Source organism: Actinomadura violacea (assembly GCF_017573465.1).
Lineage (GTDB): Bacteria > Actinomycetota > Actinomycetes > Streptosporangiales > Streptosporangiaceae > Spirillospora > Spirillospora violacea.
This window is the reverse complement of record NZ_JAGEPF010000008.1, coordinates 281,501-336,291: the sequence shown is the minus strand read 5'-3', so window position 1 is coordinate 336,291 and position 54,791 is coordinate 281,501. Positions and strand designations below refer to the sequence as shown.

General features: G+C 73.2%; 55 protein-coding genes (2 of these 55 running past the window's edge). 28 read left to right on the top strand and 27 right to left on the bottom strand.

Translation table 11 applies throughout. The annotated features are described in order from the left end of the window. Both J4709_RS14760 and secY read left to right on the top strand, forming a co-directional pair. On the top strand, window positions 1-284 hold the 3' portion of the coding sequence (locus tag J4709_RS14760; RefSeq protein ID WP_208241042.1) for a hypothetical protein. The gene continues 139 nt to the left of window position 1, outside the view; 284 of the gene's 423 nt are visible here — the last part of the coding sequence; its start codon lies off the left edge, out of view; the stop codon is at window positions 282-284. 142 nt (window positions 285-426) lie between these two features. After that, window positions 427-1,713 carry a preprotein translocase subunit SecY gene (gene secY, locus J4709_RS14755; protein ID WP_208241041.1) on the top strand — a complete coding sequence of 429 codons (1,287 nt, stop codon included), beginning with the start codon at window positions 427-429 and terminating at the stop codon, window positions 1,711-1,713. Between the two features lie 51 nt (window positions 1,714-1,764). Here the strand turns inward: secY and trxA are convergent, their stop codons facing one another. The 3 genes from trxA to J4709_RS54715 are packed head-to-tail and all read right to left on the bottom strand — an operon-like array spanning window position 1,765 to window position 2,928. After that, window positions 1,765-2,079, bottom strand: coding sequence for a thioredoxin (gene trxA, locus J4709_RS14750; protein WP_208241040.1), 315 nt, complete (start codon window positions 2,077-2,079; stop codon window positions 1,765-1,767). Beyond that, window positions 1,961-2,455, bottom strand: a complete 495-nt coding sequence (locus J4709_RS14745; RefSeq protein ID WP_208241039.1) for a MerR family transcriptional regulator — start codon at window positions 2,453-2,455, stop codon at window positions 1,961-1,963. Before J4709_RS14745 ends, trxA begins: the two co-directional genes overlap by 119 nt. Window positions 2,456-2,478: 23 nt before the next feature. Then, window positions 2,479-2,928: a winged helix-turn-helix transcriptional regulator gene (locus J4709_RS54715; RefSeq protein WP_208241038.1), complete on the bottom strand. Its 450-nt coding sequence runs from the start codon at window positions 2,926-2,928 to the stop codon at window positions 2,479-2,481. Window positions 2,929-3,030: 102 nt separating this feature from the next. Here J4709_RS54715 and J4709_RS14735 point away from each other — a divergent pair, with 102 nt between their 5' ends. Next, the gene (locus J4709_RS14735; protein ID WP_208241037.1) at window positions 3,031-3,951 is read left to right on the top strand and encodes an NADP-dependent oxidoreductase; all 921 of its coding nucleotides are present in this window, start codon (window positions 3,031-3,033) and stop codon (window positions 3,949-3,951) included. Here J4709_RS14735 and J4709_RS14730 read toward each other — a convergent pair. After that, the gene (locus J4709_RS14730; protein WP_232383520.1) at window positions 3,905-5,698 is read right to left on the bottom strand and encodes a bifunctional copper resistance protein CopD/cytochrome c oxidase assembly protein; all 1,794 of its coding nucleotides are present in this window, start codon (window positions 5,696-5,698) and stop codon (window positions 3,905-3,907) included. The genes J4709_RS14735 and J4709_RS14730 overlap by 47 nt on opposite strands. A gap of 63 nt (window positions 5,699-5,761) precedes the next feature. Here J4709_RS14730 and J4709_RS14725 point away from each other — a divergent pair, with 63 nt between their 5' ends. Both J4709_RS14725 and J4709_RS14720 read left to right on the top strand, forming a co-directional pair. Next, window positions 5,762-7,048: an ADP-ribosylglycohydrolase family protein gene (locus tag J4709_RS14725; protein ID WP_208241035.1), complete on the top strand. Its 1,287-nt coding sequence runs from the start codon at window positions 5,762-5,764 to the stop codon at window positions 7,046-7,048. After that, window positions 7,045-8,475: an SPFH domain-containing protein gene (locus J4709_RS14720; protein ID WP_208241034.1), complete on the top strand. Its 1,431-nt coding sequence runs from the start codon at window positions 7,045-7,047 to the stop codon at window positions 8,473-8,475. The genes J4709_RS14725 and J4709_RS14720 overlap by 4 nt, the downstream gene beginning before the upstream one ends. Here J4709_RS14720 and J4709_RS14715 read toward each other — a convergent pair. From J4709_RS14715 to J4709_RS14695, 5 genes are read right to left on the bottom strand one after another with little or no spacing between them, the layout of a single operon-like run. Continuing rightward, the gene (locus J4709_RS14715; protein ID WP_232383458.1) at window positions 8,429-9,664 is read right to left on the bottom strand and encodes a cytochrome P450; all 1,236 of its coding nucleotides are present in this window, start codon (window positions 9,662-9,664) and stop codon (window positions 8,429-8,431) included. The genes J4709_RS14720 and J4709_RS14715 overlap by 47 nt on opposite strands. Next, a complete protein-coding gene (locus J4709_RS14710; protein ID WP_208241033.1) occupies window positions 9,661-10,275 on the bottom strand; it encodes a GTP-binding protein in 615 nt (204 codons plus the stop codon). Before J4709_RS14710 ends, J4709_RS14715 begins: the two co-directional genes overlap by 4 nt. Continuing rightward, the gene (locus tag J4709_RS14705) at window positions 10,253-10,609 is read right to left on the bottom strand and encodes a DUF742 domain-containing protein (protein ID WP_208241032.1); all 357 of its coding nucleotides are present in this window, start codon (window positions 10,607-10,609) and stop codon (window positions 10,253-10,255) included. Before J4709_RS14705 ends, J4709_RS14710 begins: the two co-directional genes overlap by 23 nt. Further along, the gene (locus J4709_RS14700) at window positions 10,606-11,040 is read right to left on the bottom strand and encodes a roadblock/LC7 domain-containing protein (protein ID WP_232383457.1); all 435 of its coding nucleotides are present in this window, start codon (window positions 11,038-11,040) and stop codon (window positions 10,606-10,608) included. Before J4709_RS14700 ends, J4709_RS14705 begins: the two co-directional genes overlap by 4 nt. Then, window positions 11,037-12,368, bottom strand: coding sequence for an ATP-binding protein (locus J4709_RS14695; protein ID WP_208241031.1), 1,332 nt, complete (start codon window positions 12,366-12,368; stop codon window positions 11,037-11,039). The genes J4709_RS14700 and J4709_RS14695 overlap by 4 nt, the downstream gene beginning before the upstream one ends. Before the next feature lie 240 nt (window positions 12,369-12,608). On the opposite strand from J4709_RS14695, the gene J4709_RS14690 reads away from it, so the two are divergent. Together J4709_RS14690 and J4709_RS14685 are read left to right on the top strand one after the other, a co-directional pair. Further along, the gene (locus tag J4709_RS14690) at window positions 12,609-13,565 is read left to right on the top strand and encodes a helix-turn-helix domain-containing protein (RefSeq protein WP_307801240.1); all 957 of its coding nucleotides are present in this window, start codon (window positions 12,609-12,611) and stop codon (window positions 13,563-13,565) included. A 104-nt stretch (window positions 13,566-13,669) separates the two neighbouring features. Then, the gene (locus J4709_RS14685) at window positions 13,670-14,659 is read left to right on the top strand and encodes a LysR family transcriptional regulator (protein ID WP_208241030.1); all 990 of its coding nucleotides are present in this window, start codon (window positions 13,670-13,672) and stop codon (window positions 14,657-14,659) included. Here J4709_RS14685 and J4709_RS14680 read toward each other — a convergent pair. The 3 genes from J4709_RS14680 to J4709_RS14670 form a co-directional block, all read right to left on the bottom strand. Next, window positions 14,581-15,195, bottom strand: coding sequence for a hypothetical protein (locus tag J4709_RS14680; RefSeq protein WP_208241029.1), 615 nt, complete (start codon window positions 15,193-15,195; stop codon window positions 14,581-14,583). The genes J4709_RS14685 and J4709_RS14680 overlap by 79 nt on opposite strands. A gap of 117 nt (window positions 15,196-15,312) precedes the next feature. After that, window positions 15,313-16,122, bottom strand: coding sequence for a hypothetical protein (locus J4709_RS14675; protein WP_208241028.1), 810 nt, complete (start codon window positions 16,120-16,122; stop codon window positions 15,313-15,315). Window position 16,123: 1 nt separating this feature from the next. Beyond that, window positions 16,124-16,708 (bottom strand): papain-like cysteine protease family protein, encoded by a 585-nt coding sequence (locus tag J4709_RS14670; RefSeq protein ID WP_208241027.1) that lies wholly within the window; start codon window positions 16,706-16,708, stop codon window positions 16,124-16,126. A 285-nt stretch (window positions 16,709-16,993) separates the two neighbouring features. On the opposite strand from J4709_RS14670, the gene J4709_RS14665 reads away from it, so the two are divergent. Then, the gene (locus J4709_RS14665) at window positions 16,994-17,761 is read left to right on the top strand and encodes a nucleotidyl cyclase domain-containing protein (protein WP_208241026.1); all 768 of its coding nucleotides are present in this window, start codon (window positions 16,994-16,996) and stop codon (window positions 17,759-17,761) included. Here the strand turns inward: J4709_RS14665 and J4709_RS14660 are convergent. The 4 genes from J4709_RS14660 to J4709_RS14645 all read right to left on the bottom strand — a co-directional run bounded on the left by J4709_RS14660 (window position 17,660) and on the right by J4709_RS14645 (window position 23,618). Then, window positions 17,660-18,511 (bottom strand): phosphotransferase, encoded by an 852-nt coding sequence (locus J4709_RS14660; RefSeq protein WP_208241025.1) that lies wholly within the window; start codon window positions 18,509-18,511, stop codon window positions 17,660-17,662. The two genes, J4709_RS14665 and J4709_RS14660, sit on opposite strands and share 102 nt — an antisense overlap. A gap of 344 nt (window positions 18,512-18,855) precedes the next feature. Beyond that, the gene (locus J4709_RS14655; protein WP_208241024.1) at window positions 18,856-21,624 is read right to left on the bottom strand and encodes a tetratricopeptide repeat protein; all 2,769 of its coding nucleotides are present in this window, start codon (window positions 21,622-21,624) and stop codon (window positions 18,856-18,858) included. Between the two features lie 108 nt (window positions 21,625-21,732). After that, the gene (locus J4709_RS14650) at window positions 21,733-22,959 is read right to left on the bottom strand and encodes a sensor histidine kinase (protein ID WP_208241090.1); all 1,227 of its coding nucleotides are present in this window, start codon (window positions 22,957-22,959) and stop codon (window positions 21,733-21,735) included. 2 nt (window positions 22,960-22,961) lie between these two features. Then, window positions 22,962-23,618, bottom strand: coding sequence for a response regulator transcription factor (locus J4709_RS14645; protein WP_208241023.1), 657 nt, complete (start codon window positions 23,616-23,618; stop codon window positions 22,962-22,964). 159 nt (window positions 23,619-23,777) lie between these two features. On the opposite strand from J4709_RS14645, the gene J4709_RS14640 reads away from it, so the two are divergent. The 6 genes from J4709_RS14640 to J4709_RS14615 are packed head-to-tail and all read left to right on the top strand — an operon-like array spanning window position 23,778 to window position 28,487. Beyond that, window positions 23,778-24,290: a hypothetical protein gene (locus J4709_RS14640; protein WP_208241022.1), complete on the top strand. Its 513-nt coding sequence runs from the start codon at window positions 23,778-23,780 to the stop codon at window positions 24,288-24,290. Then, window positions 24,287-25,408 (top strand): peptidoglycan-binding protein, encoded by a 1,122-nt coding sequence (locus J4709_RS14635; protein ID WP_307801239.1) that lies wholly within the window; start codon window positions 24,287-24,289, stop codon window positions 25,406-25,408. Before J4709_RS14640 ends, J4709_RS14635 begins: the two co-directional genes overlap by 4 nt. After that, on the top strand, window positions 25,405-26,109 hold the full coding sequence (locus J4709_RS14630; protein ID WP_208241020.1) for an ABC transporter ATP-binding protein: 705 nt from the start codon (window positions 25,405-25,407) through the stop codon (window positions 26,107-26,109). Before J4709_RS14635 ends, J4709_RS14630 begins: the two co-directional genes overlap by 4 nt. Before the next feature lie 26 nt (window positions 26,110-26,135). Next, complete coding sequence (locus J4709_RS14625; protein WP_208241089.1) at window positions 26,136-27,311, top strand: ABC transporter permease; 1,176 nt, start codon at window positions 26,136-26,138, stop codon at window positions 27,309-27,311. Between the two features lie 43 nt (window positions 27,312-27,354). Beyond that, complete coding sequence (locus tag J4709_RS14620) at window positions 27,355-28,023, top strand: TetR/AcrR family transcriptional regulator (protein ID WP_208241019.1); 669 nt, start codon at window positions 27,355-27,357, stop codon at window positions 28,021-28,023. Between the two features lie 29 nt (window positions 28,024-28,052). Then, window positions 28,053-28,487: a hypothetical protein gene (locus tag J4709_RS14615; RefSeq protein ID WP_208241018.1), complete on the top strand. Its 435-nt coding sequence runs from the start codon at window positions 28,053-28,055 to the stop codon at window positions 28,485-28,487. Between the two features lie 6 nt (window positions 28,488-28,493). On the opposite strand, the gene J4709_RS14610 is transcribed toward J4709_RS14615, so the two are convergent. From J4709_RS14610 to J4709_RS14600, 3 genes are read right to left on the bottom strand one after another with little or no spacing between them, the layout of a single operon-like run. Then, window positions 28,494-30,314, bottom strand: a complete 1,821-nt coding sequence (locus J4709_RS14610; RefSeq protein WP_208241017.1) for a choline/carnitine O-acyltransferase — start codon at window positions 30,312-30,314, stop codon at window positions 28,494-28,496. Between the two features lie 35 nt (window positions 30,315-30,349). Then, the gene (locus J4709_RS14605; protein ID WP_208241016.1) at window positions 30,350-31,162 is read right to left on the bottom strand and encodes a class I SAM-dependent methyltransferase; all 813 of its coding nucleotides are present in this window, start codon (window positions 31,160-31,162) and stop codon (window positions 30,350-30,352) included. A 48-nt stretch (window positions 31,163-31,210) separates the two neighbouring features. Beyond that, the gene (locus J4709_RS14600) at window positions 31,211-32,095 is read right to left on the bottom strand and encodes a HalD/BesD family halogenase (RefSeq protein WP_208241015.1); all 885 of its coding nucleotides are present in this window, start codon (window positions 32,093-32,095) and stop codon (window positions 31,211-31,213) included. A gap of 267 nt (window positions 32,096-32,362) precedes the next feature. Between J4709_RS14600 and J4709_RS14595 the strand changes: the two genes are divergently transcribed. After that, the gene (locus J4709_RS14595) at window positions 32,363-34,177 is read left to right on the top strand and encodes a serine/threonine-protein kinase (protein WP_208241014.1); all 1,815 of its coding nucleotides are present in this window, start codon (window positions 32,363-32,365) and stop codon (window positions 34,175-34,177) included. A gap of 96 nt (window positions 34,178-34,273) precedes the next feature. Further along, the gene (locus J4709_RS14590; protein ID WP_208241013.1) at window positions 34,274-35,509 is read left to right on the top strand and encodes a PP2C family protein-serine/threonine phosphatase; all 1,236 of its coding nucleotides are present in this window, start codon (window positions 34,274-34,276) and stop codon (window positions 35,507-35,509) included. 63 nt (window positions 35,510-35,572) lie between these two features. Here J4709_RS14590 and J4709_RS14585 read toward each other — a convergent pair whose 3' ends face one another. The 4 genes from J4709_RS14585 to J4709_RS14570 all read right to left on the bottom strand — a co-directional run bounded on the left by J4709_RS14585 (window position 35,573) and on the right by J4709_RS14570 (window position 39,166). Next, a complete protein-coding gene (locus J4709_RS14585; RefSeq protein ID WP_208241012.1) occupies window positions 35,573-36,607 on the bottom strand; it encodes an alpha/beta hydrolase in 1,035 nt (344 codons plus the stop codon). Window positions 36,608-36,918: 311 nt separating this feature from the next. Then, window positions 36,919-38,472 (bottom strand): hypothetical protein, encoded by a 1,554-nt coding sequence (locus J4709_RS14580; protein WP_208241011.1) that lies wholly within the window; start codon window positions 38,470-38,472, stop codon window positions 36,919-36,921. Then, window positions 38,469-38,777 carry a hypothetical protein gene (locus J4709_RS14575; protein ID WP_208241010.1) on the bottom strand — a complete coding sequence of 103 codons (309 nt, stop codon included), beginning with the start codon at window positions 38,775-38,777 and terminating at the stop codon, window positions 38,469-38,471. The genes J4709_RS14580 and J4709_RS14575 overlap by 4 nt, the downstream gene beginning before the upstream one ends. Before the next feature lie 107 nt (window positions 38,778-38,884). Beyond that, window positions 38,885-39,166 (bottom strand): hypothetical protein, encoded by a 282-nt coding sequence (locus tag J4709_RS14570; RefSeq protein WP_173096197.1) that lies wholly within the window; start codon window positions 39,164-39,166, stop codon window positions 38,885-38,887. A gap of 264 nt (window positions 39,167-39,430) precedes the next feature. On the opposite strand from J4709_RS14570, the gene J4709_RS14565 reads away from it, so the two are divergent. Together J4709_RS14565 and J4709_RS14560 are read left to right on the top strand one after the other, a co-directional pair. Then, window positions 39,431-39,967 carry a ferritin-like domain-containing protein gene (locus J4709_RS14565; RefSeq protein WP_208241009.1) on the top strand — a complete coding sequence of 179 codons (537 nt, stop codon included), beginning with the start codon at window positions 39,431-39,433 and terminating at the stop codon, window positions 39,965-39,967. Between the two features lie 51 nt (window positions 39,968-40,018). Further along, a complete protein-coding gene (locus tag J4709_RS14560) occupies window positions 40,019-40,987 on the top strand; it encodes a TIGR03557 family F420-dependent LLM class oxidoreductase (RefSeq protein ID WP_208241008.1) in 969 nt (322 codons plus the stop codon). A gap of 18 nt (window positions 40,988-41,005) precedes the next feature. On the opposite strand, the gene J4709_RS14555 is transcribed toward J4709_RS14560, so the two are convergent. Continuing rightward, complete coding sequence (locus J4709_RS14555) at window positions 41,006-42,007, bottom strand: Lrp/AsnC family transcriptional regulator (protein WP_208241007.1); 1,002 nt, start codon at window positions 42,005-42,007, stop codon at window positions 41,006-41,008. Window positions 42,008-42,123: 116 nt separating this feature from the next. Between J4709_RS14555 and J4709_RS14550 the strand changes: the two genes are divergently transcribed. The 3 genes from J4709_RS14550 (at window position 42,124) to J4709_RS54710 (ending at window position 46,103) form a co-directional block, all read left to right on the top strand. Beyond that, entirely contained in the window at window positions 42,124-43,620 is a 1,497-nt protein-coding gene (locus J4709_RS14550) for an MFS transporter (protein WP_208241006.1), read from the top strand. 457 nt (window positions 43,621-44,077) lie between these two features. Continuing rightward, complete coding sequence (locus tag J4709_RS14545) at window positions 44,078-44,566, top strand: PraA/PraB family alkane oxidation protein activator (RefSeq protein WP_208241005.1); 489 nt, start codon at window positions 44,078-44,080, stop codon at window positions 44,564-44,566. Window positions 44,567-44,933: 367 nt separating this feature from the next. Beyond that, window positions 44,934-46,103, top strand: a complete 1,170-nt coding sequence (locus J4709_RS54710) for a protein kinase domain-containing protein (RefSeq protein ID WP_208241004.1) — start codon at window positions 44,934-44,936, stop codon at window positions 46,101-46,103. Between the two features lie 69 nt (window positions 46,104-46,172). Here J4709_RS54710 and J4709_RS14535 read toward each other — a convergent pair whose 3' ends face one another. Continuing rightward, on the bottom strand, window positions 46,173-46,436 hold the full coding sequence (locus tag J4709_RS14535; protein ID WP_208241003.1) for a DUF397 domain-containing protein: 264 nt from the start codon (window positions 46,434-46,436) through the stop codon (window positions 46,173-46,175). Further along, window positions 46,433-47,227 (bottom strand): helix-turn-helix domain-containing protein, encoded by a 795-nt coding sequence (locus tag J4709_RS14530; protein ID WP_208241002.1) that lies wholly within the window; start codon window positions 47,225-47,227, stop codon window positions 46,433-46,435. The genes J4709_RS14535 and J4709_RS14530 overlap by 4 nt, the downstream gene beginning before the upstream one ends. 398 nt (window positions 47,228-47,625) lie before the next feature. On the opposite strand from J4709_RS14530, the gene J4709_RS14525 reads away from it, so the two are divergent. The 6 genes from J4709_RS14525 to J4709_RS14500 all read left to right on the top strand — a co-directional run bounded on the left by J4709_RS14525 (window position 47,626) and on the right by J4709_RS14500 (window position 52,866). After that, a complete protein-coding gene (locus J4709_RS14525; protein ID WP_208241001.1) occupies window positions 47,626-47,928 on the top strand; it encodes a hypothetical protein in 303 nt (100 codons plus the stop codon). Between the two features lie 208 nt (window positions 47,929-48,136). After that, window positions 48,137-49,402 (top strand): alpha/beta hydrolase, encoded by a 1,266-nt coding sequence (locus J4709_RS14520; RefSeq protein WP_208241000.1) that lies wholly within the window; start codon window positions 48,137-48,139, stop codon window positions 49,400-49,402. Between the two features lie 35 nt (window positions 49,403-49,437). After that, window positions 49,438-49,992: a hypothetical protein gene (locus J4709_RS14515; protein ID WP_307801235.1), complete on the top strand. Its 555-nt coding sequence runs from the start codon at window positions 49,438-49,440 to the stop codon at window positions 49,990-49,992. Between the two features lie 126 nt (window positions 49,993-50,118). Next, on the top strand, window positions 50,119-50,913 hold the full coding sequence (locus tag J4709_RS14510) for a VOC family protein (protein ID WP_208240999.1): 795 nt from the start codon (window positions 50,119-50,121) through the stop codon (window positions 50,911-50,913). Window positions 50,914-50,915: 2 nt separating this feature from the next. Beyond that, window positions 50,916-51,707, top strand: a complete 792-nt coding sequence (locus J4709_RS14505) for a VOC family protein (RefSeq protein ID WP_208240998.1) — start codon at window positions 50,916-50,918, stop codon at window positions 51,705-51,707. Window positions 51,708-51,783: 76 nt separating this feature from the next. After that, on the top strand, window positions 51,784-52,866 hold the full coding sequence (locus J4709_RS14500; RefSeq protein ID WP_208240997.1) for an FUSC family protein: 1,083 nt from the start codon (window positions 51,784-51,786) through the stop codon (window positions 52,864-52,866). Window positions 52,867-52,876: 10 nt separating this feature from the next. Here the strand turns inward: J4709_RS14500 and J4709_RS14495 are convergent, their stop codons facing one another. Continuing rightward, on the bottom strand, window positions 52,877-54,154 hold the full coding sequence (locus J4709_RS14495; protein ID WP_208240996.1) for a phosphodiester glycosidase family protein: 1,278 nt from the start codon (window positions 54,152-54,154) through the stop codon (window positions 52,877-52,879). 169 nt (window positions 54,155-54,323) lie between these two features. Here J4709_RS14495 and J4709_RS14490 point away from each other — a divergent pair, with 169 nt between their 5' ends. Beyond that, window positions 54,324-54,791: the 5' portion of an SCO6745 family protein gene (locus J4709_RS14490; RefSeq protein WP_208240995.1), read on the top strand. The gene runs 357 nt beyond the window's last position; the window shows 468 of its 825 coding nt (coding positions 1-468); it begins with the start codon at window positions 54,324-54,326; the stop codon falls past the right edge of the window.

Below are 54,791 nucleotides of genomic sequence, written 5' to 3'. Positions count from 1 at the left end.
CGAGTGGCGCCGGCTCGCGGGGCCTGGCGTCCTCGCCCGCCCGGGACCGCCGTTCCGCGCCCGCCTGGCCGCGGTTCTCCGCGGCGGACGTCCACCTGTGGAAACGGCTCGGGTTCGTCTCGGGCGAGACGCAGAGCCCGCACGCGGCTCTGCCGTCCGCCGCTCCCGACCTGGCGCTCCAGCGGGTCCGCGTCGCGGCCGCCCGGTCGCGCACGGCCGTCCCGGCGTCCGTCCACACCGGCACCGTCCAGGTGCGCGGGCCTCCCATCAGCACGGGTTCCTGACGCTCACCAGTCATCGGCCGCAGTAGTCCTGCGGACGCTGCGGCGTCCCCGTACGGAGGTCGGTCATCTTCCGCTTCGCCATGCGGCGAGCGCGCCATGCGCTCGCCCGGTTCGCCCTGCCCGCGCACTGTCCGGACGCGGCGTGCTGACCGCGGTCGCCCGCGTGTTCCGGACCCCGGAACTGCGCAAGAAACTGCTGTTCACCCTTTTCGTCGTCCTCGTGTTCCGGCTCGGGCAGAACCTGCCCATGCCGAACGTGGACGTCACCGCGTTGAAGTCCGCCGCCGACGCCGCGAAGAAGAGCAACCAGCTGTACGGGCTGCTCGACCTGTTCAGCGGCGGCGCGCTGCTGAAGCTGTCGGTCTTCGCGCTCGGCATCTACCCCTACATCACCGCGAGCATCATCCTGCAGCTGCTCACGGTGGTCGTCCCGAAGCTGGAGGCACTGAAGAAGGAAGGGCAGACCGGCACCACCAGGATCACGCAGTACACCCGCTACCTCACCGTCGCGCTGGCGGTCCTGCAGGGCGCGAGCGTCGTGGCGATGACGTCCGCCGGGCAGCTCTTCCAGGGCTCGGACGGCATCCTGCGCGACAAGGGGATCTTCCCGATCGCGACGATGGTCGTGTGCATGGTCGCCGGGACGGCCGTCACGATGTGGCTCGGCGAGCTCGGCACCGAGCGGGGCGTCGGCAACGGCATGTCCGTGCTGATCTTCACGCAGGTCGTGGCGGTCTTCCCCGGCCAGCTGTGGGGCATCTACCAGGCCAAGGGCGGGTTCGTGTTCGCGCTCGTGATCATCGTCGGGCTCGCGATCATGGCCGGGATCGTGTTCGTGGAGCAGGCGCAGCGGCGCATCCCGGTGCAGTACGCCAAGCGGATGGTCGGACGCCGCGTCTACGGCGGCACCTCGACCTACCTCCCGCTGAAGGTGAACCAGGCGGGGATCATCCCCGTCATCTTCGCCTCGTCGCTGCTGTACCTGCCGGCGCTGGCCACGCGCCTGTGGCCGGACGCGAAGTGGCTGCAGCGGGTCCAGCCCTACCTCGACCAGACGAACCCGTGGCACATGAGCGCGTTCTTCGCGCTCATCGTGTTCTTCACCTACTTCTATGTGGCGATCACCTTCAACCCGGCGGAGGTCGCCGGGAACATGCAGAAGTACGGCGGGTTCGTGCCCGGCATCCGGCCGGGACGTCCGACCGCCGAGTACCTCGACCACGTCCTGACCCGCGTCACCGCGCCCGGGGCGCTCTACCTGGGGCTCGTCGCGCTCATCCCGATGGCGGCGCTCGCGCTCCTGGACGTCGGGGACCAGTTCCCGTTCGGCGGGACGACGATCCTCATCGCGGTCGGCGTCGCGCTGGACACCGTCAAGCAGATCGAGAGCCGGCTCCAGCAGCACAACTACGAAGGGTTCCTCGCCTGACCGCGGTCCGCCGCCGGGACGAGGTGTCCCGGCGGCGGCCGGGCCGGTGGGTCACAGGTGCGGGGTGAGGGCGGCGAGCAGGTGGCGCTTCGGCTTGGCGCCGACCATCTGGTGGACGACCTCGCCGTCCTTGTAGAGGGTCAGCGTGGGGAAGCCGAGGACGCCGTAGCGGGCGGCGATGTCGGGGTTCTCGTCGCCGTTGAGCGAGGCGATGGTGAGGCGGTCGCCGAGTTCGGCGTCGAGCTGCTCAAGGATCGGCGCGATCATCTTGCACGGCGGGCACCAGTCGGCCCAGAAGTCGACCAGGACGGGGCCCGGGGCGTTCAGCACCCGCTCGTCGAAGGTCGCGCTGGTCACCGTGATCATTCGTCGCCTCCTGGGGGACGGTGCAGCCCGGGCAGGCCCGGGCGAGTTGGGCGGCCACGTCGGCACGGCGCCGGACGAGGGTGCGGATCTCGGCGTCGATCTCGGCGAGCTTGCGGCGGTAGACCGCGACCGGCTCGGGGCACGCGTCGCCGGTGGCGTGGCCGGAGCGCAGGCAGTCGATGAACGGGCGGGTGTCCTCCAGCGTGAAGCCCGCCGCGAGCAGCGACCGGATCTGCGCGACGAGCCGCAGGTCGGACTCGTCGTACTGGCGGTAGCCGTTGGGCGCGCGGCGCGCGGTGATCAGCCCCTGCTGCTCGTAGAAGCGCAGCGTGCGGGTGCTGACGCCGGCGCGTTCGGCCAGCTCGCCGATCAGCATCGCAGACCCTCCTTCGGTGGCCGTCAGCGACCGTAAGCCTTGACGTGCGCGTCAAGGTCAAGCGGCGCGTCAAGATCGAGCGGCGCGGGCTCGGGGCGGGAGTCGAACGACTCCCGGGCGGTGAAGATGTCGGGCACGTGCGCGACGGCCCAGTCCGCGATGGCGCCGGTGAGGCGGCCGGCCTCGGTGCCGAGCGGGGTGAGGGCGTACTCGACGCGCGGCGGGACGGTCGGGTAGACGGCGCGGCTGACCAGGCCGTCGCGTTCGAGGGCGCGCAGGGTCTGGGTGAGCATCTTCTGGGTGATGCCGTCGAGGGCGCGGCGCATCTCGTTGAAGCGCATCGGGCCATCGCTGTGGCGGAGGGCGGCGAGCACGTAGAGCGTCCACTTGTTGGCGAGGACCTCGATGACCGTGCGGGACGGGCAGTCGCGCCGGCTGGTGAGGGGCCAGCGGTCGGCGGGGGTGGTATCCATAAGGTACCTGGATATCAAACAGGTGCCTTCTTCACAATGGATACCTATCTCCTCCAGCATGGACGCCGTGCGGTCGGGTGGCCGCGGGAGAGGGTGTCGGAGATGCGTGCTGTGATCCAGCGGGCGTGGGGCGGTCCGGACGTGCTGGAGGTCGCCGAGGTCCCGCGGCCGGAAGCGGGGCCGGGCGAGGTGCTGGTCCGGGTCGCGGCGGCCGGGGTGAACCCGGCGGACTGGAAGATCCGTTCGGGGGCCGTGCGCAGGTTCGGGGAGCCGCCGTTCACGCTCGGGCTGGACGTGGCGGGCGTGGTCGAGGCCGTCGGCGGCGGGGTGTCCGGGTTCCGGCCGGGGGACGCGGTGTTCGGCAACACGGCCCCGCCGGACGGTTCGTACGCCGAGTTCGTCGCGGTTCCGCAGGAGCGGCTCGCGCACGTGCCGGACGGGCTGGACCTCGTGCACGCGGCGGCGCTGCCGACCGCCGCGCTGACGGCGTGGCAGCCGCTCGTCCGGGTCGCCGGGGTGAGCGCGGGGCAGCGGGTGCTCGTGCACGCCGCGGGGGGCGGGGTCGGTCACCTGGCCGTGCAGATCGCGAAGGCGCGCGGCGCGTACGTGATCGGCACGGCGCGGGCCGCCAAGCACGCGTTCCTGCGCGGGCTCGGCGCCGATGAGCTGGTCGACTACACGGTGGAGGACTTCGCGGAGGCCGTCCGGGACGTCGACGTGGTCCTGGACCCGATCGCCGGCGACTACGGGCCCCGGTCGCTGCGGACGCTGAAGCCCGGCGGGCTGCTCGTCGACGTGCGCGGCACCGGCCCCGACCGGACGGAGGTGCGGCGGCTGGCGGACGAGGCGGGCCTGCGGTTCACCGGGTTCGGGTTCGCGCCGTCCGGCGCCGATCTGGCGGAGCTCGCGGGAGCCGGGGTGCGGGCCGTGGTCGACGAGGTGCTGCCGCTGGAGGACGCGGCGAAGGCGCACGCGCTCAGCGAGACGGGACGGGTGGCGGGGAAGATCGTCCTCGCCGTGTGAGCTCGAGCTGCCGCGTGAGCCGGAGCCGGACGAGGTGGAAAAGTGCGGCGGGCGTCGCGGCGGCCCACAGGATCGCGGCGCCCGCGTGCTGGTCGTGCAGGGGAGTGGCGCCCCAGTGGCGTCCGAGTCCTTCGTACCAGCCGCCGCCGAGGACGGTCCCGTCCAGCATGAGGACGATCCCGGCGGCGGCCAGCAGCGGCGGCAGGACGAGCGGTACGCGCACGCTGCCGAAGAAGGCCAGGCCGATGCCGAGGAAGCATGCCATCGCCAGTGAGTGGAGCGCGTGGTTGGCGAGCGACGCACCGAACAGGGGCGAGACGTAGTACGCGTAGAGGCTCGCAAGGAACAGCGCCGAGGACACGACCGGTTCCCTGAGGAACCGCACACCACGGCTGCACGCGATGGCGTCGAACAGCGAATCCGCAGGCGCGAGGCGCAAGGGACGCCCATACAGAAGCAGTATCGGCGCGACCACTCCGACCAGTACGTGCTGCAAGGCGTGGGCGCTGAACAGGACCATGCTGTAGCGGGCGATGCCGCTGCCCATGGCGAACAGTAGGACGCTCAACCCGGCGGCCCATGCGACGCTACGGCGAACGGGCCAGTGCCCAGCCCGTGCCACCCCGACCCCGTACAGGACGGCCCCGGTGAGGACGAGCACCAGGAACAACGGGTCCATCCACCAGTGCGTCATATAGGCGGCGAAGTCGGCGGGGCCGGGCAGCGGGAAGCCGAGCCGCAGCGCCACGGCGTCGATGGTGCCGGGCGCGACCTCGGGCGGCGGCGTCCGTGACAGGCCGGTGGCCAGCGCCATCGTCGCGGCCATCACGACGATCTCGGCTGACCCGAGCCGCACGAACGGCCGGGTCGCCGATGCCAGCGAGGGGATCGTATTGCGGCGGTGCCACCAGCCCATGGCGCCGAGGGCGGCGAGCGCGACGGCCTTCGCCGCCACGAGCGCGCCGTAGCGGGATCCGAGGTGCAGGCCGCCGAGCCGCACCCACGCGTTCACCGCGCCGCTCGTCCCGACGACGGCGAACGCCACGAGGGCGAGGCGGCTGTAGCGCTCCACGACGGAGGGCAGCAGGTCGCGGATGTCGGGCGCGAGCAGGACGAGTGCCACGAGCCCGCCGATCCAGAGCGAGGCGCCCGCGATGTGGGCGGCGAGGCTGTAGACGGCGAGGGCGTGGTGGGAGCCGGTCGCGGCGTGGCCGGTGAACAGCGGCGGCATCAGCCCGGCGAGCGCGCCGAGCAGCAGGTATCCGGCGGCGGCGCGCAGCCGCGCGGCCCACCAGAGCGCGGCGGCGATCCCGAAGACGAGGACGAGCGCGCGGCCCTGCGGCAGGTCGAGGAGGAACGTCCGCAGCATGCCGCGGGTGATCCCGGCGAGCCCGACCCCGAACAGGTCGGACACGCTGAACGCCGCGAGCGCGAGCGTGCACAGCGCCCAGGCCTGCGCGCTCAGCGACGCCGCCCGCAGGCACCGGCTCGCCGCGTCCGCCGCCGGGACGTACACGGCCGCGGCCAGCAGCCAGCCGACCGTCACGGTGGACGCGATGTTGACGCCGAGCTTGGCGACGGTGAGGCCGGTCTCGGTCAGCGCGCCGGCCTCCGACAGCCCGGGCGCGGCGGCGGCGCCGAGCGAGCCGCCGAGCCGCACGACCAGCGCGAGGACGAGCAGGGACACCGCGAGCGCCGCCGTCACGAGGACCGGCCGGTCGGTTGCGGGCGCCTGCCGCGGTCGCATTGCCACGGCGGGAGATACGCATGTACCGGGGCGCAAGGTTCACCGCGCACTAAAGTGTCCGCCATGCCGCCGCCGCCCGAGCCGCCGGTCCCTCCGCCGCCCCCCGAGCCGCCGGTCCCTCCGCCGCCTCCCGGGACGCCGCCGCCCGGATGGTCGCCGCTGCCGCCGCTGCCGCCCGAGCTGCTGACGTCCGGCCCGCCGCCCGAGCCTCCTCCACCGCCGCGTTTCTGGGGGTACGCCGATCCGGAGCGGCTGCATGCGTGCCTGCTCGGCGGTGCGATCGGTGACGCGCTCGGCGCGCCCGTGGAGGGTCTGGCGCTCGGCCAGATCCGGGCCCGGCACGGCCGGGACGGTGTGACCGGCTTCGTCGACGAGCGCTTCGGGCGCGGCGCGGTCACCGACGACACCCAGCTGGCGATGTTCACGGCGCAGGCGCTGGTCGAGAGCTTCTTCCGGGCGCGGGACCGGGGGATCGGCGGCGCGACGATGGGCATGCTCCAGGAGGCGTACCTGACCTGGCTGACGGGCCAGGGGGAGCGGATCCCCGACCAGGGGATCATGGGCATGTACCGGATCCCGTGGCCGCACTCGGCGGTGATGGCGCGCCGGGGGCCGGGACGCACCACGATCGCCGCCCTGCACAAGGCCGCCGCGCGCCGGCGGCCCGGCTGGCCGCTCGGGACGACCGCCGAGCCGATCAACGACTCCAAGGGCTGCGCCGGGGTGGTGCGGGCGGCGCCGTGCGGCTTCCCGCCGCTCAGGGGCGCCGAGACCGCGTTCAACATCGGCCGCGACGCCGCGGCGCTCACGCACGGCCATCCGAGCGGCCACCTCCCGGCGGGGGTGCTCGCCGCGACCGTGTGGGTCCTGCTGCGCGGCGGCGACCTGCCGGAGGCGCTCGGCATCGCCCGCGAGATCCTCGAACGCCAGGGCGGGCACGGCGAGACGTCCGCCGCCCTCGACGCCGCCGTGGAGCTGGCGGAGCGCGGCGGGCCGCCGGCGCCCGAGCGGGTGGAGTCGCTCGGCGCGGGCTGGACCGGCGAGGAGGCGCTCGCCATCGGCGTGTACGCGGCGCTCGTCCCGATGCCCGCCGAGGACGCCGAGGGCGTTGAGAACGCGGCGGCGCGCCGGCTGCTGCTGGCCGTCAACCATTCGGGCGACAGCGACTCCACCGGCTCCATCTGCGGGAACCTCGTCGGCGCCCGGTACGGGGCCGAGGCGCTCCCGGCCCGCTGGCGGGCGGACGTGGAGGTCGCCGACGGGGTGCGGATGCTCGCGGATTCGTGCGCCGACGAGTTCGGCCCGAACCCGCCGAAGGACGCCTACGGATATCCGGTGAGGGGACGATGAGCGCCAACGACGGTGGCAACACCTATCTGGAGAAGGTCGTCGCGCAGCAGGCCGTCTTGGAGGACGACCTGAGGTCGCGCAGGTCGGCCCCGGCGCCGCCCGGCGCGGTGCCGCCGCCTGGGCCGCTGGCCAAGCGGGACCGCGCGCTCGGCGCCGCGCCCGCCGAGTCCGCCGAGACGGGCCCGGTCGAGGTGCGCATCAAGGGCTTCTGGCGCTGGAAGAACGTGCTGGTCCCGCCGAACGCCTTCGTCGTGCACACCCGCCGGGGGCGCGCGGAGCCGCTGCACATCGGGCTCGGGGTGTCGTTCCGGTTCAACCCGTCCACGGACTCGTTCCTGGTGGTGCCGGGCGCGACGCAGACGATCCTGATCAACGCGTACTGCATCTGCAACGAGCTGCAGGGCGTGCTCGTCCAGGGATACGTCCAGTGGATCGTCCAGGACTTCGCGACCGCCTACCGCAAGCTCGACTTCGGCGACGCGCAGGACCCGATGCGGGTGGTGAACCTGCAGCTGCGCGAGCAGGCGGAAGCGGCGATCAAGGACAAGGTCTCCAGCATGGGCGTGCGGGACGTGCTGAGCGACAAGCAGCCGATCATCGAGGAGCTGACGGCGCGGCTGCGCGCGGTCGCCGAGGGCGAGGACCACAGCGACCGGGGGCTCGGGCTGCGGATCGTCACCGTGCAGATCAAGGAGGCCGTGGTCAGCTCGTCGCGGCTGTGGGAGAACCTGCAGAAGCCGTACCGGGCCGAGCAGGGCCGGATCGCGCGGCTGGCGGAGCTGGAGGCGGAGGAGGCCGTCGCGCAGCGCGAGATGGCGGCCGAGCGGGTGAAGGAGACGCAGCGGCTGGAGCACGAGCGGGAGCTGGCGGAGCTGCGGTCGCGCAACGAGGCGCGGCGGTTCGACACCGAGGCGGCCGAGAAGCAGCGCCGGACCCGCCGCGAGCACGACGACGCCCGCGAGGTCGCCGAGCTGGAGACCGAGACGACCCGGCACGCGCTGCGGATGGAGCGGGAGCGGCACGCGGAGGAGGCCGAGACGGGCCGGCTGCGGATCGAGCGCGACCACGAGCTGACCCTGCTGCGGATCGAGGGCGAGCTGGCGGTCCAGGAGACGCGGGCGCGGTCCCAGCACGAGACGGCGCTGCTCGGCCTGGAGCGCGACCGGGCCCGCGCCGCGCTGGACAACGGGCAGACGCCCGCGGCGATCCAGGCGCGGCTCATCACCCGGCTGCCCGACATCCTGGAGCGGCTGCCGAAGCCGGACGAGCTGCGCACCGTGACCGTCAACGGCGCCGACCAGACGAGCGTCGCGGGCCTGCTGACGCAGCTCACCGCGGTGATCGGCGCCCTGCGCGCCGCCACCGCCGACGCCCCGTCCGCTACGGGCGGGGCGCCTGCGGGGGGAAGCGGACCGGCAGCGCGGTGAGCGCCCGGTGGAACGGGCCGGGCCGCCACTCCAGCTCGTCCACCGGGACGGCCAGTTCCATGTCGGGCAGCCGGTCGAGGAGCGTCTCGATCGCGGCGGACGCGAGGAGCCGCGCGTGCCCCTTCACGGGGCAGGTGTGCGGCCCGGCGGCGAACGCCAGGTGCGCGCGGTTGCCGACCCGTCCGGCCGCGGTGCGCGACGGGTCGGTGTTGGCGGCGGCGTAGGAGATGACGACGGGCTGGTCGGCGGGCAGGACGCGGCCGCGGAAGTGGACGTCCTGGCGCGGGAACGTGGCGCCGAAGTTCGCCATCGGCGGGTCGGTCCAGAGGACCTCGTCGAGGGCGTCCTCGACGGGGAGGCTGCCGCCGGACAGGTCGCCGCCGAACCGGTCGTCGGACAGCAGCAGCCGCAGCCCGTTGGCGATGAGGTTCTGCTCGGGCTCGGTGCCGGCGCCGAGCAGCAGCGCGATCTGCTCGGCCATCTCGTCGTCGTCGAGGTCCGCCGGATGGCCGATCATCCAGGACGCCATGTCCGCGCCCGGGTTCGCGCGCTTGTGCGCGACCAGGTCGCGGGTCGCGCGGTGCAGCACCGCGTTGGCCTCCTCGGCGGACGTCCCGTCGAAGATGCCGCTCATCCCCTGGACGAGCCGGTCGCCGATCTCGGCGGGGCAGCCGAACAGCTCGTTGAACACCACCAGCGGCAGGACCCGCGCGTACTGGCCGATGAGGTCGGCCTCGCCGTCGGCGGCGAACGCGTCGACGAGCCGGGACGCGGCCGCCTCGACGTGGCCGCGCAGCGCCCCGGTGTCGACCCGGGCGACGCTGTCGGTGATGACCGACCGGAGCCGGGCGTGCACCGGGCCGTTGGCCGACAGCGTGTTCGGCCGGTACATCAGCAGCGGCAGGACGGGACAGTCGGCGGGGACGCCCTGCTGCCAGCGGGTCGCGTCGCGCGGGAACCGGCCGGGGTCGCGCATGACCTCCAGCGCCGCGTCGTAGCCGATGACGAGCGTCGCCGGGATGCCGGGCGACAGCTCGACGGGCGCGAGGTCGCCGTGCGCGCGCAGCGCGGCGTAGACGCGGCCGGGGTCGGCGGCGAACTCCGGGCCGTAGAGCCGCCCGGGCTCGGGCGCGCCGCCGCCGGCGCTGCCGTCGGCGTCGTCGATGGGGCGGGTCTGGTCGACGGTCACGGAGCCTCCTGGCCTGCGGTGAGCAGGTGGTCGACGAGGGCGATCAGCGCGTGCGTGGACGACGCCCGGTCCCGCGCGTCGCAGGTGACCAGCGGCGTCGACGGGGCGAGGTCGAGCGCCTCGCGCACCTCGGCGTCGGGGAACTCCGGCGACCCGTCGAACCGGTTGACCGCCACCGCGTACGGCAGGCCCTGCTTCTCCACGATGTCCATGACGGCGAACGACTCCTGCAGCCGCGCGGTGTCCACCAGGATCAGCGCGCCGAGGGCGCCGCGCGCCAGGTCGTTCCAGAGCCGGGTGAAGCGCTGCTGGCCGGGCGCGCCGAACAGGTACAGGACGAGGTCGTCGCTCAGCGTCAGCCGGCCGAAGTCCATCGCGACGGTGGTCGTCGTCTTGTCCCGGACGCCGGCGAGGTCGTCGACGGAGGCGCCGGCCTGCGTCATCCGCTCCTCGGTGCGCAGCGGCCGGATCTCCGAGAGCGTCCCGACGTAGGTGGTCTTGCCGACCGCGAAGTGCCCCACGATGAGGATCTTCACGGCGGTCCGGACGGTCTCGCGCAGGTAGGGCCCGCCGCCCGCCACGCGCGTGTCAGAGGCTGGCGCGGAGTCCATCGAGCACCTCCTGAAGGAGCCGGGTGCGGGACGGCCTGGCGGCCGGCGCCGGCGCCCGCGTGGTGAGGTGGCCGCTGTCGACCAGGTCGGACAGCAGCACCTTGGTCACCCCGACGGGCAGCGACAGGTGCCCGGCGATCTCCGCGACCGACAGCGCGCCGCCCCGGCACAGCTCGACGATCCGCAGCTTCTCGGGGGACAGCCCGGTACGGGGCAGGTCGCCGGCCGAGATCACCAGCGTCACCAGGTCGAACACGTTGCGGGACGGGTGCGCCCGGCCGCCGGTGACGACGTGCGGGCGGACCAGCGCCCGCTCGTTGCGGCGGCGGCTCATGCGCGGGTGTCCGCGCCCGGTCGGGGCGGGCTGGTCAGCTCCTTGCCCAGCCGCTGCACCAGCTCCTGGAGCCGGAACGACACCGTCTCCATGTCCACGTGCTGCGTCGCCGACACCGCCAGGTAGGCGCCCGGCCCCGCCGCGACGAGGAACACGTACCCGTCGTCGAACTCGCTGACGGTCTGCCGCCACGTCGTGCCCGCGTCGCCGCAGAACTCGGCGGTGCTGCGGGCCAGCGACTGCAGCCCGGACATGCCGGCCGCCTGCCGTTCGGCGTCGTCGCGGCCGATCCGCTCCGAGTGGGCCATCAGCAGCCCGTCGGCCGACAGCAGGATCGCGTACCGCGTCTCCGGCATCCGCAGTGCGTCGTCGAGCATCCACCCGAGCCGGTTCGTGCCGTCGTCCATCGCGCCGTTCCACCCCTCGTTCATGGCCGCAGGTCCTTTCCTTCAACGCCCGGCGGGGGCACCGGAGTGCCGGCGGGCGGCGTGCCCGCGCGGCCGGACCGGGTGCCGCGCTGCCAGGCGCCGAGTCCCGCCGCGGTCTCGCGCGCGGGACGCGCCGGCTCGGCCCAGGCGGCCGGCGCGGGCGCGTCCGCCGTGTCCGGCTCGTCCGGTTCGGGGGTGCGGTCGGCGACCGCGACGCGGCTGCGCTTGGGCAGCCCGTGCTCGGTGGACGGGGCGTCCGGCGCGGCGGCGGACCGCGCGCGCTCCGCCCCGGCTCCGGACGCGGCGGGCCGGGCCCGCGGGTCGTCGGGGACGTCGGCGAGCAGCGCGCTCGGCACGAACACGACCGCGCGGACGCCGCCGTAGGGGGAGCGGGAGTCGACGGACACGGTGAACCCGTACCGGGCGGCGAGGACGCCGGCGACGGCGAACCCGACGCGGGGCGGGTCGCCGAGCCGGTGCACGTCCGCCGATGCCTCGCCGGACAGCAGCTCGGTGGCGCGCTGCAGCTCCTCGGCGTCCATCGCGACGCCCGCGTCGTCGATGGTGATGGCGACGCCGTTGTGCGCGGTGCGGAAGTTGACCTCGACGGCGGTGTCGGGGCGCGAGTGCCGGGCGGCGTTGTCGAGCAGTTCGGCGAGCGTCAGCACGACCGGTTCGACGGCCCGGCTGGTGATCGCCGTGTTCACCGGCCCCTCGAGGTTGATCCGCAGGTAGTCGCGGATGCGGGAGGTCGCGCCGCGCACCACGTCGGTCATGGAGGACGCCGAGCGCTGCTGGCCCGGCCAGGACCCGCACAGCACGGCGGTGGCCTGCGCGCGCCGGCCGAGCTGGGCGTTCATGTGGTCGATGCGCAGCAGGCCGTCGAGGACCTCGGGGTCGTCGTGGCGGTCCTGCATGGTGGAGATCGCGAGCTGCTGCTCGTTGGCGAGGCTCTGCACGGCGCGCATCATCGCGCGCAGAGTCGCCTTGGCGGACTGGTCGGCGCGCGCCCTGACCTGGTCGGCGGACCCGGCGAACAGGTCCATGACGGTCTGCAGGGACTGCCCGTAGGCGGGCGCCTTGCGGGTGAGGTCGTGCAGGGGGCCGGCGACGCGCATGCCCGGGTTGTGGAGGGAGTCCATCAGTTCGGGCAGCCGGACGGCGGCGAGGTGCCGCAGTTCCTTGTCGCGCAGCTCGACGCCGGCGGCGAGGACGGCGTTCTGGTCGCGGAGTTCGGCGGTCAGCCGCCGCTGGCGCGCGAGCAGGACCGCGGCGGCGACGCCGGCGGCGGCCACGACGGCGAGCGCCGCCGCCAACAGGGTTTGCTCCATCTGATCCTCGTGCGCAGGGGGTGCCGGGCTGGCCGGTGGGGCCCGCCTTGTGGCCGGTCGGGGGGTGGGTGCGGGCGGCGTCTTCCCAGGGTGTGACGTGCCGCGGTGTCGTGACCGTAGGCCGGGGCGGCGCGGGGGCGCTTGTGCGCGCGCGCAGAGAACTTGCCGCGGGACGCATGCCATGATCACCGGTAGTCCGATACGCGTTACTTTCCGGCGTGTTCAGGTGATTTGGCGGCGGTGATCGTACTACCCTCGGTCCGGCGGGCCGCCCCGGTGACCAGCGTGTCCCCGACGCCTGCTCCGGCGCCGTCCGCCCTGGTACGGCACGGCGGAAGGGCAGGGGTGGACGACGGCGCCTACCGGCTCGCCCTGCACTGGCCGGAGCAGATCGACTGCGTCCGCACCGCCGGGCAGGCCCGCCGCGAGCGCACCGACGGCTACCGCTTCCTGCTGCCCCTCGACGGCGAACTGACCCTCGTCCAGAACGGCCGCGAGGCGCGGCTGCGCCCCGGCACCGGCGGCCTCGTCACGCTCGCCGAGCCGTTCCGGATCAGCCTCGCGCCCGGGAACGGTCCCACGGCCCCGCGCCCGAAGGACGGGGGCCGGCGCGGCGGCCCCGCCCGCGCGTTCGTCATGACGATCCCGGCGCGCGAGATGGACCGCCGGCTGCGCCGCCCGTCCCCGGTCGCCACCGGCCTCGACCTGTCCGCCGGCCTCGGCCGCGTCGTCGCCGACATGGTGCGCGCCGTCGGCGAGGAGCGCCGCGCCCTCAGCGCCGCCCAGTTCGACGCCGCCTGCGACCGGATCACCGAGCTGCTCTGCGTGATCGTCGCCGGCCGGCAGCGGCCCGCCGCGCCCGGCCACCTCGCCGAGGTCGAGGCCGTCGTGCGCCGCTACGTCCGCGAGCACGCCACCGAGCCCGGCCTCACCGGCGCCGCGATGGCGCAGGACCTCGGCTGGTCGCTGCGCCAGGTCCAGCTCGCCCTCCAGCACGCCGGGACGACGCCGCGCGAGCTGATCCGCGAGGAGCGGCTCCGGCTCGTCCGGGACCGGCTGCGCAACCCGCAGGACCGCGACGTCACCATCACCGACCTCGCGCACGCCGCCGGGTTCTCCTCGGCCAGCGCGCTCAGCACCGCGTTCCGCCGCCGGTTCGGGGTGAGCCCGCGCGAGCTGCGGCACGCCGCGCACTGAGGGCAAGCGGATTGGCACGCGTTTCCATTCACCCGCGCGCCGCCCGGGGTTACCATTCGGCTGACTTCGTCGGACGGGGCAGACGCGGGTAGGAGCGTGCGCGCGTGGACCTCGGCCCCCACCACCTCAGGATGATCGAGGCCGTCGCGGCGACCGGCAGCATCAGCAAGGCCGCCGCCCGGCTCGGGCTCACCCAGCCCGCCGTCAGCACGATGCTGCGCCGCGTCGAGGGCCATCTCGGCGTGCAGCTGTTCGTCCGCTCCCCCGAGGGGGTGCTGCCGACGCCGGTCGGCGCGGAGGTCGCGACGCGGGCGCGCGCGGCGCTGGCCTGCATCGACGACCTGAACGCGGCGCTGGCGCACCGCCGCGACCCGGCGTCGGCGCCGTCGCTGCGGGTCGGGGTGCAGGCGTGCCCGGCGCTGACCCGGCTGAGCGACCACCTCGGCGAGCTGGCCGCGTCCGCGCGGCTGCACCTGCGCGTCGACCCGGGCGGCGGCCGGATCCCGGCGCTGCTGGCGTCCGGCGCCCTCGACATCGGGCTGTTCCAGGAGCCGGCCGGGCACGACCGTCCCGTCCCGGAGGGGCTGCGGCGGCTGGTGCTGGTGGAGCGCGAGCCGGCGCTGGTCGGGATGTCGGCGGCGAGCCCGCTGGCCGCCGGCCGGACCGTCGGGCTCGGCGAGCTGGCCGACCAGGACTGGATCGACGACCCGCTGGACGACGGCCCGTGGCCCGCCTACTTCCGCGCGGCCTGCGCCGGCGCCGGGTTCCAGCCGCGCGTGCGGTTCTGGGCGACCGACTGGCAGATCTCCTCGTCGCTGATCCGGTCCGGGCGGGCGGTCGGCATCTACCAGCCGACGGCGGCGCCCCGCGACGGCATGGCGTTCCGGCGGATCACCGGCGACCCGCTCGCCCAGCGGGTCGTGCTGGTGTGGCGGCCGGAGGCGGAGGACGCGGCGGCGCGGCTGCGCGGCGTCTTCGGCGACGTCTACATGGAGCTCGTCCGGGCGCAGCGCGTCTACGGCGAGTGGTGGGACGAGCACCCCGAAGCCCACCCGGCCCTCCCCGCCTGGTCCTGCGGCGCTGCGCCGGGCTGAACGGTCGCCACGATCTCCGGAAAGGTGCCGTAAGGACCGAGACGGCCCAGCGCCGCGCGGAACCGCATGTCGGTGCCGAACAGCGGGCCGGGCAGCGGAACGGCGCCGCTCGGTGCGGCGCGCAGCACATTCAGGGTCAGATGAGGGCGGAACCGCGTCCCGGACGGGCTGAGCATCGGCGCTTGGGCGGCGTCCAGCCAGGAACGCGCGGCCTCGTGGAGTTCGAGCAGAGCCGCGGAGCGCACGCACTCCAGCCCGCAGTAGACACCGCCCTCCGGGACGTACGGGTCGCCCGGAGCGATCGGGGCGAACATCAGACCGGCGAACCGCAGCGCGAGATCCATCCGGTGGTGAGCCGTGAGCTCGGTCCACAGGGCCATGGCCGTCTCCGCCGACACCTCCGCGTGCACCACGCTGACGTGGGGCGGCGCGCCGGCGCCCAGTCGCATGATCGGGTCGCCGAGCCGGGCGGTCTCGGCGGACAGCCGCGTCAGAGGGCCGGGGTCCGCCGGCAGCAAGATGATTCCGTACGCCATGGGTCGCACAGGCTACTAAGGCCCGCAACAGGGCGCGTCCCGCGGACCGTCGCCGGTCCGCGGGACACGCCCCGAGCCGCGGGCCCCAGGAGGGGGACGGGAGCCCGCGTCCGGCGGCTACCTCGGGACGCGCCTGCGGCGGGCCGCGACGATGCCGGCCGCCGCGGCCAGCGCGCCGCCGGCGCCGAGGGCGGACAGGAGCGGCGCCGCGCCCCCGCCGCCCTGTTTCCCGACGCCCGTGCGGGGCGTGTAGCCGCCGAGCCTCCCGGTCCGCTGGTAGGACGATCCGGGAAGTTTGTCGGCGTACCGGGTGCGAACCAGGTTCCGGTACGCCGCCACCGTCACGCCGCGTTGCCCGACCGACGTCGTGGCGGTGGAGTTCAGGCCGGTGACCCGGCCGCCCTTGAGCCGGTACCAGGCGTTGATCTGCGGCTCGGTGAACACCGTGCCGCCGTCGGCGCGCGCCGGGTAGGCGGACTCGTCGGTGCCGGAGATCACGTTCATGACCTTCCAGCCCTGGCCCTGCCTGGTCAGCCACATCGTGGCGTGCTGGCCGGTCGCCGAGTGCGCGCCGACCGCGAGGTAGGCGAACGTCGCGACGGACGCGTCCTTGCGCCCCTGCACGAACGCCGGGTTCAGCGTGTAGACGGGCCGGACCGCGCCGTCCAGCGCGGGCGCCTTCGCCGCCTTGGCGGCCTTGCTGACGGCCTGGTTCGTCAGCTTCCCGTGCTGGTGCTGGTCGAGGTGGACGAAGAAGGCCGCGAGCCGCTCCGTGGCGGCCGGAGCGGCGGCGGTCTTCGCGGCGGCGGCCGTGTCCGCCGGGGACGGGTCCGGTCCGGCGGCGAGCGCCGTCCCGGTGCCCGCGAACATCGTGACGCCGAGTCCGGCGGTCACCGCTCCCGCGGCGAGTTTCCGTGATGCGCGCATGTCAACCACCGATCCCCGAGAGAGCCTGGCCCCACTGGAACTGGTAATTGCTGACGTAACTGCTGTAGTCCATTTCCGAGTACCGGGGGCTGGACGGCCACGGGTCGCCGTAGGAGATCGTCTGGCTGCTCGGGTCGTAGCCGTAGATGACCTGGGAGTGCCCGCCGCCCGCCGACCAGTAGATGCCGGTCTGGACGGGCCGCTGCCCGTCGATCTCCCCTTCCACGCCCTGGAACGAGAGGGGCCCGCTGACGTAGCCCGGGTTCAGGCCGAGCGACTGGAACGCGCGCTGGTCCCATTCGAGCTGGCCGGCCTGGTTGGGGCAGTAACCGCCCTGCGGGTAGCCGCGTGCGAGGTTGCAGAAGTCGTTCTGGCTGACGTTGCCGACGCCGAAGTACTTGGCGATCGTCAGCCCGCTGGCGGCCCAGCACCACTGGTCCTGCTGCTGCACCTGCTGGGTGATGGGGAGCTCGCCGGCCGCGGCGGCTCCGGTGCCGGTCGCGGCGGTGAGGGTGCCCGCCGCGACGGCGGCGGCCCCGCACGCGAGCCGCCATCGTGCCCGGGCGCCCCGGGTACGCGTTCTCATTCGCTTCCGCCTTTTCTCCCGGCGTGCCGAAGAGCGCCTCGCGCACGGGGAGCTTGCAATTCCCATCCGGTGCCGGGGTGGATTTGTCCGGACGGGGACTGCCGTGCGCGAGGCCGAAGCAACGCGATTACAGTCTCATTCGCCCAAAACCGGGGGAAATGCCAACAGGTCATAACTTCCGGATATATCCGTGCGAACGACGAGGTCCGCCCAGGTCAGGCAGGCGCTGGACGTTCCGCGTCACAGGGCATGGACAACCGCCGCCCGGACGCGTTCACTCGAACCGTGGAAGGATCCGCCGCGCAAGGACCCGTCGAGCCCCTCCGGACGCCCGCGACCTGGTCCGGCCTGATCTGCTCCGTCCTCTTCTGCGACGTCGCCGGCTTCGGCGACCCCGCCCGCGACGACGAGGACCGCCGGGTCGTCCGCCAGGTCACCTACGGCATCCTGCTGGCCGCGCTGGAGGCCTCCGGCGTCACGGACGCCGACCACTACCGCGAGGACCGCGGCGACGGCGCCCTCGTCATCGTCTCGCCGGCCGTGCCGACCGCCTCGCTCATCGACCCGCTGGCCGACCGGCTGGCGACGGCCCTCCGGCTGCACAACCACCGCGCCGGCGCCGCCGTCCGCGTCCAGCTGCGCGTCGCCCTGCACGTCGGCCCCATCAGCGCCGACGCCGAGGGCGTCAGCGGCGGCGCCATCATCCACGCCGCCCGCCTCCTCGAAGCCCCCGTCCTCAAGGACGCCCTCGCCCGCACCGGCGCCGACCTGGGCCTCATCGTCTCGCCGTTCGTGCACGACGGCTTCGTCGCGCACCTGCACGGCCCCATCGACCCCGCCGCCTTCGAGCGCGTCGAGGTCAAGGTGAAAGAGACCAGCACCGAAGCCTGGATGTACCTGAGCCGCGCCACCCGCGCCCCGGCCGTCCCGGAGCCGTCGGCCGCGCCGCCGTCAGCCGACCCCCGCCGCCTCGACCGCTCCACCGTCTTCCACGGCGACATCACCGTGCACGGCGACCTGATCGCCGGCGACAAGATCGTCTACGAGGAGTGAGGGCGCCGCGCCCCGCCACTGCGCGATGCCCTTCACCAGGCGGTCCCATTTGTCGGGCGAGCGGGACACCGCGAGGTTCCGGACCGCCGTGTACCTCAGCAGCCAGTCCGTCGCCTCCGTGCTGAGACGCGTCCCGGAGGCGTCGCGGTAGGCGTCCATGAACAGCTCGGCCAGATCCCACCGCGGTTCGACGGGCTGGAGGTAGGCCAGATGCAGCGCGGCCAGCGTCACGTCGTACCACTGGACGTCCCGGTGCGCCCGGTCCCAGTCGACGATCTCCACGACCCGCCCGTCCCGCACGAGCAGGTTCTCCGGCCGCAGATCATGGTGGGTGAGACCCTCCCGGCCCAGGTCCAGCCCCGGCCGCTGCCCGTGCAGACGGTCCATCTCGCGGCGGAACAGGGCGATGTGCTGCGGGGCGCGCCGTCTCGCCTCCATGTCGCGGACGAGGGCGTCCACGCGCTCGAGCGTGTCCGCGAGCCCCCATTCGTAGGGCCTCAGGCGGCGGGCGGGTATTTTCAGCACTTGCGCGTCGATTGTGAGTGCATTGCGATGAATGAGGGAGAGTTTCTCGGCCGCGTCCGCGATCAGCGCCGAGGACGACCAATCCGGCGCGCGGTCGTGCTCGGTGTAGGACCGGACGAACCACCGGTTCACCGGGCCGTCCACCCAGCACCGCCCGTTCCGCCGCCCCGGCTGGAGCGGAGGCCGGACCACCGTCCGCGCCTCGGTCCGCGCAAGCGCCTGCATGATGGCGAACTGGCGGGAGAATGGGACCCTGCCGTGTTCCCTGCGCACCTTCGACGCCACGTACCGCAGATCGTCCTGCCGGTAGGTGTAGTGCAGGCTGTAGTGGCGGCGCGGTGCGCCTAAGAAATCGGGACTCCGGTGGCCGTAATGCCGTCTGAGAATCTCACGACATACGATGAACCGGTCATTGGGCTCGGGCAAGGTACATCCTTGGCGATAATTACCGGGCCGTACGCAGGCCCAAGCCGCTATTGCACCACACGGTGCGTTGTCGCCGGATGAAGTACCGATTAACGAGTGTCACGAGTCGGTTAATCAATCTCGCAAAGGACGGCCGGGCTTCATCAAACCGTCGCGAGGCGGGCGGACAGGGTGTCGGCTTCGGCCTGGGTCGCCTGGGACAGGGCGGGGTCGCCGGCGTCCTGGTAGATCCTCGCCTGGAGTTCGAGGGTCTTGACGGCGCCGTGCTCGTCGCCGATCCGCATTGCGGTCTCCCTGGCGCGCTCGACGGTGGCGATGGCGTCCGGCAGCCGGCCGAGGCGCCAGAGGATCTCGCCGAGCGCGCGCAGCGTGACCGCCTGGCCGTACTGGTGGTCGATCTCCATTCCCAGCCGCAGGGAGCGGGACGCGGTGCTCAGGGCCTTCTCGGCCCGTCCCATCTTCAGGTAGACCTTGCTGAGCAGGTCGAGCGAGCTGGCGATCCCGCGCTTGTCGCCGATGACGTGGCAGAGCCGGAGGGAGCGCTTGGCGGACGTGCAGGCGCGGGCGAGGCGGCCGTCGTTGAGGTCGATCAGGCCGAGGGCGTTGAGGGTGTTGGCCTCGCCGTGCCGGTCGCCGATCTCGCGGCGGACGGCGAGCGCGCGCTCGGCGTCAAGGCGCGCCTGCCGGTACTCGCGCATCCGCCGGTAGCAGCGGCTGAGGGTCTCCAGCGCCTCCGCCTCCTGGTGCCGGTCGCCCAGTTCCTGGACGATGTCGAGCGCCTCGAGGCCCGCCTGGACGGCCTCCTCGTGGCGTCCGAGCCGGCGCCGGATGGTGGACAGGTAGACCAGCGCCTGGCCCTCGCCCTGCCGGTCGTTGATCTGCCGGCGGATCGCCAGCGCCTGCTCGGCGTGCTCGCGGGCCTGGAGGTGGTGGCCGATCCGCATGTTGAGGTAGCCGAGGAAGGCGAGCGTCTCGCCCTCGCCGTGCCGGTCGCCGATCTCCTTGCGGATCCGCAGCGCCCGCGCGGTCGATTCGAGCGATTCGGCGAGCCGGCCCCGCGCGTAGTAGATCCGGGCCATGTAGTCGAGGGTCTCGGCCTCGCCGCGCAGATCGCCGATCTCCTTGCGGATCTGGAGGGCGTCCGCGGCGCACTCGTAGCCCTTGTGGTACTCGCTGAGGCCCCGGTAGCCGCGGGCGAGGGTGTCGAGGGTGGCGGCCTCCGCGTGCCGGTCGCTGATCTCCCGGCGCATGGCGAGCGCCTGTTTGCCCAGTTCCAGGGCGGTCTTGTAGTTGCTGAGCTGGACGTGCGTGCGGGCCATGTTGTCGCGGACGGCGGCCTCGCCGTAGCGGTCGCCCAGCCGGATGCTCAGCGCGAGCGCGCGTTCGGCCTCGGTGAGCGCCTCCTGCGCCTGCCCGAGTTCGCGGTGCGTCACCGACAGGTGGTGGTGCATGAAGAAGCAGGCGGGCGTGTTCCCGGCGCGTTCGGCGGCCGCGAGGCCGAGGCGGTGGGCCTCCAGGTTCTCGTGGCAGTAGCGGCGCAGCTCGTAGAAGTCGTGGACGGCGTCGGCGAGCTCCCAGGTGAGCTGGTCCCAGTGCAGCCGGGCGACCTGCCGGGTGATCTCGGTGAGGTTCGGCTGTTCGAGCGCGAACCAGTCGAGGTGGCGGGCGCGTTCGGCGGGGTCGGGGTTCACCGGCGGGGCGGTGAGCTCCTGCCGGATCGTCCGGCGGTACCGGTCGAGGAACCGTCCCGCCTGCTGGGCGGCGGTGAGGTACCAGGTCGCGAACCGCTGGACGGCCGCCTCCCGCACGATGGCGGAGTCCTCGTGCTGGGCGCGCCCGTGCGCGTACTCGCGCAGCAGTTCGTGCAGGCGGTGGCGGCCGCGTCCGATCGACTGGACGAGCCCGGCGGTCTCCAGCTGGTCGAGCAGGCGCCGGGCGGCCTCGGGGGTGGTGCCGAGCAGCGCCCCGACCGCCTCGGGGGCGACGTTGGGCCCCTCCACGAGGCCGAGGAGCCGGAACGTCCGGCGGGTCTCGGTGTCGAGGCTGCGGTAGGAGAGGTCGAAGGTGGCGCCGACGGCCTCGCGCGGGTCCTCGCTCAGCGCGAGCTTCGACAGCCGGTCGCCGTCGGAGAGCGCGTCGACGGTCTCGGCGACGGTCTGCTGGGGGCGGGTGGCGAGGTTCGCGGCGGCGACGCGGAGCGCGAGGGGGAGGCGGGCGCAGATGCGGACGAGCTCCGCCGCGGCCTTCGGTTCCCGCCGCGCCCGCTCGGGGCCCGCGACCTCGCCGATGAGGTCGAGCGCCTCGGCGTCGCGAAGCAGGTCGAGCGTGGTCGCCCGGGCGCCGTACCGGGCCACCAGCCCGGCGAGCGTGCGGCGGGCCGTCACCACCACGACGCAGGACGGGGTGCCGGGCAGCAGCGGGTAGACCTGCTGGGCGCTCGCCGCGTCGTCGAGGACGATGAGGACGCGGCGGCCGGCGAGCCGCGACCGGTAGACGGCGGCGAGCTCGTCCTCGTCGGCCGGCAGCCGGCTGACCGGGACGCGGAGGGTCCGCAGCGCCTGCCCGAGGGCCTCGCGGGGTGAGAGGGCGCCGCGTTTGGAGTAGCCGCGCAGGTCGATGAAGAGCTGGCCGTCGGGGAAGCGGCCGGACCGCAGGTGCGCCCAGTGCACGGCGAGGGCCGTCTTCCCGATGCCCGGCATACCGGAGAGCGCGATGATCACGGGGGTGGTGCCCTGGCCCGCGACGAGCCGGTCGAGGTCGGCGAGGATCTCGCGGCGGCCGGTGAAGCCGGGGACGTCCGGGGGGAGCTGGCGGGGCGGCGGCTCGGCCTCGGGGACGGGGCGCACGTGGACGATCTTGTCGCCGGAGACGAGGTCGCCCTCGATGCTGGCGCCGCCGAGTTCGGTCGTCATGCCGGGCCCCCGCGCTGAGATCGACCCGCGTTCACGGTAACCCGCGCCGGTTCCGCTGAACCAGGCATTAGTGCACAGATCGGCCGGGCGTGGCCGGAGTGGGACGCGTCAGGGCGGGGCGGCGGGGAGGGCGACGGTCACGGCGAGCCCGCCTTCGGGGCGGGGGCGGGCGGTCACGTCGCCGTCGTGGGCGCGGACGATCGACTGGACGATGGACAGGCCGAGGCCGGCGCCCTTGGCGGTGGCGACGCGGTCGGCGTCGAGGCGGCGGAACGGCTCGAAGAGGCCGGGCACCTCGTAGGGCGGGACGGGCGGGCCGGAGTTGACGACCTCCAGGACGGCGCGGCCGTCGCGGGCGGCGGTGGTGACGCGCACCCAGCCGCCGTCGCCGGAGTTGTGCCGGATGCCGTTCTCGACCAGGTTCTCCACGACGCGTTCGAGGAGCAGCGCGTCGCCGCCGGTCATGGCCTCGCCGGGGTCGGTGGTGACGGTGATGCCGGCGTCCGCGGCCTCGGGCGCGGTCCGGGCGGCGACGTGCGCGACGACGTCCGCGAGGTCGACGGGGGCGCGGCCGGTGATCTCGTTCTCGGAGCGGGCGAGGAGCAGCAGGCCGCCGATCAGCCGCTCGTGCCGGGAGGTGATCTGCAGGAGGTCCTCGCCGAGGCGCAGCACGTCCGGGGACGCGGCCTTGCGGTGCATCGCGACCTCGACGAGCGCGCGGCCGAGCGTCAGCGGGGTGCGCAGCTCGTGGGAGGCGTTGGCGACGAAGCGGCGCTGCCCGTCGAAGGACCGGTCGAGCCGCTCGACCATCGTGTCGAAGGTGTCGGCGAGCTCCTTGACCTCGTCGTGCGGGCCGCGCAGCGCGATGCGCTCGTGCAGGACGCGGTCGGCGGCGGGCGCGCGGGCGATCCGCCGCGCGGTCTCGGTCACCCGGTGCAGCGGCGCGAGGACGCGGCCGGCGATCAGCCAGCCGAAGCCCGCGGCGGCGCCGCCGACGACCAGCAGCGCGAGGGAGCCCTGCGTGACGAGCGACTCGGTCGCGGCGGCGCGCAGCTCGTCGTGCTGCTTGCGGGCGAGCGTCTCCAGGTCGTCGGGCCGCTCGCCGGCCGGGACCCGCTGGGGCCTGCCGTTCACCTCCAGGACGGTCCCGCCGGGGGCGGACGACTGCTTGTCGACGTGGGCGAGGACCCGCGTCCCGGTCCGGTCGACCTGCTGGGTGAACAGCGCGTACGTGGCGCCGAGCAGCACCAGGCCCGCGACGAAGAACAGGCCGCCGTAGGTGAGCGTGAGGCGGGCGCGCAGCGAGATCCGGCCCGGTTTGCCGAGCGTGGGCATCTTCACGGGATCCGGTACCCCGCTCCCTTGACGGTCTCGATGACGGGCGGGTCGGCGAGCTTGCGGCGCAGCTTGAGGACGGCGAGCCGGACGGCGCCGGTGAACGGGTCGGCGTGCTCGTCCCACGCCTTCTCCAGCAGCTGCTCGGCGGAGACGACGGCGCCGTCCGCGCGCAGCAGTTCGGCCAGGACGGCGAACTCCTTGCGCGCGAGTGGGACGTAGCGGCCGTCGCGGAACACCTCGCGGCGCGCCGGGTCGAGGGTGATGCCCGCGCGGCGCAGCACCGGCGGCGCGGCGGGCCGGGACCGGCGGCCGAGCGCGAGGACGCGGGCGGCGAGCTCGGGGAACGCGAACGGCTTGGTGAGGTAGTCGTCGGCGCCGAGGCCGAGCCCGGCGACCCGGTCGGTGACCTCGGCGGCGGCGGTCAGCATCAGCACCCGCGCCGCCGCGCCGGCCGCGACCAGCTCCCGGCAGACGTCGTCGCCGTGGACGGCGGGCAGGTCCCGGTCCAGCACGACGACGTCGTAGTCGTTGACGCCCGCGCGTTCGAGGGCGGACGCCCCGTCGTGCGCGAGGTCGACGGCGTGCGCCTCGTCGCGCAGCCATTCGGCGATCGCGTCCGCGAGGAGCCGCTCGTCCTCCACCACCAGCACCCGCATGCCGTTCCCTCCGCCGGTTCCGTCCGCTGATCGTGCCGGGCCGTGTGTTTCCTCGCCGTAAGTCCGGGACGGACGGAAACGGTGGGGAAACGCGGGGCCGGGTTGCATCGCTCCCCGTCGGGCCGGCGAGGAGCCGGCCGCTGAACGAGGGGACGAGGCATGCGACTGCGGACTCAGGGTGCGCTGGCGGCGTTGCCGCTGGTGGTGGCGCTGGCGCTGGCCGGCTGCGGGTCGAAGGACGGCGGGGACGGCGGGGTGGCGTCGGCGGGCGGTGCGAAGCCGTCCGCGGCGGCCAAGAGCGCCGACCCGAACGCGATGGGGGTGAAGTTCGCGCAGTGCATGCGCGAGCACGGCGTCCCGATGGACGACCCGCAGGACGGCCGCATGACGATGAAGCTGGACGGCAAGACGCCGAAGGAGACGGTCGACAAGGCGCAGGAGGCGTGCCGGCGGTTCAACCCGATGGAGAACGGCGCCGCGAAACCCGATCCGAAGATGCAGGAGAAGGTCCGCGAATTCGCGGCGTGCATGCGCAAGAACGGCGTCGAGGACTTCCCCGACCCGAAGCCGGGCCAGCAGGGGATCATGATGGACAAGAAGCTGAGCGAGGACCCCGATTTCAACGACGCCCAGCAGAAGTGCAAGGACATCATGGCGGGCGGCCCGAAGTGACGGCCGTGCGGGAGCGGGCGCCGGAGGACGGGGTGCGGCGCGGGCGGCGCCGCCGTCCCGGCCGGCGGGCGGTCCTCGCGGCGGCGGCCGCGGTGGCCGTCGCGGGCGGCGCCGCCGCCGTCGCGCTGCATTCGGGCGGCGGCTCCGGGAAGGGCCGGGCGACGGGCCTTCCGCCGAACACCACGCAGGTCGCGCGGCAGACGCTGAAGGACGAGCAGACCGAGGACGGGCAGCTCGGCTACGGCCAGGCGTACACCGCGACGAGCCGGCTGGCGGGCACGCTGACGAAGGTTCCCGAGAGCGGTGACGTGATCAGGCGCGGCCAGGAGCTGTACGAGGTGGACGGCGATCCGGTGGTGCTCATGTACGGCTCGAAACCGGCGTACCGTCCGCTGCGGATCGGCACCGAGGGGCCGGACGTCGAACGGTTCGAGAAGAACCTGAAAGCGCTCGGCTACAGCGGATTCACCGTCGACAAGGAATACACGGCCGATACCGCGGAAGCCGTCGAGAAATGGCAGGACGACCTCGGGCTCGACGAGACGGGAACGGTCGAGTTGGGCCGGGTGGTGTTCGCGCCGGAGCCCGTCCGGATCGACGCCCTCCAGGCGAACGCGGGCGATCCGACCGGGCCCGGCCGCAAGGTGCTCACCTACACCGGCACCGACAAGGCCGTCACCGTCGAGCTGGACACCACCGACCAGCGGATGGCCCGCAAGGGCGCGGGCGTCGAGGTGACGCTCCCCGACGGGACGGCGGTGTCGGGCCGGATCGACGAGGTGTCCACGGTGGTCCAGCCGGGCCAGGGCCAGGACGACGACGCGACGACCAAGGTGGAGGTGACGGTCTGGCTGCGGTCGGCGAAGGCGCGCAAGGCCGCCGCGAAGTACGCGCTGGCCGCCGTGGACGTCACCTTCACCGCGGGCAGCCGCAAGGACGTGCTGACGGTGCCGGTGACCGCGCTGGTCGCGCTGTCGGAGGGCGGGTTCGGTGTCGAGGTGGTGAAGGGCTCGGCGTCGTCGTACGTCCCGGTGAAGACGGGGCTGTTCGCGGACGGGCGGGTCGAGGTGTCGGGCGCGGGCGTCGCCGAGGGCACGGCCGTGGGGGTGCCGAAGTGATCGAGCTGCGGGAGGTGACCAAGGAGTATCCGGGCGGGGTGCGGGCGCTCGGCGGGGTGTCCTTGCACGTCGGCGCCGGGGAGCTGGTCGCGATCGTGGGGCCGTCGGGGTCGGGGAAGTCGACGATGCTGAACGTCCTCGGCACCCTGGACCGGCCGACGTCGGGGACCGTCCGCATCGACGGGTACGACGCGGGGCGGCTGCCGGACGCGGCGCTGTCGGCGCTGCGGGCGAGCCGGATCGGTTTCGTGTTCCAGCAGTTCCACCTCGCCGCGGGCACCCGCGCGCTGGACAACGTCGCCGACGGACTCCTGTACACCGGGCTGCGGCCGGCGGCGCGCGCGCGGCGCGCGGCGGACGCGCTGGAGCGGGTCGGGCTCGCGCACCGCCTGCACCATGAGCCGCACGAGCTGTCGGGCGGCGAGCGGCAGCGCGTCGCGATCGCCCGGGCGGTCGCGGGGGAGCCCGCGCTGCTGCTGGCCGACGAGCCGACGGGCGCGCTGGACTCGGTGTCCGGGGACGGGGTGATGGCGCTGCTGCGGGAGCTGAACGCGGCCGGCACCACCGTCGTGATCATCACGCACGACCGGGAGATCGCGGCCGGGCTGCCGCGCCGGGTGAGCATGCGCGACGGCCTCGTCGTCGCGGACTCGGCGTCGCCCTCGCCGGAGAAGGCGGCGAAGGCGGAGGCGGCGCGGTGACGGCCGGGACGCTGCGTCCGGCCCGGATGGGCCCGGGCGACGTGGTGCGGGTCGGCGCGGTGGGGTTGCGGACGCGCCCGATGCGGGCGTTCCTGTCCGCGCTCGGCATCGCGATCGGGATCGCGGCGATGGTCGCGGTGGTCGGGGTGTCGTCCTCGTCGCGCGCCGACCTCGACCGCGCGCTCGCGGCGCTCGGCACGAACCTGCTCACCGTCACGCCGGGCAGCACGCTGACCGGCGGGCAGGCACAGCTTCCGCTGGAGGCCGAGAGCATGGTCGGCCGCATCGGGCCGGTCGAGCGGGTGTCGGCGATCGGGCTGCTGGACGGCGCGAAGGTGTACCGGAACGGGAAGGTCCCGAAGGCGGAGACGAACGGGCTCGCCGCCTACGCCGCCCGGACCGGCCTGCTCGCGGCGACCGGTGCGCGGCTGCGCGGCGGCGTGTGGCTGAACGCGGCGACGCAGGACTTCCCGGCGGCGGTGCTCGGCTCGTCCGCCGCGGACCGGCTCGGCATCGGGCGGGCGGGGCCGGACGTGCGGGTGCTGGTCGGCGGCAAGTGGTTCACGGTGGCCGGGATCCTCGAACCGGCGCCGCTCGCGCCGGAGCTGGACTCGGCCGCGCTGGTCGGCTGGCCTGCGGCGCAGCAGCGGCTCGGCTTCGACGGTCACGCGACGACGATCTACACGCGGTCGCGGGACGCGGACGTCGAGCAGGTCAGGGGCGTCCTCGGCGCGACGGCGAACCCGGAGGCGCCGAACGAGGTGCAGGTGTCGCGGCCGTCGGACGCGCTGGCCGCCAAGCAGGCGGCGGGGGAGGCGTTCACCGGGCTGCTGCTCGGTGTCGGCGCGGTCGCGCTGCTGGTCGGCGGGGTCGGGGTGGCCAACACGATGGTCATCTCGGTGCTGGAGCGGCGGGCGGAGATCGGGTTGCGGCGCTCGCTCGGCGCGACCCGCGGGCAGGTCCGCACCCAGTTCCTGGCGGAGTCGCTGCTGCTGTCGGCGCTCGGCGGGCTCGGCGGCGCCGCGATCGGCGCGCTCGTCACCGCCGGGTACGCGGTGTACCAGGGGTGGCCGGTCGTGATCCCGGCCTGGGCGGTGCTCGGCGGGGTCGCCGCGACGCTGGTCATCGGTGCGGTCGCGGGCCTGTACCCGGCCGTCCGTGCGTCCCGCCTGTCCCCGACGGAGGCCCTCGCCGCCACCTGATCGCAATTGACATAGTGAGCGCTATCTGAATATCGTTCCCTATGTGGATAGCGAATCCGATGGAAAACCGAAGCGGCTGACCCGCGCCGAGGCCAAGGCGCGCACCCGCCGGCTGCTGCTGGACGCGGCGGCGCGCACCTTCGCCCGCAAGGGGTACGCGGGGGCGTCGGTCGAGGAGATCGCCGAGGCGGCGGGCTACTCGATCGGCGCCCTGTACTCCAACTTCGGCGGCAAGGAGGAGCTGTTCATCGAGCTGATGGTCGGCGGCGCCAAGGCCCGGGTCGAGCGCGGAGGGCAGGTCTTCGCCGCCGTGGAGGCCGGCACGGAGGACCCGGTGACGGCGCTCGGCCGGTTCCTCATGGAGACCTCCGACAAGGACGACGACCTCGCGCTCCTGCAGGCGGAGCTGTGGCTCTACGCCATGCGCAACCCGGGCATGCGGGACAGGCTGGCCGCCGCGCAACGGGAGTCGCGCGAGGCGCTCGAAGGCGTCATGGAGGCGGTCCTCGCGCGCGTCGGCGCCTCCGGCGCGGTGCCCGCGCCCGCCGTGGCCACGGTGGCGAGCGCGATGTTCCAGGGCCTCGTGCGGCAGCGGCGGCTCGACCCGTCCAGCGTGCCGGACGACCTGCTCCGCCAGGCGATGCGGTGGCTGTTCATCGGCATCGCCAACGCCCCCGAGACGCCCGGACCGTCCGAGGAGGACCCGTCATGACCCACACCACCGCCGGCCGAGGAGCCGTCATGACCCGTACCGAAGCCGACCGAGGAGCAGCCGTGACCCGCACCGACCTCCCCGCGCGCCGCGGCCCCGCCACCCGTCCGGCCGTGCCCGCGCGCGCCTACCGGATCGCGGGCGTGGCCATGGGCGCCGTCTGGGCCTGGAACGCCGGGCAGCCGCTGTGGGAGCACGCCCTGAAGTTCGGGCTGCTGCTGTTCGTCGGCGCGCCGCTGCTGCATCTCCTGCAGAAGCGGCGCGCGGCGGCGCACCCGGCCGGCGGGCCTCGGCTGAGGCTCGTCCCCGTGGTCGCGGCGAAGGCCGCGGTCCTCGCCGCCGCGCTCCTCGCCTCCTACCTGCTGCGGTCGGTGCCGCACGGCGACCTGTACGTGGCGGCCGGGCTGGCCGTGGCCATCGCCGGGTTCGGGCCGCTCCTGCACCGCCACTTCGTGACCGGCTGACCCCGGCTACCCGGCGAGCAGTTCCTGCAGCTCGTGGACGGCCTCGCGCAGCCGGTCGGCGAAGTCGTGCATGGCGCCCGCGACCGGCTCCGGGGTGCTCAGGTACAGGTTGAACCGGTCGGGCAGCAGGACGTAGGCGACGCCGATGCACTGCTCGCTCGTCGACCCGAACCCGAAGTACCGGATGTTCACCGATGGCGCGGAGCTGGTGCTCAGGTAGTCGTCGCGCATCGTCACCCAGCCGGGCGAGTCGAACAGCGCCAGGTGCCCGGTGACGCCCAGCTCCGCGCCGCGCCGCTTGCGGATCAGCTGCAGCTCCCACAGGTGCTGCTCGGGCGCGTGCCCCGTCTGGCACTCCTTGGCGCGCCGGACGTGCGCCTCGGCGGCGGCGCGGAACGCGGCGCGGCGGGTGTCGGCGCCCGCGGCGGGGTCGTCCATCGCCGCGACGAACCGCAGCACCTCCGGGGTGACGACCCGCATCGCCTCGGTGCGGCCGTTGCGGTACTGCCGCGTCGCGATCGACTCGTAGGTGGCGCCGGTGACGCCCTTCGCCCGCTTGTGCGCGAGCTGGTAGGCCATCTGCACGAACGCGTCCGGCGACGTCTTGAGCCGCTTCGCCTTCTCGGAGCCGAAGTCGCCGAACGACACGCAGGTGGTGGCGGTCGCGGCGCCGTAGGCGGCGAACGCGGCGGCCGCGTCGCGGATGTCGGCGCGCAGCGCGTCGTCCAGCGCGAACTCGACCGGCTCGATCACCGGCAGGCCCTGCGACCGGGCCCCGGACCGCTGCGCGTGCGCCTCCGCGGACGCGCCGAGCAGCGCGTCGACGAAGCTGAGGATCGTGGTGCCGTCCAGGCCGCAGTGCTCCACGTTGATCCCGGCGGTGCCGTCGGCGAAGACGACCAGCGAGACGGCCTTGTCGAACCAGCGGTTCCCGCTGTCGCCGTGCAGCAGGTTGTCGCACGCCTCCAGGTCGTTCTTCGGCGCGACGTCCTCCAGGCACACGCAGAACAGCGCGGTCTCGATGTCGTCGAGCGCCCGCGCGTTGCGGGGGTCGGCGGCCAGCAGCGCCTCCCGGCTCGCCGCCCACTCGGCGCGCGCCTTGGTGGTCAGGTGACCGGCGGACGGCTCCGGCGCGGGCTCCGCCTTCATGATCGTGCCGAGGCCGGCGACCAGCTCGTCCAGCGAGTGGGGGACGCCGTCCGGGCCGATCACGTCCATCCGGATGATGTTCCCGCGGTAGAACACGACGATGTGCTTGGCCTGCGACGGGCCCGGCCACTCGGCGCTGTAGGGCGCGCGGACGGTGTCCTGCTCGGCGCCCGGGATGCGGGTGGCGGAGAACAGGAACTTGTTCTGCTCCATCGACAGCGGCGCGCCGCGCTGCAGGACGGGCGGGACCTCCTCGGCGTCCAGCAGCAGCTTGTAGTCCAGCGCCCCGGCGATCAGCCCGGCCGCGCGTTCCAGCTGCCGTTCCCCGCTGTCCTGGAACAGGAAGAAGAAGTTCGCGTTCAACGCGATCCGGTCGCGCCGCCCCAGGTACCGGTACGGCCAGAACGTGTCGAGCCAGCTCCGCACGCCGGGCTCGGCGTCGTAGCGCTCAAGGGCGGCGTGCAGCCGGCGGCCAGGGCCGTCCGGGCGGGCGAACTCCTCCACCGCCGCGCGCGTCTCCGCCTGCTCGGCCTCGGTGAGCAGCGGCCCGCACCACTCCAGGAACCGCTTGCAGGTCTCGTCGAGCGTCGGCAGCGGCACCCGGGGGAGCGCGTCCTCGTTGCCGAAGGTCCGGCCCGACGGTTCAGGGGTGGCGTTCACTTCGTCCTCGTTCTCCATGATCGGGCGTTCCTTACGCCCGGGACCAAAGGTGTTCATTCCCCGCGCGGGCGGGACAGGTACAGGCTCGCGTAGAGCCGGCCGTCGTCCTCCACGCCGGACGGGTCGACGCCGGCGTCCGCCAGCGTGTCCAGCACGAGCGACTGCTCCTCGGCCGTCGCGAACCGCCGCTGCGGGAACAGGCCCTCGCCGCGGACGGTCTCGTACCCGGCCGCCGCGAGCGCGTCGGCGATCGGGTCGAAGGGGAACATGCGCAGGATGAAGTGCGCCATCCACGGCCGGCGGGCGCCCGCCGCCTCGACGACGCGGGCGACGGTCCGCTCGGTGACGTAGCCGAGGCAGCCGGTGGAAATGACCAGATCGGTGCCGGCCAGCCGCGCGGCCTGCTCGTCGGTCGGATCGCCGTCCTCCAGATCGGCGTGCACGGCGGCGTCCAGGAAACCGGCGTCGAGCGCGTAGGAAAGCGCGTTCTCGGACGCGTCGAGACCGACGAAACGGACGCGATTCGCACCTTCACGGGAACGGACCAGCTCACGGTCGCGGGACAGGAGCGCACCGCGGGTGAGCCGTTCGGCGTCGCGGCCGCCGTAGCGATCGTACAGCTCGGCCATGGTCGCGCCGTATTTCAGCAGGACGGCGTTGATGCCGTAGGAGCAGCCGATGTCCACGACCGTCGGAACGGGCACGCCGCGGGCGTCCCGGTATTCGGCGATGAGCCGGGAGAAGTGCGGCTTGGCCAGTTCGGGGATGTCGTAGTCGAGCCGCCGGAGAGTGCCGAAGTAGGCGCGCGGGTCGGGTGCGGTGTAGATGTGGTCGAGCGAGATCTTTCCGGTCGTGTCGGAGCGCACGGGGCGGTCCTTCCTGGAGAGCGCGGGCGTTGCCGGGCCGTTCTCGCTTCAGTCGAGCAGCGCGTCCACGCGGACGGCGCGTCCCTCCGCCGCCAGGTGCTCGGGCAGCACCCGGCCGAACAGCTGCCGGGTGCGCGCGACGCTGCCGACCACGCCCGGGCGTTCGCTGTAGGCGAGGATCGCGGTGTACCGCGCGACGTCGCCGCGCACCGCGCTGACGCGGTGCAGGGAGTAGCGTCCCTTGAAGAGCTGCAGGTCACCGGGGCGCAGTTCGAGCCGCCGGACGAGGTGCCCGCTGCGGCCGGTGAGGACGGCGCGGACGGCGGCGAAGTTCTCCGCGCGCGCGGAGCGGATGTTCGGGCAGTACTCGAAGACGCCGCCGTCCTGCGGGAGCTGCGTCATCAGGCTCACCGTGAACTCGTTGGTGTCGAAGTGCCACGGGTGCTCCATGCCGGGGTTCACGACGTTGAGGCACAGCCCGGACAGCGGGTCGCCGAGTTCATGGACGCGCGGCAGCCCGAAGCAGGCGGCGACGAACCGCTGGAAGAGGGGGTCGGAATAGAGCCGGTGGACGATCAGGTGGCGGGGGATGAGGTCGCGGGCCACGAACGCGTTCCCGCGCTCGACGGTGATACGGCCCGGATGGCCGTCGGGGAGCGGCGCGGCGATGTCGGTGTTGTAGGCGTTCACCGTTTCGACGTCGTAATGGGCGTTCGGCGCGATCGCCGCGCATTCCGTGCGCAACTGCTGCTGCAATGTGCCGCGAATGAAGTCGGGAAGCACGCAGCACCCGGAATTCGCCAGCTCCTCGCGGACCCGGGAAACGACGGCGGCCCAGCCGGTGCCGTGCGGTTCGTCCAGCGGATAGAGAGCGGTGTCGACCGGTTCCGTTCCTGCCGCCCGGCCGGCGGCCCGAGCCTCCGCTGCGCCCATGAAGATCCTTCCGCGTGGCGAACCCCACCCGGGTTTTAGCACATTACCCGTCCACATTCATGGCCGTGCTTTTCGGGGCGGCTTTGTCAGAATTCGATAAACCCGGTCGGTGACCTGTGGCTTCGAACGGTCCACTGCCCGCGCCGGCACACTGTCCGATGTGTCCCATATCACCTCTCGATCGGGGCGGATCCGAACCTTCGTTCACCTGACGGCGTCATCGACGGTTGGGACACTGGTCCCCACTTCCCCCCCCCAGGAGGGCGCATGGAGGACTGGCGGCTGACGGGCTTCGTCGAGGACCGCGAGCTCGGCCGCGGCGCGCAGGGCCGCGTCGTGCTGGCCCGGCACGGCGAGTCGGGCGCACCCGTCGCGATCAAGTACCTGGTCGGCGGCGACCCCGGCGCCGTCGCCGGGCTGCGCGCGGAGGCCGCCATGCTCGGCCGGCTGACCAGCCCGTACGTCGCGCGCCTCTACCGGTTCGTGGAGAGCGGGCAGGGCGCCGCGATCGTGATGGAGGCGGTGAACGGCGCGTCGCTGAAGGCGGTGCTGGCCGAGCACGGCCGGCTCGCGCCCGAGGCGGCGCTGCTCGTGCTGAAGGGCTCGCTGCTCGGGCTCGCCGCCGCGCACGCGGTCGGCGTCGTGCACCGCGACTACAAGCCCGCGAACGTCGTCGTCCGGCCGGACGGGCTGAGCAAGCTGGTCGACTTCGGCGTGGCCGTGCTGGCGGGGGAGGGCTCGGCCGCGGGGACGCCCGCCTACATGGCGCCGGAGCAGTGGCGCGGCGAGCCCGCCACCCCCGCCACCGACGTGTACGCGGCGACCTGCGTGTTCGTGGAGTGCGTGGCCGGGCGGCGGCCGTTCGCGGCCGGGGAGCGCGCCGTGCTGATGAACCAGCACCTGAGCGGCGGGCCCGACGTGGCGGACGTCCCCGAGAGGCTGCGCCCGCTGGTGTTCCGGGGGCTGGCGAAGCGCGCGGGGGAGCGCCCGCCGGGCGCCGCCGCGTTCGTCACCGAGCTGGAGTCGGCGGCGGTCGCCGCGTACGGGCCGGACTGGGAGCAGCGGGGCGTGCGCGCCCTCGCGGCCGCCGCGGTGGCGCTGGCGGCCCTGTTCCCGCTGGGCGCGCTCGCGGTCGCCCCGGGCGCGGCGGGCGCCGCGGGCGCGGGCGCGGCCGGGTCGGCCGGCACGGCGGGTGCCGCCGGGGCGGGCGGCGGCGCGTCCGGTGCCGCGGGCACCGCGGGCACCGCCGGTACGACCGCGGCGAAGGGCTTCCTCGCCACCGCCGCCGGCAAGGGCGCGCTCGCCGCGGCCGGTGTCGCCGTCGTCGCGGCGGCGGCCGGAGGCGCCGTCTACGCGACGAAGGACTCCACCAAGAAGGCCCCGCAGGACCATCCCCGCCTCACCCTGGCCGCCCAGAACGAGACGATCCCGGGCGCGTCCATCAAGGTGGACGGCGCGAAGTACGCGACCGTCACCGGGCTGCACGACGCGAACGTCCAGCGGCGCGTCAACGCCGCGCTGCGCGCCCCGCTCGACGAGCTGATCGCGCTGGCGAAGGCGAGCCGCAAGCAGACCCGCTGCGGGAGCACCCCGACCACCGTGAGCATCAAGACGCGTGTCGGGCTCCAGGGGCCGCGGCTCGTGTCCGTCCGCTATTTCCAGATGTCCGACTGGTGCCGGCAGGCCGACGGCGCACCCGGCGGCGAGGTCGTCACCGTCGATCTGCGCACCGGGCGCCGGCTCGCCGCGTCCGACGTCTTCCGCCCGGACACGCTCACCGCCGGCGGGCTGGCGACGCTGAAGTCCCGGCTCGTCCAGCGGGACGGGCGCTCGGCGATCTCCGACTGCCCGGCGAGCGACGCCTGGAAGCCCGGCGACCTCCAGCCGGCCCCGCCCGAGGGCCTCTACCAGGGTGCTACTCGCACTCCACCGCACCTGAGCGCCTTCCTCACCGCGTCCGACTTCCAGCTCGCCTGGCTGTCCTCCGGCAGCGACGGCTGCGGCAACCTCGACTTCGGCGCCCCCTATGCCAAGGTCCGTGACCTGCTGAAGCCCGAGTTCGCCGCGCTGCTGCCCAAGTGAGGCCGGCCCGCCCGGAACTCATACCGGGGGGCGATGCCGGGTAGGGCTCTGACCTGGAGCCATGCCGGGGGGATGGCCTCGAGGCGGAGGTGGGCGATGAGCGCCGACGGACGGCCGGGCGGCCTGCCACGCGGCGAGCGGCTGCTGCGCGACGTGGTGGCCGCCAGCCATGTGATCTCGCTGGAGCAGCTGCCGGGCGTGGTCGCCGAGCACGCCGCGCGGGCCGGCCTGCACGACGTGCGGATCTACGTCGTGGACCTCCAGCAGCAGGTGCTGCGGCTGCTGACCGGGCACGGCGGCGACGCCGGGCGCGGGTCCGGGGCCGAGCCGGCGGAGGTGCGCGTGGAGGGCACCCTCGGCGGCCGCGCGTACCAGAACGTGGAGTTGGTGACGGGGCATCCGGAGGGGGACGGCGCCCACCACCTCTGGGTGCCGGTCCTGGACGGCACGGAGCGGATCGGCGTCATGCGGGTGACCGTGGCCGTCGGCGACGAGGAGGCCGCCGCCGACGCCGAGCACCTCGCCGGCCTGGTCGCCCTGATGATCGTCAGCAAGGGCCCGTCCAGCGACTCGCTCGCCCGGCTGGTGCGCACCCGCGACATGACCGTCTCGGCGGAGATGCAGTGGCGGCTGCTGCCGCCGATGACGTTCGCCAACGACGCGCTGGTGATCGGCGCGGCGCTGGAGCCGGCGTACAAGCTCGGCGGCGACACCTTCGACTACGGCCTCGCGGGCGACACCGTCCACCTGGCCGTGTTCGATGCGATGGGCCACGACACCTCGGCCGGCATCACCGCGAACCTGGCGGTCGCCGCGCACCGCAACAGCAGGCTGCAGGGCGCGGGCCTGGTGGAGAGCGGTCGCGCGATCGAGGAGGTGCTGATCGAGCAGGACGAGTCGGGGCGGTTCGTCACGGCGGTGCTGGCGGAGCTGGACCTCCGGACGGGCCTGCTGTCGTGGATCACGCACGGCCACCCGCCGCCGGTCGTGATCCGCAACGGCCGGTGGGTGACGACGCTGGAGTGCGAGCCGGGCCATCCGCTCGGCACCGACCTCGGCGTCGAGCCGGCGGTGTGCCGGGAGCAGCTCGAACCCGGCGACCGGCTGCTGCTCTACACCGACGGCATCGTGGAGGCGCGCGACCCGAACAAGGAGGAGTTCGGGCTCGTCCGGTTCGTCGACTTCATCATCCGCCGCAACGCCGACGGGCTGCCGGTGCCGGAGACGCTGCGGCGCCTCGTGCACAGCATCCTGCGGCACCACGAGGGCAGGCTCGACGACGACGCGACCGTCCTGCTGCTGGAATGGCACGGCGCCACCGCCCCTCGTTGACTTGCGGCGTGTCGTCCTTGAAACGGCTCGGTTGAGGACGACACGCCGCAAGTGAACGTGTGTTCACGTGATGCCGAGGGCGCGCATCAGCATCGGGTAGGCGTCGTGGAGGTCCCGCTGCCAGTACGGCCAGGAGTGCTGCCCGTCGAAGAACCTCGTGGTGACGGGGATGCCGAGGGCGTCGAGCCGGTCGACGAAGGCGTGCGAGACCTTGTCGGCGGCGGCCTCGACGGGATCGGTGAACGGGAGGCCGCCGAGCGACCCGGCCGTGCCGTTTCCGCTGGCCACGTACAGGCGGACGCCCGCGAGGCGGCCGGCGAGGTCGGTGGGGTTGTGCGCGTGCCAGATCGCGGCCTGCGCGTCGGGCGCGCCCCAGACGCGCCGCCAGTCGGTGCCGGGGCAGGAGAAGGACGGCCCCCAGCCGATCGAGTCGTCGCCCGGCTTGTAGCCGTAAAGGGTGTCGACGTATCCGCTGAAGGAGGCGGCCGCCGTGAACGTTCCGGGGAACCGGGCCGCGTACAGCATCGCGCCGAGCCCGCCCATCGAATTGCCGGCGATGGCGCTGCGGCCGCTCGCCCGGTAGTCCTCCTGGAGGATCGTGCGGACTTCCTTCATGTGGAAGGTCTCCCATTCGGGCGGCCCGCCGTTTCCGTAGTTCCACCAGTCGGAGTAATTGCCGCAGCTTCCGCCTTCCGGCATGACGACGATGACGGGGGAGTGCGCGGTGAGGTCCGCGACGTCGGTGCCGCGCGTCCAGGCGGTGTAGTCGTCGACGCCGCCGTGCAGCAGCCACAGCGTCGGCCAGGTCCGGCGGGCGTCCTTCGACCATCCGGACGGGACGAGCAGGCGCACCTTCTCCTGCCCGCCCATCGCGGGGGACTGGACGGTGAGGTCGATGGTCCGGGGCGCGACGGTCGTCTCCGCGACGACCTTCGCGCCGGTCGCGGCGGTGTTCGCGGAGGCGGCCGCGGCGGGACGGGCCGGGGCGGCGACGGCCGCGGCGAGCGCGGCGGCCAGGACGGGAGGGAGCAGCAGGGCGAGGATCCCCGGCCCTGCGACGGGGTTGGAGCGTCGGAGCAATGCGGGCCTTCCGGGCATGCCGGCAGGGTGGGCCGGCCGAGGAGAGGGGGACGCCGCCCCGCGGCGAATGGGCGCGGCGCGGCGCATGCGCGCAGCGCGGCGAAGGGCGGGTCGCGCTCCCGCCGGCTGCCTTCGGGCCGTTGCCGGACCCGGTGGTGATGTGCGGTTCCAGATTGGCGGTTTCTGCTACTTACTCCGAGTAGATTCCCATTCCGGGCACGTTCCAAGCGTCGCCGGATAACCGCGGGAAAGATTGTTTACCGTACAAATGATGCGCCGGACGCCCTTTCGGGCGCCCGGCGCGGGAGATGCTCGGGGTGTTCGGGACCTCAGGTCTCCGGGACCGGCTCGGCGGACGGTCCGTTGACGTACTTGACGGCCATCCGCACCGCCCCGCGCAGCGTCCGGTACGCGATGAGCGCCAGGCCGAGCAGCGGCAGCACCAGCAGCAGGATCTGCAGCCCGGAGGCGATCAGCTGCAGCGCGCCGGCGCCGTGCGCGGCGTCGGCGGCCAGGCCCTGGATCCGCTGCCAGTCCATCCGGACGAGCCGGGGCACCTGCGTGGAGATCAGCCCGAGCTGGAACAGCATCACCGGGACGATGACCAGCACCCACATCGTGACGAAGATCTGCGGCCAGCGCTTCAGGTCGTCCAGCCGGTTGTCGGCGCGGCGCAGCAGCAGCGCGCGCCGCAGGATCGGCCCGATGTACTTGAACAGGTCGGGGACGCCGACGAGGTCGGACATGATGTAGTAGCCGTCGAAGCGCAGCGTCGGCAGCAGCTGCTGCAGGATCTCGAGGTTGACGTACAGCACCGCGACGAGCAGCGGCTCGAACCCGGTCTGCAGGTACACCAGCGTGAGCGCGACGACGAAGAGGCCGTTGAAGTAGACGCCGGCGAGGTCGGCGCGCAGCCGCCCGGCGCGGCCGAGCCGGTACGACTCGGTGATGTCGGTGTAGAACGCGGGCCACACCAGGTAGATGCCGCAGCCCATGACGCCGGGCCGGACGCCCCCGTACCGGCAGGCGGCGGCGTGCCCGACCTCGTGGAACGCGCACGACGCGACGCCGAGCGCCATGATCAGCAGGATGCTCACCGGCGCGAGGATGGTGTGCTGCAGCGCCAGGCTCATCGACCGGGTCGTCAGCACCCAGGTCTCGGCGGCGGCGACGGCGGCGAGCGCCGGGACCAGCACGAGCGGCCGGAACAGCCAGGCGAACAGGCCGGCGACGAACCAGGTGACCGATTCGGGGAACACCGCGATCCGGAACCGCAGGCCGAGGAACGGGTCGGTGCGCACGACGGGCGGCGCGGTGCCGTCGCTGTAGGTGGTGACGCCGAGCGGGGCGAGCTTGCGGTCGGCGAGGTAGACGATCTGCTCGCCGGTGAGGCGGGCGCCGGCCTCCTGCGAGACCGCGTCGGCCACCCGGTCCAGCGCCGTCTCGATGTCGGCGGTGCGGGCGAGGTCGCGGTGCTCGTGCAGCGCCTTGGCGACCAGGAACAGCAGCGGCGGGAGCCGCACGAGCTGCCGGTTCGGCAGGCAGACGAGCTGCGGCGGTTCGCGGTAGCCGGAGTTCTTGAACTCGCCGACGAGCTCGACGCCGTCGGCGAGGACCGGCAGGGTGAGCGGCGCGGCGGCCTGCGCCGTCGCCACGGCCTGCCCGCCGCCGGCGGCGTGGGTGCCGTCCGCGCCGTGCCCGGCGCCCGCCTGCCCTCCGGCGGCGGCCGGTTGCGCGGTGCCGGCCGGTTGCGCGGTGCCGGCCGGTTGCGCGGTGCCGGCCGGTTGCGTGGAGCCCGCCCGCCCCGCCGTGTTCGCGGACCGCCGGGGGGTGCTCGCGGCCCCGCGCGACGGGGCGGCGGCCTTGCGGTGTGCTCCGCTCATGCGCTGTGGTGGACCACGACCGGGACGCATGTCGTCGTCGTGTAGCCGGGCTCGGCGAGCAGGCCGGTGCCGAGCAGCCCCGGAGTGCCGGTCGAGTGCGAGTACTGGCAGGCGTAGTTCACCGCGGTGCTCGCGTCGCCCGACCCGCTGTCGTTGATGTTGATGTTCTTGCTGGTGTTGTCGCCGCCGCCGGTGAGGAGGGTCGACAGCACGGCCCGTTCCGGCAGCACCTCGCCCGACAGCCGGTCGAGTTCGGCGTAGCTGAACGTGTGCGGGCTGCACGTGTGAGGGTTCGTCTGGCTCATCGGTCGCCTTACAGGTCGTCACAGGTATCCGAAAAGGGGGGAAGGGCCGGCGGGAGAACGCCGGCCCTTCCCATGCGGGCCGCAGCCCGCGAGCACGTCGATTCGGATCAGTGACCCGAGACCACCGAGCTGCCGGCGCAGGTGAACGACGAGTTGGGGTTCTCGGAGCTGAGACCCAGCGCGCCGATGAGGCCACCCTGCGAGTGGTTGATGTTGCTCTGGCAGTTCGGGACGACCGCGGTCGTGCCGCCGTCGTGGCCGCCGCCGTGGTTGAAGTTGAGGTTGTCGTTGTCGTTGCCGCCACCGACGAGAAGGGTGGACAGCACCGCGCGCTCCGGCAGAACCTCGCCGGCCAGCTTGTCCAGCTCGGTGTAGCTGAAGGACTTCATGTGGTTCCTTTTCTTCCTTGTCACGCCCGGATCTCAAGGTGGAGCCCGGATGTCCCTTTCCCACCTCAGGTTGAGGCGGGATAGCTCTACGTATAGCACGAGTGACAGAACGTGTCCAAGGAGCCCCCGGGAGCCGCGCGCACCGCGTCGCGACCCTCGCGACGCTCCCGTCACCACCCCGGTACGGCCGTCTTCCCCTTGCAGGCATGGAGATCGGGTGCTGGGTAGGAGAAGGACCGTCCGCGGCTGACCAGGAGGAGAGGCATGGCCGACAACAGCTTCAGCATCGACGTGGCGAAGATCCGGGAGCGCGCCCGGCAGAAGATGACCGACGGGCCGGTGACCAGCGGCTACAAGCGCAGCCCCGAGGAGGTCATCGAGGTCCTGAACGACGTGCTCGCCACCGAGATCGTGTGCTGGATGCGCTACTCGCGGCACGCGATCAGCGCGACCGGCATCGACCGCGCCCAGGTCGCCGCCGAGTTCACCGAGCACGCCGACGAGGAGCGCGACCACGCGATGCGGGCCGCCGAGCGGATCAGCCAGCTGGGCGGGGACCCCGACTTCGACCCCGAGACGCTGGCCAAGCGCTCGCACACCACCTACGAGACGTTCGACGACGGCGACCTCAAGGGCATGCTGGAGGAGAACCTGGTCGCGGAGCGGATCGTCATCGAGTCCTACCAGGAGATCATCCGGTGGCTCGGCGACGGGGACGTCACGACCCGCCGCCTCATGGAGCAGATCCTCGCCGAGGAGGAGGAGCACGCCGACGACATCATGGACCTGCTCGGCAACTGATTCGGGAGCGTCCCGGCGATTGGGCGCGTTCCCGCGGGTATCCGAGCCGTCATGGAATTCGGATACACCCTGCTCTGCGAGCAGACACCACCGAAACAGCTCGTCACCGACCTCGTCGAGGCGGAGGACGCGGGCTTCGACTACTCCGTCATCTCCGACCACTACTTCCCGTGGCTGGAGGCGCAGGGGCACTCGGCCTACGCGTGGTCGGTGCTCGGGGCGCTCGCCCAGGCGACGCACCGCATCCCGCTGATGACGTTCGTGACCTGCCCGATCATGCGGTACCACCCGGCGGTGGTGGCGCAGAAGGCCGCCACCGTCGGGGTGCTGTCGGACGGGCGGTTCACGCTCGGCCTCGGCGCGGGGGAGAACCTGAACGAGCACGTCGTCGGGCGCGGCTGGCCCTCGGTGGACGTCCGGCACGAGATGTTCGCCGAGGCCGTCGAGATCATCCGGGCGCTGTTCTCCGGCGACTACGTCAACTACGAGGGCAAGCACTTCCGGGTCGACTCCGGGAAGCTGTGGGACGTGCCCGAGCAGCCGGTCCCGATCGGCATGGCGGCGTTCGGGCCGCGCGCCGGGCGGCTGGCCGCGCAGCACGCCGATCTGCTCATCTCCGACCAGCCCGTCGGAGACGTCGTGAGCCTTTTCCAGAAGGAGAGCGGCGGGGGCAAGCCCGTCTACGGGCAGATCCCCGTCGCGTACGGGCAGGACTACGACGAGTGCAAGCAGCGGGCGCACCGCTACTGGAAGTTCTCGGCGCCCGCCTGGAAGGTGATGGCCGAGCTTCCGGGCACGGTGAACTTCGAGGCGGCGACGAAGACGGTCCGTCCGGACGATGTGGCGGAGTCGGTGCCGTGCGGCGACAACGTGGAGGACTACCTCCAGGCCGTCCAGCAGTGGAAGGACGCGGGATTCACGCACATCGCGTTCTGCCAGAGCGGGCCGGACCACCAGAAGGACTTCCGCACCTGGGCGGAGGGGGACCTGCTGCCGGCGCTGCGGGAGCGCTTCGGCTGACGGTTCCTTAGGAGAAGGTCAGGGGGCGGGCCGCCGGGGGCCGAGGAACGCGGGGTCGAGGATCGTGCCGGCGCGCTTGACGTTCCGGACGATCGGCGACGTCTCGACGTGCCCGACGGCCCGCAGCGCGGCGATCCGCTCGGTGAGGTACCGGTAGAGGTGGCGGGAGTCGCGGCACACGACCTGCACGGCGAGGTTCGTCGGGCCGGTGGTGGCGGCGGCGAACACCACCTCGGGGTGCTCGGCGAGCGCCCGCCCGGTGCCGGCCAGGTCTGCGGGCGGCACGCTCATCCACAGCCGCGCCGCCGAGTGCAGGCCGACGTAGCGGAGGTCGAACTCGGCGTAGTAGTGCAGGACGCCGGTGGCCCGGAGGCGGTCGAGGCGGCGCCCGACGGTCGACTGCGACCAGCCGGTCGCGGCGGCGAGCTCGGCGTGCCCGGCCCGCCCGTCACGGGCCAGCACGTCGAGGAGCCGCTGGTCGCCGGGGCCGAGCGGCTGGAAGTCGTCGATGTCGGGCACGGGGCCGGGGGTGAGGGCGCGGACCTGCGCCGGGGCGAGGGCGTCGAGGCCGCGGAGCCGGTGCGGCGACCCGTAGTAGGTGTGCAGGACGGAGTGGGCGGCGATGCCGGTGACGCGGGCGCTGCGCGGGAGCCGGTCGAGGAGGAGCTGCTCGCTCTCGTCCTGGCTGCGCGCGCGCACGATGCACAGCACCTCGGTGCCGCCCGAGACGATCTGGACCCACGCCGTGTCGGGGCGCTGCGCGAGGATCGCGCCGATGTTCTGCGCGGCGCCGGGCACACAGCGGAGCCTGAGCATCCACCGGCCGTGCGCGACGTAGTTGGCGGGCGGGACGCCGACGATCCGCAGCAGGTCGCGGGTGCGCAGCCGCCGGTAGCGGCGGGCGACGGTCTGGTCGGAGACGCCGAGGACCTCCGCGATGCGGCTGAACGAGGCGCGTCCGTCGAGCTGGAGGGCGTGGATCAGCTGCCGGTCCAGATCGTCCGCTTCGAGGATTTCCACCAGCACAGGCTAGGAGATGTCGAAAACATGGAGATACATCAGGGCTGAGTGGTTTCTTGGCATTCCTCGCGTGATCGTGGCCGGGACATCGACGGACGATCGCGAAGGAACGAGAGATGGGCAAGTGGTGGCCCCTGACGGCCGTGTGCGTCGGGGCGTTCATGCTGCTGGTGGACGTCAACATCGTCACCGTGGCGCTGCCGGACATGGCGGCGGGACTCGGCGCGTCGTACTCCTCGCTGCAATGGGTCATGGACGTCTACGCGCTGGTGCTGGCCGCGCTGCTGATGGGCGCGGGCGCGCTCGCCGACCGGGCCGGGCGGCGCCGGGTGTACGTGCTCGGGCTGGTGCTGTTCGCGGTGGCGTCGCTGGCCTGCGGGACCGCGCCGGACGCGGCGGTGCTGCTCGCCGCGCGGGCCGTCCAGGGCGCGGGCGCGGCGATGATGTTCGCGACGACGGTCGCGCTGGTCAACGCCTCCTACGACGGCCGCGACCGGGCGGTCGCGTTCGGCGTGTGGGGCGCGGTGAACGGCGCCGCCGCCGGGGTCGGGCCGGTGCTCGGCGGGCTGGTGACGCAGGGCCTCGGCTGGCGGTGGATCTTCCTGCTGAACCTGCCGGTCAGCGTGCTCGCCGTGGCGCTGACGCTGCGGGTGGTGGCCGAGTCGCGCGACCCGGCGGCGCGCCGGATCGACGTGCCGGGAGTCGTGCTGTTCGCCGGGGCGGCCGGCGCGGTGACCTACGGGCTGACGCGGGCGGGCGACGCGGGCTGGACGTCCGCGGTGACGCTCGGATGGCTCGCCGCCGGGGCGGCGGCGCTGGCCGCGTTCGCGGTCGTCGAGCTGCGCAGCCCGCATCCGCTCCTGGACCTGCGGCTGTTCCGCGCGCCCGCCTTCACCGGCATCATGATCGCCTCGCTGGCGATGTCGGGGACGGCGTTCGGGTACCTGCTCTACACCTCGCTGTGGCTCCAGTCGGTGGCGGGGCTGAGTGCGATCGGCGCGGGGCTCGCGATCCTGCCGATGAGCGGGCCGGCGTTCGCGGCGTCCTGGCTGACCGGGCGGTTCCTGCACGCGGTCCCGCCGCGGCTGACCGTCGGCGCCGGGCTGCTGCTGGTCGGCGCCGGGACGCTGGGGCAGTCGGTGCTGTCGGCCGGGTCGGGCTGGGCGGCGCTCGCGCCCGGGTTCGCGGTCACCGGCGTGGGCGTCGGGATCGCGCTGCCGAACGTCACGGCGGCGGCGACGGCCGCGGTGCCGCCCGCGCGGGTCGGCAGCGCGGCGGGCGCGGTCAGCGCGCTGCGGCAGCTCGGGTTCGCGTTCGGGATCGCGGTGCTCGGCAGCGTCTTCCACGCCGCGCTGGAACGTTCCCTCGACGGGGCCGTGCCGGACGCGGCCGGCACCGCGCGGGCGGTCGCGGGCGGGCACGCCGCGCAGGCGATCCACGGGGCGCCCGGCGGGGCGGTCGAGTCGGCGTTCGCGTCCGCGCTCGACGCCGCCACGGCGACCGCGGGAGTGATCGCGATCGCCGCCGCGATCGCGGTGTTCGCCCTGGTGCGCCGGGACAGGCCGGAAGCGGGAGTGGTCGCGGCCGAGCCCGCCGCGGCGACGGCACGCTGATCCGGCGGGCGGCGGCGGGCGGCCCTCGGCGCGGGCCTCCCCGCCGCCGCCCGCGGCCCGCATTGGCCCGGGAAGCGCTATCCGAGCCGCGCGCCGCGGAATGCGATTTGGCTGCCCGAAGTGCCGCCCGACTGCCGTCCGAATTCACATAGAATTCGGTTCTAGTTTCGCCATTTCGCCGCCTGATCCTGCGAGAACACCCCCGCTGGCCTGAGAATCGCCATTCGGGTATTGACGGATTCCCTGGTCTTGCTTATCTTCTGACTAGAACGCGTTCTACTTAGGTGTCCGGTCACTGATGTCGAGTGGCGCGACGGTTTCCGGACACCGGTCCCCGACGCCGCGGTGCTCCCACCACCCACCCGACATGGGCGGATCGGGCGTCCCCGGGTCGCGGATTCCCCACCCCATCGCGGGTGCAGGCGCGACGCCCGCCGTCCCCGAAACGAGGACTCCCTTGTCCCGCACGAAGAAGCTCGCCGCCATCGCCTCCACCTCCGCCGCCGCCACCGCGATCGCCGTGGCCGCGACCGCCTCCCCCGCCCTGGCCTGGACCGCCGGCCCCTACACCGCCAACCTGTCCGGGAACATGACGATCAACGCGGGCACCAACGTGACCTGCACCGGCTCCACCCTCAAGGGCAACATCGCCGCCGACGGCACGCTCACCGTCACCTCCGCGAGCATCTCCGGCTGCCCGGCCAGCGTGACCCCGCAGAACCTGCCCTGGGGCGGCAAGATGACCGGTGGCTCCACCACCATCACCGGCTTCTCGGTCCAGGCGCTCGGCTGCAACTACGGAGGCTCCATCTCCGGCACCTACAGCGGCGGGGACACGCTCCCGGCCACCGTCACCTTCACCAACCAGACCGTCAAGGCGACGGGCGGATTCTGCCTGGTGCAGTCCGTCACCCTCAGCGCCACCTACGTCTTCTCCGCGGCGTGACCGCCGGGATCTGACAACCCCCGGACCCGGGCGGCCCAGGCCGCCCGGGTCCCACCCGCCGGCCCCCGACACCGCCTCGACGCCCCCGTCGCCGCGGCCAACCGCTGACGTACCCGTCGCACGCATCCAGGCCCCCGCTGGCCGCTCCCGCGGGAACTGAACGCGTTGACTTGCGGCGTGTCGTCCTTAAGGGAGCGGTTTTAAGGCCGACACGCCGCAAGTCAACGAGGGGGCTCGTTTCGGGGCAGCGGTGATCGCCGTGATGGGCAGGCCGTCCGTCCGGCCACCGCGCGATCCCCTGCCTGCACGGCGTTCCGGCGATTTCGATCGCTATCATGCGCGAAAAGCGGAACAGGGCGGGGTGCCGATGGCGGCCGAGGTTCTCGGGAACAGGTACCGGCTGGACGAGCCGGTCGGCGCGGGCGGGATGGGGCAGGTCTGGCGGGCCTACGACCAGACCCTGGACCGGGTGGTGGCCGTGAAGGTCATCGCCGGCCTCAACGCGGCGCCCGAGGCGGCCGCGCGGCTGCGGCGCGAGGCGCGGGCCGCGGCGAAGCTGACGGGCCCGCATGTCGCCGCCGTCCACGACTACGGCCGCGACGACACGGCGAACCGCGACTACATCGTCACCGAGTTCATCACCGGCACCGACCTCGGCAGCCGCGTCCGGGACCACGGCCCGCAGGACCCCGCCGACGTGGCCCGCTGGGGCGTCCAGATCTGCGACGCGCTCATCGAGGCGCACGAGGCGGGCGTCTACCACCGCGACCTCAAGCCGCAGAACGTCATGCTGACGGCGCGCGGCGCGATCAAGCTGGTCGACTTCGGCATCGCCGCCTACGCGGAGGCCGCCGACTACACCCGGATCACCGCGTCCGGCGTGGTCATCGGCACCCCCGCCTACATGTCACCCGAACAGGTCGAGGACCGGGACGTCGACCACCGCAGCGACCTGTACTCCCTCGGCTGCACGCTCTTCGAACTGCTGACCGGCCGGCAGCCCTTCATGGGGAAGGTCGTCACCGTCCTTCTCGACCACGTCCGGACGCCGCCGCCCGCGCCGAGCTCGATCCGCGCCGGCCTCCCCGACTTCTGGGACGAGGTCGTGTCCGTGCTTCTCGCCAAGGATCCCGGCCACCGGTTCTCCAGCGCCGAAGATCTGCGATGGATCCTCGATGACACCCTGGCGGGCCGGCCTTCGTCCACACCCGCCTCCTGGTCGGAGCCGCCTGCGCAGGCGCAAACAGCCATGCCGGAGGAACCGCTCGACAGCGGCGCCAAGGGGGAACCGATGCAGCAGGTGCGCGTGGCGGAACGGGACCTGACCGGCGAGTACTTCACCGGGTCCGTCAAATGGTGGAACAACGAGAAGGGCTTCGGCTTCATCACACCGGACGGTCCGGGTCCCGACGTGTTCGCGCACTATTCCAACATCCTGATGAACGGTTTCCGCACGCTGACCGACGGCCAGCCCGTCCGCTACACGGTCGTCCAGGGGCAGCGCGGCCCTATGGCGGAGAACATCACGCCACTCTGACGGAGACGGACGCGGACGAGCCCCTGGCCTGCGGGGTGGCCAGGGGCTCGCGTCGATGGGGAGCGGACGTCAGGCGCGGTCGTGCTCGCCGCCCTTCACCTCGCGGGTGAACGCCCGCCAGGCACCGGCACCGAACGTCAGCTTCGGCCCGTCCGGATCCTTGGAGTCCCGCACCCCGACCACAGGCGCGAGGTCCGCCACCTCGACACAGTCACCGCCGCTGTGCCCGCTATGGCTGCTCTTCCGCCACAGTCCGGCAACCTCGACGCAGTTGCCGCCCTGGTGGTCGCTGTGGCTGCTCTTTCGCCATTGGACGGTCTGCCAGTCGTTCATAGGCCCTCCAGCACGTTCTGGATCAGGTCCCGTGACTCCTTCACCGGGAGTGCGTGACTTCGAAGTGGGTCCCAGCGTAGAGCGAATTTCTCGACTTTGGCAGGGTCCTCGATCAGAGTTCCGATCCCGGCTGATTCCGTATAGGCCACGGAGGAGCCGTTGAAGCTGAGGATTGTGAACTCGCCGCCCAGGCCAGCATGGTAATCGACGTCCTGTGGGATGACATTGATCACGATCTCCGGACGCTCGCTCAGTTCGAGGAGGTAAGTGAGCTGCGCCTTCATCACACTCGCGCCTCCGACCTTACGGTGAAGCACGGTCTCGTCCACCGTGAACCAGGTCGCGGGTGGCGGGTCGCGCAGGAACACCGAGCGGCGCGCCAAGCGCTCCTTCACTCGCTCTTGCGTGTCCCCTGACCTGGTGTAACTCAGAACGGCGCGGGCGTACTCCTCACTCTGGAACTTGCCGTTTACGAGGAGCGCGGAGAAGACCCGCATCGCTGACGCGTTCTTCTCTCGCTCAACGTACTCGGTGTAACCGGGGGGAAGTGCGATCTGGCCGTCGAGGTTGTTGGCGAGCTTCCATAGGAGATGGAAGCGGTCGCCGGTCTCGAAGTAGGTGTCGAGGTCGAGGGCGCTCTGCTCGGACGCCTTGCGGCCGCTCTCCATGGTGCTGATCCACTGCGGGGTGCAGCCGAGCGCGTCGGCGAGTTCTTTGGCGGTGAGGTTGGCCTCCCCGCGCAGGCGGCGGATCTCTTTGCCGAAGAAGATGCGGACTTGGTTCTCAGCCATGACGGCCTCCGGAGGGTTAACCAGGCGGCTTGGTTGAGTCGATCTTCGTTTCCGCTTGAGCGGCGATGTCTCGCGGTTACTACCGGACCATAACTCATGGTGTGAATCTGGTCACGGCATTTCATCAACTGGAAGCGGATTTTCGGGATGGGGCGCGAGGTGGCGGTGAGCAATTCGCTGGGAATCGGGCAAATTAGTCTCAATGCCGGGTGGTACGGCGAGGTGACGGCCGGAGGGTTCATAGGAAGGCGCCTAGAGCGTCTAAGTGATTACCAAATGCTCAATGGATGCCTGGCGGAGGTGCAGGCGCGCGATGTGGGGGAGCTGTGGCTTCTGTGCGACGCGCAGACGCGCCTTTCCGAGCGGGTCGCGCTCGCCGAATCCGTCCGGAGGCGGCCGTGAACGCCCCTGAGCCCGCCGAAGGCGAGGCGCATGTGCGGCTTCAAATGCTCGGCATGCATCTCAAGGCGCACGGGTTCGCGGTGGAGCACGTGAACGGCGGCCTCGTCGTCCGGAACACGGAGGCGGCCGGGTGCTGCGACGGGCAGCGGGTGCGCGGTGACACGATCACGTGCCGGCCCTACGCGGCGGACGGCGGGCGGTACTGGTTCTTCACTTCGTGGCGCCGGCCGCTCACCGAGGCCGAACGCGTCACCGATGCCGTCGTGATGGTCAAGGGATACCTGGGATCCTCGGCCTGACCTGCGGCTTTTCGGGGTATTGCGGAGGGGTGGGCCCGTTGCGGGACGCGGCGGGCATCATTCCGGGGTGGCCGGAAGGGGTGAGATTTATTGTAATTTTTGTCAATACTTGCGAATGTGACTGCCGGGACAGTAGTTTCTTCGGGCGAGTGAGCGCAAGGCCGGGACTGGCGCGCGGTCCGGATCGGTCTGATCGGCTGGGGAGTTCATGAAGAAGCGTACCGACAGGAAGATCGCCATCGCCGGGACGGCGGCGGCGGCCGTGATCCTGCCCGCCGTCATGGTCGGGCTCGCCCAGGCCGGCGTCGGCGTGCCGAAGGGCAAGCCGGAGGCCGCCGGCAACGCCCAGCCGATCCCCTCCTTCGGTCCGCCGAGCCAGCCGTCCCAGGTCACCGGGTCGCCCTCGCCGAGCACCTCCCCGTCGGCGTCCAAGCCGATCAAGGTCCCGAACGTCCCGCTGACGCACGGCGGCAACCCCTTCGGGACCGGCGGCTCGCCCGCCAAGAACGACCCCGACACCAACAACGGCACGCACGGCGAGAAGCCGCATCTGCCGCCCGGCGTCGGCGACGGCAAGTACCGCAAGGCCCCCGACGGCGCCACCGTCACCGCCATCAAGAAGGTGCACGCGCAGGAGTTCGACGTCAGCATCGCGTCCCCGGCGCTCGGCGCGGTCGTCCAGGCGCGGGTGCTCGTTCCCAAGGGCTGGAAGGCGAACGACACTAAGACCTACCCGGTCGTGTACGCCTACCACGGCGGCAACAACAAGTACACGTCGTGGAGCCATGACGGGCACATCGAGAACGTGGCGAAGAACTACAACGTCATGGTCGTCATGCCCGAGGGCGGCTCGAACGGCTCCTACGCCAACTGGTGGAACGGCGGCAAGGGCGGCATCCCCGAGTGGGAGAGCTTCCACATCTCCGAGGTCATCCCGCTGATGGAGGCCAACTTCCACGCCGGGTCCATGCGCGCCGCGATGGGCCTGTCGTCCGGCGGCCAGGGATCGATCACCTACGCCGAGCGCCACCCGGGCTACTTCAAGTACGCCGCGTCCTACAGCGGTGCGCTCAACATCACCGCGCCCGGCATGCCGGCGGTGCTGACCATGATGAACAGGGACGCGGGCACGAAGATCTGGGGCGACCCGCTCTTCAACCGGTCGAACTGGGCGGCGCACGACGCCGCGGTCAACGTGCGCGCCCTCAAGGGCATCGGCGTGTACGTCTCGTCCGGCAACGGCACGCCCGGCCCCTACGACGACCCGAACGCGGCGCCCGGCGACGCGGGGCGCATCGGCGAGAACCTCGCCGGGCAGATGAACGTCAACTTCGTGAACGCCGCGAAGCGGGCGGGCGTGCCGATCACCTCGCACCTGTACGGGCCCGGCATGCACAACTGGAAGTACTGGCGCCGCGAGGTGAACCTCAGCTGGCCCGCGATCATGAAGGCGATCGGCGGCAAGAAGCTCTGATCCGCGGCGTCCCCGGCGCGCGGTAGCGTGGCCGCGTGAAGGGGTTGGCGCGGCGCGAGTTCCAGCTCGTGCTGCTGCGCCGGATGGCGGACTACCAGCCCGGTCTGGTCGAGGACGCGGTGCGCGCGCTGGACGCGACGCGCACCGAGATGCGCGAGGTCAACGCGCGCTGGCAGCGGATCCTGCGGTCCCGGACGTTCCCGCGCGGCCGCCGCCGCTACGAGGCGGTCCTCGGCCCCGCCGACGCCGGGGAGCGCCGCGTCGGCGACGTCGTGTGCGAGGTGGCGTCGTGGCCGCCGTTCCCGCTGTGGCCCGGCCTGCGGTTCGAGATCATGCTGGCGCCGGACGGGTCGGTGGCGCAGGAGTGGCTCGTCCGGGACCCGGCGTCGCCGGTGCCGGAACTGCGCACCGTCCACGACCTCGTCCCGTGGACGTGCGTCGTCGGCGACCTCGCGGCCCGCTGGGACGGCCTCGCGCACCAGGACGGCGACGCGCCGAGCCGCTGGCACATCGGCTTCGCCGCGCCCGACGGATCGTCCTATGTGGCGCACTTCGTGTGGGGTCTGCTGCAGGAAGTGGTGAGCGTCTAGGCTCGCCTGGTTTGGTCGAATTTTGGGTGGTCTTTGGCGTATTCCGGGATCGCCCCGTCCGTGCCGATGGCACATCCGCCCATAACGTGGTGGCATGTGCGCTCTGAAGGCCGGACCATGCCCGAAGTGAACGGACACGCCCCGGGACGGCCGTCCTGGGCGGAACTCGCGAGCCCAGCCCCGCAGGCGTCGAAGGACTTCTACTGCAGCCTGTTCGGCTGGTACGCCTACACGCTGACGGTCCCGGACTACGACGACTATGACATCTTCACCATGGGCGGCATCCAGGGCCCGGAGGTCGCCGGGATGCAGCGGCTCGCCGACGACGCGCAGCCGCCGTCCTGGTCGCTGTACTTCCGGACCGACGACGTCCAGGGCACCGTCGACACGGTCAAGGAGGCGGGCGGGCAGGAGCTGGTGGCGCCCATCCGGCTCGCCGACCTCGGCGAGATGGCGCTGTGCTCGGACCCGGAGGGCGCCGACTTCGCGCTCTGGTCGCCCGGCAGCCTCCAGGGCGCCGGCGTCGTCGACGAGCCCGGCGCGATGTGCTGGGTGGAGCTGGCCTGCCGCGACGTCGAGAAGGCCCGCCGCTTCTACGGCAGGGTCTTCGGCTGGCAGACCAGCGAGCGCCGCTACTACGCCCCGTACACCAACCTGAAGCTGGGGGAGTGGTCGTTCGGCGGCATGGTCGACGTCGAGGACCTGCGCAGGAACGGGTACGAGGCCGACCCGCACTGGATCCCGTACTTCTGGGTGGAGGACTGCGACGCGACCGCCGCCCGGGCCGCCGAGCTCGGCGGCCGGGCGCTGCTCCCGCCCACCGACATCGAGCCGGGCCGCTACGCGGTCCTGGCCGACCCCGCCGGCGCCCGGCTGGCCGTGATCACGCCGGCCGGCGCCGGCGCCCCATCGGAGGCCTGACGATGCCCGAGCAGACCAGACCCGCGTCCGGCCGGCCCGGCTGGATCGACCTCGCCAGCCCGCACCCCGAGACGGCCCGGACCTTCTACCGCGCCCTGTTCGGGTGGGACTCCTACACCCTGAGCGTCCCCGGCTACGGCGACTACACCGTCTTCACGCTCGGGGACGTGCAGGGCCCGGAGGTCGCCGGGATGCAGTCGCTCGTCGACGACTCCCAGCCGCCGTCGTGGACGTGCTACTTCGAGGTCGGGGACCTCCAGGGGGCGGCCGACGCGGTGAAGGCCGGCGGCGGGCGGGAGCTGATCCCGCCGTCCGACTACGGCGGGGTCGGCTCGATGGCGCTGTGCATGGACCCGGAGGGCGCCGACTTCGGCGTCGCGATCCCCGGCAACATGATCGAGTTCGGCACCGCCGACCGGCCGGGCGCGATGTGCTGGGTGGAGCTGGCGTGCCGCGACATCGAGGGCGCGCGGCGCTTCTACCACGAGGTGTTCGGCTGGGAGGCGGTCGGCCGCGACTACCACGGCTCGGTGTACACGAACTGGAAGCTGGGCGACTGGTCCGTCGGCGGCATGATCTCGATGGACGACTCGTGGCCGCCGAACTACCCGCCGCACTGGATCCCGTACTTCTGGGTGGACGACTGCGACGCGGCGGCGGCGAGGGCCGTCGAGCTGGGCGCGACGATCCGCGTCCAGCCCGCCGACATCCAGCCGGGCCGCTACGCGACGATGACCGACCCGACCGGCGCCCGCCTCGCCGTCATCACCCCGCGGATCGCCACCGGCTCCTGACCCGCCCTCCGCTGCCGTCGCGTCCGGGATTCGGGAGGCGATCACCGGGCATCGGACAGCGGTGCGGATCGGCGGAATGCGTGGGTACCTCCTGCCATGGGCGGGACGGCGGTACTGGCGGGAGCGGCTGAAGCTCACCGCGAAGGCCGTCCTCGCGGGGGTGATCGCGTGGGCGGCGGCGCGGTACGCCGTCGGGCACACCGAACCGTACTTCGCGCCGCTCGCCGCGCTGCTCGGCGTGTACCCGTCGGTGGTGCGGTCCGTCCGGGAGAGCGTCACCTACGCCGCCGGGTTCGTCATCGGCGCCGCACTGGCGATACCGGTCGGGATCTGGATCGGGCCGAACGTCCTCGGCATCGCGGTCGTGCTGTTCCTGACGATGATGGCGTCCGGGTGGCGGCGGCTCGGCGGGCAGGCGTCGCAGGTCCCGTTCACCGCGCTGTTCGCGCTGCTCCTCGGCGGCCACGACGCCGCCGGGTACACGCTGCCGCGCCTCGGGGACGTCGCCGTCGGCCTCGTGGTCGGCCTCGCCGTCAACGCGGTGGCGTTCCCGCCGCTCTACCTGCGCCGCGCCGAGTACGCCGTCGAGGAGCTGCGGGACGTCCTCGCCGAGGCGATGGACGCGCTCGCCGCCGCCGTCACCGGCCCCGACGAGCGCCGGGCGTCCTGGGACGAGGCGGACGAGCGGCTCCGGACCGTCCAGGACCAGGCGCGGCACGCCTACGAGCAGGGCCGCGACAGCATGCGCGCCAACCCGCGCGCGAAGCTGCGCGGCTACCCGCTGCGGTGGCGCGACGAGCCGGAGCGCTGGCCCGCGACCCGGCTGATGAACACCCTTGAGCAGGCGACCACGTACGTGCGGTCGATCGCCGGCACCCACCAGGAGGCGATGGACGCCGAGGCACCGGAACTGCGGTTCTCCGCCGAGTTCCGCGACGACCACGCGCGCCTCGTCGAGCTGCTCGCCGGGCTCGTCCGGCGGCTGCCCGAGGCGCCCGGCGATGAGGAGCTGGCGGACGCCGAGCGCCTGCAGCAGCGGCTCGAACGCCCCCACCACGGGCCCGGCACGGACGCGCCGGGCCTGTGGGACCCGCAGAAGGAGGTGCTGCGGCTCAGTCGCCTCATGCTGGACGACCTGCGCCCGCGCCCGCCCACCTGACCCGTGCCGTTCAGGAGAACACCCCGATGCCGTTCGCGACCGCGCGCTCGCGCCCGTCGGACGGGACGTTGCGCACGGTCGCCGACGGTTCGCCGGGGGCGCGCGCGACGAACGCCGACGAGCCGCCGCCGTCGAGGTTCACCCCGTCGGACGCACCGGCCCGCGCGAGCAGCCCAGCCAGCTCCGCGACGGTGACGCCGCCGCTCGTCTCCGACCGTCCGTCCACCACGGCGAGGTACAGGTGGCGGCCGTCGCGGCTGACGCCGGCGGCGGTGCGCGGCGCGGGGCCCGCCGCGTCCAGGCCGCTCAGCGGGCGGCCGTGGCGCAGGATCGGGAAGCCGCCCACCGCGAACCGGAACCGCACCTTGCCCGCCAGCCGGTAGCGGACCTTCACGCGGTCGCCCTTGCGCAGCTTGAGCAGCGCGGCGGCGCCCTCGTCGCGGCCGACGAGCACGGTCGCGCCCTTGGGAATCGCGCCCGCGCCGACCTCGTCCGAGACGGCCGTGACGACGCCGCGCCGCACGGTCACCTCGGCCGTTCGGGTGCTGCACGGGTCGTTGCGGGCGTCGTCGCTGCCGCAGACCGCGCGCTGCCGCGACACCGTCCCCCACTCGCTCGTGAACGCGCCGACGCCTCCTTCTGGAAGCGCGTACTGGTTGAGGCCGTCCAGCTTCAGCGTCCCGAGCCGGGCCCGGACCGTCCCGGCCAGGCGCAGGCTCGCCACGTGCCCGCGCCCGTCGGCGCCGACGCCGATCACGTCGCGGGCGGACGTCCCGGGCGGCAGCGCGGGCCCGAACCGCTGGCCGTCCGGCACGGCCGCCTTCAGGGCCCGGCCGCCGTCCACCTCCGGCCCCGACGACGAGCCGGTCGGCGGCACGCCCTCGTGCGTCTCGCTGATGTTGAAGAAGTCGCCGTTCACGCCCGCGATCGCGCGCTGGGCGTTCGCCATGTCCGACACCGTCGCGCGCGCGGCGATCGCGCCGGGGCGCAGCAGGCCGACCCGGACGTGCGGGGCGCGCAGGTCGACGTCGACCAGGTCGCCGGCCGCCTTCACACCGGTGCCGGACGTCTCGAACGTCCGCGCGACGACCCCGCGCGAGAGCCGCAGCGCCGAGGTGTAGCGCAGCCCGGGCGCCGCCGCCGGGAGCGCGGGCAGCGCGCGGGCGGCGGGACGCTCGCCCGACCCGGCGCCGTCCGGAGGCGGCGCCGGCGCCGCCCAGGCCGGGACGACCGTGCTCATGACCGCCGTGCTCGTGACCGCCGCGACGGCGGCCGTCCACTTCCTCACCACGGGTGACACCCTTCTCTGCGGGGACAGCCCGTTGATCATGGCGCGGCGGGGGTGAACCACCGGTGCTGCCGGTGCGAACTTTCGCCAACGATCTCCCTGGTGGTGGGGCGCGGCGGAAACTAGAATGACATTCGAATTTCCTGCCGACCGGTACGGAGGGCGGACGATGCGGGCAGCACGCGAGGCTTGGCGCCGGCTGGAACCGGTGCACGCCATGATCTACTTCGTGCCGGAGGGCTCCGAGCGCTACGCCGCGCTCGGCCTGGACGCCGCCGCCGGCTACTTCGCGCCCCGGTCCGCCGCCTTCGGCCGCGCGTCCGCCGAACTCGTCATCGCGACCTTCTACAACTTCAACCCCGCGCTCGTCCGCGGCGCCCTGCCCGCGGCCTGGGAGAAGGCGTCGCCCGAGCAGGTCCTCGCCGCCCGGCTCGACGCAGCCGGCACCGCCCTGCGCCGCGCCGGCATCCACCGCGTCCCCGGCCTCGACGAGGTCACCGGCCTCGCGACCCGCGCCGCCGAGGCCGCCCGCGAGCACCTGCACGGCCGCCCCCTGTTCGCCGCGCACGCCGCCCTGCCCTGGCCCGACGAGCCCATCGACCGGCTCTGGCACGCCCAGACGCTGCTCCGCGAGTTC

Bases quoted from the DNA above. Each gene is read 5' to 3' on its own strand.
- J4709_RS14575 (WP_208241010.1), bottom strand. From the start codon at position 38,777: ATGAGCCAGACGAACCCTCACACGTGCAGCCCGCACACGTTCAGCTAC.
- J4709_RS14735 (WP_208241037.1), top strand. From the start codon at position 3,031: ATGCGTGCTGTGATCCAGCGGGCGTGGGGCGGTCCGGACGTGCTGGAG.
- J4709_RS14550 (WP_208241006.1), top strand. From the start codon at position 42,124: ATGGGCAAGTGGTGGCCCCTGACGGCCGTGTGCGTCGGGGCGTTCATG.
- J4709_RS14570 (WP_173096197.1), bottom strand. From the start codon at position 39,166: ATGAAGTCCTTCAGCTACACCGAGCTGGACAAGCTGGCCGGCGAGGTT.
- J4709_RS14625 (WP_208241089.1), top strand. From the start codon at position 26,136: ATGGGCCCGGGCGACGTGGTGCGGGTCGGCGCGGTGGGGTTGCGGACG.
- J4709_RS14535 (WP_208241003.1), bottom strand. From the start codon at position 46,436: ATGAACGACTGGCAGACCGTCCAATGGCGAAAGAGCAGCCACAGCGAC.
- J4709_RS14655 (WP_208241024.1), bottom strand. From the start codon at position 21,624: ATGACGACCGAACTCGGCGGCGCCAGCATCGAGGGCGACCTCGTCTCC.
- J4709_RS14530 (WP_208241002.1), bottom strand. From the start codon at position 47,227: ATGGCTGAGAACCAAGTCCGCATCTTCTTCGGCAAAGAGATCCGCCGC.
- J4709_RS14585 (WP_208241012.1), bottom strand. From the start codon at position 36,607: ATGCCCGGAAGGCCCGCATTGCTCCGACGCTCCAACCCCGTCGCAGGG.
- J4709_RS14710 (WP_208241033.1), bottom strand. From the start codon at position 10,275: ATGGACTCCGCGCCAGCCTCTGACACGCGCGTGGCGGGCGGCGGGCCC.
- J4709_RS54715 (WP_208241038.1), bottom strand. From the start codon at position 2,928: ATGGATACCACCCCCGCCGACCGCTGGCCCCTCACCAGCCGGCGCGAC.
- J4709_RS14730 (WP_232383520.1), bottom strand. From the start codon at position 5,698: ATGCGACCGCGGCAGGCGCCCGCAACCGACCGGCCGGTCCTCGTGACG.
- J4709_RS14565 (WP_208241009.1), top strand. From the start codon at position 39,431: ATGGCCGACAACAGCTTCAGCATCGACGTGGCGAAGATCCGGGAGCGC.
- J4709_RS14720 (WP_208241034.1), top strand. From the start codon at position 7,045: ATGAGCGCCAACGACGGTGGCAACACCTATCTGGAGAAGGTCGTCGCG.
- J4709_RS14700 (WP_232383457.1), bottom strand. From the start codon at position 11,040: ATGAACGAGGGGTGGAACGGCGCGATGGACGACGGCACGAACCGGCTC.
- J4709_RS14615 (WP_208241018.1), top strand. From the start codon at position 28,053: ATGACCCGTACCGAAGCCGACCGAGGAGCAGCCGTGACCCGCACCGAC.
- J4709_RS14660 (WP_208241025.1), bottom strand. From the start codon at position 18,511: ATGCAGGCGCTTGCGCGGACCGAGGCGCGGACGGTGGTCCGGCCTCCG.
- J4709_RS14675 (WP_208241028.1), bottom strand. From the start codon at position 16,122: ATGCGCGCATCACGGAAACTCGCCGCGGGAGCGGTGACCGCCGGACTC.
- J4709_RS14600 (WP_208241015.1), bottom strand. From the start codon at position 32,095: ATGGGCGCAGCGGAGGCTCGGGCCGCCGGCCGGGCGGCAGGAACGGAA.
- J4709_RS14560 (WP_208241008.1), top strand. From the start codon at position 40,019: ATGGAATTCGGATACACCCTGCTCTGCGAGCAGACACCACCGAAACAG.
- J4709_RS54710 (WP_208241004.1), top strand. From the start codon at position 44,934: ATGGCGGCCGAGGTTCTCGGGAACAGGTACCGGCTGGACGAGCCGGTC.
- J4709_RS14725 (WP_208241035.1), top strand. From the start codon at position 5,762: ATGCCGCCGCCGCCCGAGCCGCCGGTCCCTCCGCCGCCCCCCGAGCCG.
- J4709_RS14610 (WP_208241017.1), bottom strand. From the start codon at position 30,314: ATGGAGAACGAGGACGAAGTGAACGCCACCCCTGAACCGTCGGGCCGG.
- J4709_RS14695 (WP_208241031.1), bottom strand. From the start codon at position 12,368: ATGGAGCAAACCCTGTTGGCGGCGGCGCTCGCCGTCGTGGCCGCCGCC.
- J4709_RS14705 (WP_208241032.1), bottom strand. From the start codon at position 10,609: ATGAGCCGCCGCCGCAACGAGCGGGCGCTGGTCCGCCCGCACGTCGTC.
- J4709_RS14590 (WP_208241013.1), top strand. From the start codon at position 34,274: ATGAGCGCCGACGGACGGCCGGGCGGCCTGCCACGCGGCGAGCGGCTG.
- J4709_RS14680 (WP_208241029.1), bottom strand. From the start codon at position 15,195: ATGGCGTACGGAATCATCTTGCTGCCGGCGGACCCCGGCCCTCTGACG.
- J4709_RS14500 (WP_208240997.1), top strand. From the start codon at position 51,784: ATGCGTGGGTACCTCCTGCCATGGGCGGGACGGCGGTACTGGCGGGAG.
- J4709_RS14580 (WP_208241011.1), bottom strand. From the start codon at position 38,472: ATGAGCGGAGCACACCGCAAGGCCGCCGCCCCGTCGCGCGGGGCCGCG.
- J4709_RS14640 (WP_208241022.1), top strand. From the start codon at position 23,778: ATGCGACTGCGGACTCAGGGTGCGCTGGCGGCGTTGCCGCTGGTGGTG.
- J4709_RS14745 (WP_208241039.1), bottom strand. From the start codon at position 2,455: ATGCTGATCGGCGAGCTGGCCGAACGCGCCGGCGTCAGCACCCGCACG.
- J4709_RS14595 (WP_208241014.1), top strand. From the start codon at position 32,363: ATGGAGGACTGGCGGCTGACGGGCTTCGTCGAGGACCGCGAGCTCGGC.
- J4709_RS14645 (WP_208241023.1), bottom strand. From the start codon at position 23,618: ATGCGGGTGCTGGTGGTGGAGGACGAGCGGCTCCTCGCGGACGCGATC.
- J4709_RS14505 (WP_208240998.1), top strand. From the start codon at position 50,916: ATGCCCGAGCAGACCAGACCCGCGTCCGGCCGGCCCGGCTGGATCGAC.
- J4709_RS14650 (WP_208241090.1), bottom strand. From the start codon at position 22,959: ATGCCCACGCTCGGCAAACCGGGCCGGATCTCGCTGCGCGCCCGCCTC.
- trxA (WP_208241040.1), bottom strand. From the start codon at position 2,079: ATGATCACGGTGACCAGCGCGACCTTCGACGAGCGGGTGCTGAACGCC.
- J4709_RS14520 (WP_208241000.1), top strand. From the start codon at position 48,137: ATGAAGAAGCGTACCGACAGGAAGATCGCCATCGCCGGGACGGCGGCG.
- J4709_RS14670 (WP_208241027.1), bottom strand. From the start codon at position 16,708: ATGAGAACGCGTACCCGGGGCGCCCGGGCACGATGGCGGCTCGCGTGC.